Origin of the sequence: Streptomyces sp. CBMA291, assembly GCF_014596525.1 — a bacterium.
Lineage (GTDB): Bacteria > Actinomycetota > Actinomycetes > Streptomycetales > Streptomycetaceae > Streptomyces.
In genome coordinates this window covers 1-47,459 of the sequence record NZ_MSJP01000032.1, presented here as the reverse complement: position 1 = coordinate 47,459, position 47,459 = coordinate 1, and the positions used below count along the sequence as shown (strand labels likewise).

Annotated in this window: 43 protein-coding genes and 1 riboswitch; of the genes, 18 read left to right on the top strand and 25 right to left on the bottom strand. The window is 70.2% G+C overall.

Features of this window, described 5'->3' with window-relative positions:
* Positions 1-269 precede the first annotated feature (269 nt).
* The 4 genes from trxA to sigM form a co-directional block, all read right to left on the bottom strand.
* Positions 270-605, bottom strand: a complete 336-nt coding sequence (gene trxA / locus BU197_RS09200) for a thioredoxin (protein ID WP_188267747.1) — start codon at positions 603-605, stop codon at positions 270-272.
* 46 nt (positions 606-651) lie between these two features.
* Entirely contained in the window at positions 652-1,617 is a 966-nt protein-coding gene (trxB, locus tag BU197_RS09195) for a thioredoxin-disulfide reductase (RefSeq protein WP_188267746.1), read from the bottom strand.
* A gap of 138 nt (positions 1,618-1,755) precedes the next feature.
* Positions 1,756-2,835, bottom strand: a complete 1,080-nt coding sequence (locus BU197_RS09190; RefSeq protein ID WP_188267745.1) for a hypothetical protein — start codon at positions 2,833-2,835, stop codon at positions 1,756-1,758.
* Positions 2,832-3,533, bottom strand: coding sequence for an RNA polymerase sigma factor SigM (gene sigM / locus BU197_RS09185; protein ID WP_188267744.1), 702 nt, complete (start codon positions 3,531-3,533; stop codon positions 2,832-2,834). Before sigM ends, BU197_RS09190 begins: the two co-directional genes overlap by 4 nt.
* A gap of 343 nt (positions 3,534-3,876) precedes the next feature.
* Here sigM and BU197_RS09180 point away from each other — a divergent pair, with 343 nt between their 5' ends.
* Complete coding sequence (locus BU197_RS09180; RefSeq protein ID WP_188267743.1) at positions 3,877-4,212, top strand: hypothetical protein; 336 nt, start codon at positions 3,877-3,879, stop codon at positions 4,210-4,212.
* A gap of 141 nt (positions 4,213-4,353) precedes the next feature.
* On the opposite strand, the gene BU197_RS09175 is transcribed toward BU197_RS09180, so the two are convergent.
* From BU197_RS09175 to BU197_RS09165, 3 genes are all read right to left on the bottom strand, one after another.
* Positions 4,354-6,051 (bottom strand): serine/threonine protein kinase, encoded by a 1,698-nt coding sequence (locus BU197_RS09175; protein ID WP_188267742.1) that lies wholly within the window; start codon positions 6,049-6,051, stop codon positions 4,354-4,356.
* A 117-nt stretch (positions 6,052-6,168) separates the two neighbouring features.
* Positions 6,169-8,664 (bottom strand): murein biosynthesis integral membrane protein MurJ, encoded by a 2,496-nt coding sequence (gene murJ / locus BU197_RS09170; RefSeq protein WP_188267741.1) that lies wholly within the window; start codon positions 8,662-8,664, stop codon positions 6,169-6,171.
* Positions 8,665-8,709: 45 nt separating this feature from the next.
* The gene (locus tag BU197_RS09165; RefSeq protein WP_188267740.1) at positions 8,710-11,157 is read right to left on the bottom strand and encodes a DUF6049 family protein; all 2,448 of its coding nucleotides are present in this window, start codon (positions 11,155-11,157) and stop codon (positions 8,710-8,712) included.
* Positions 11,158-11,413: 256 nt separating this feature from the next.
* Between BU197_RS09165 and BU197_RS09160 the strand changes: the two genes are divergently transcribed.
* The gene (locus BU197_RS09160; RefSeq protein ID WP_188267739.1) at positions 11,414-12,880 is read left to right on the top strand and encodes a CCA tRNA nucleotidyltransferase; all 1,467 of its coding nucleotides are present in this window, start codon (positions 11,414-11,416) and stop codon (positions 12,878-12,880) included.
* A 166-nt stretch (positions 12,881-13,046) separates the two neighbouring features.
* Here BU197_RS09160 and BU197_RS09155 read toward each other — a convergent pair whose 3' ends face one another.
* The 3 genes from BU197_RS09155 to BU197_RS09145 form a co-directional block, all read right to left on the bottom strand.
* Entirely contained in the window at positions 13,047-14,321 is a 1,275-nt protein-coding gene (locus BU197_RS09155) for an MFS transporter (RefSeq protein WP_188267738.1), read from the bottom strand.
* Between the two features lie 72 nt (positions 14,322-14,393).
* Positions 14,394-15,476 carry an inositol-3-phosphate synthase gene (locus BU197_RS09150; RefSeq protein ID WP_188267737.1) on the bottom strand — a complete coding sequence of 361 codons (1,083 nt, stop codon included), beginning with the start codon at positions 15,474-15,476 and terminating at the stop codon, positions 14,394-14,396.
* 49 nt (positions 15,477-15,525) lie between these two features.
* Positions 15,526-16,206: a PadR family transcriptional regulator gene (locus BU197_RS09145; RefSeq protein WP_188267736.1), complete on the bottom strand. Its 681-nt coding sequence runs from the start codon at positions 16,204-16,206 to the stop codon at positions 15,526-15,528.
* Positions 16,207-16,577: 371 nt separating this feature from the next.
* Here BU197_RS09145 and BU197_RS09140 point away from each other — a divergent pair, with 371 nt between their 5' ends.
* Both BU197_RS09140 and BU197_RS09135 read left to right on the top strand, forming a co-directional pair.
* Positions 16,578-19,379, top strand: coding sequence for a transglycosylase domain-containing protein (locus BU197_RS09140; RefSeq protein WP_223182535.1), 2,802 nt, complete (start codon positions 16,578-16,580; stop codon positions 19,377-19,379).
* A 117-nt stretch (positions 19,380-19,496) separates the two neighbouring features.
* Positions 19,497-20,999, top strand: a complete 1,503-nt coding sequence (locus tag BU197_RS09135) for a glycosyltransferase family 87 protein (RefSeq protein ID WP_188267735.1) — start codon at positions 19,497-19,499, stop codon at positions 20,997-20,999.
* A 15-nt stretch (positions 21,000-21,014) separates the two neighbouring features.
* On the opposite strand, the gene BU197_RS09130 is transcribed toward BU197_RS09135, so the two are convergent.
* The 3 genes from BU197_RS09130 to BU197_RS09120 form a co-directional block, all read right to left on the bottom strand.
* Entirely contained in the window at positions 21,015-22,046 is a 1,032-nt protein-coding gene (locus BU197_RS09130) for an alanine racemase (RefSeq protein ID WP_188267734.1), read from the bottom strand.
* Between the two features lie 102 nt (positions 22,047-22,148).
* Positions 22,149-23,267, bottom strand: coding sequence for a lipid II:glycine glycyltransferase FemX (locus BU197_RS09125; RefSeq protein WP_188267733.1), 1,119 nt, complete (start codon positions 23,265-23,267; stop codon positions 22,149-22,151).
* A gap of 119 nt (positions 23,268-23,386) precedes the next feature.
* Positions 23,387-23,701 carry a hypothetical protein gene (locus BU197_RS09120; RefSeq protein ID WP_188267732.1) on the bottom strand — a complete coding sequence of 105 codons (315 nt, stop codon included), beginning with the start codon at positions 23,699-23,701 and terminating at the stop codon, positions 23,387-23,389.
* Between the two features lie 280 nt (positions 23,702-23,981).
* Here BU197_RS09120 and rpsF point away from each other — a divergent pair, with 280 nt between their 5' ends.
* The 4 genes from rpsF (at position 23,982) to rplI (ending at position 25,699) form a co-directional block, all read left to right on the top strand.
* The gene (rpsF, locus tag BU197_RS09115) at positions 23,982-24,272 is read left to right on the top strand and encodes a 30S ribosomal protein S6 (RefSeq protein ID WP_015034882.1); all 291 of its coding nucleotides are present in this window, start codon (positions 23,982-23,984) and stop codon (positions 24,270-24,272) included.
* A 72-nt stretch (positions 24,273-24,344) separates the two neighbouring features.
* Positions 24,345-24,941 carry a single-stranded DNA-binding protein gene (locus BU197_RS09110; protein ID WP_188267731.1) on the top strand — a complete coding sequence of 199 codons (597 nt, stop codon included), beginning with the start codon at positions 24,345-24,347 and terminating at the stop codon, positions 24,939-24,941.
* Between the two features lie 56 nt (positions 24,942-24,997).
* Positions 24,998-25,234: a 30S ribosomal protein S18 gene (rpsR, locus tag BU197_RS09105; protein WP_003956534.1), complete on the top strand. Its 237-nt coding sequence runs from the start codon at positions 24,998-25,000 to the stop codon at positions 25,232-25,234.
* Between the two features lie 18 nt (positions 25,235-25,252).
* Positions 25,253-25,699: a 50S ribosomal protein L9 gene (gene rplI / locus BU197_RS09100; RefSeq protein ID WP_188267730.1), complete on the top strand. Its 447-nt coding sequence runs from the start codon at positions 25,253-25,255 to the stop codon at positions 25,697-25,699.
* A gap of 203 nt (positions 25,700-25,902) precedes the next feature.
* Here the strand turns inward: rplI and BU197_RS09095 are convergent, their stop codons facing one another.
* Positions 25,903-27,240 carry an MATE family efflux transporter gene (locus tag BU197_RS09095; protein ID WP_188267729.1) on the bottom strand — a complete coding sequence of 446 codons (1,338 nt, stop codon included), beginning with the start codon at positions 27,238-27,240 and terminating at the stop codon, positions 25,903-25,905.
* Positions 27,241-27,663: 423 nt separating this feature from the next.
* Between BU197_RS09095 and dnaB the strand changes: the two genes are divergently transcribed.
* The 3 genes from dnaB (at position 27,664) to BU197_RS09080 (ending at position 31,491) form a co-directional block, all read left to right on the top strand.
* A complete protein-coding gene (dnaB, locus tag BU197_RS09090) occupies positions 27,664-29,145 on the top strand; it encodes a replicative DNA helicase (RefSeq protein WP_188267728.1) in 1,482 nt (493 codons plus the stop codon).
* Positions 29,146-29,236: 91 nt separating this feature from the next.
* Positions 29,237-29,983, top strand: coding sequence for a phosphotransferase family protein (locus BU197_RS09085; RefSeq protein WP_188267727.1), 747 nt, complete (start codon positions 29,237-29,239; stop codon positions 29,981-29,983).
* 122 nt (positions 29,984-30,105) lie between these two features.
* Entirely contained in the window at positions 30,106-31,491 is a 1,386-nt protein-coding gene (locus BU197_RS09080) for a serine hydrolase domain-containing protein (RefSeq protein ID WP_188267726.1), read from the top strand.
* A gap of 111 nt (positions 31,492-31,602) precedes the next feature.
* Here BU197_RS09080 and BU197_RS09075 read toward each other — a convergent pair whose 3' ends face one another.
* The 3 genes from BU197_RS09075 to BU197_RS09065 form a co-directional block, all read right to left on the bottom strand.
* On the bottom strand, positions 31,603-32,055 hold the full coding sequence (locus BU197_RS09075; protein ID WP_188267725.1) for a GNAT family N-acetyltransferase: 453 nt from the start codon (positions 32,053-32,055) through the stop codon (positions 31,603-31,605).
* Between the two features lie 131 nt (positions 32,056-32,186).
* A complete protein-coding gene (locus BU197_RS09070) occupies positions 32,187-32,645 on the bottom strand; it encodes a MarR family winged helix-turn-helix transcriptional regulator (protein WP_188267724.1) in 459 nt (152 codons plus the stop codon).
* A 218-nt stretch (positions 32,646-32,863) separates the two neighbouring features.
* A complete protein-coding gene (locus BU197_RS09065) occupies positions 32,864-33,727 on the bottom strand; it encodes a GNAT family N-acetyltransferase (protein WP_188267723.1) in 864 nt (287 codons plus the stop codon).
* Positions 33,728-33,827: 100 nt separating this feature from the next.
* Here BU197_RS09065 and BU197_RS09060 point away from each other — a divergent pair, with 100 nt between their 5' ends.
* Both BU197_RS09060 and BU197_RS09055 read left to right on the top strand, forming a co-directional pair.
* On the top strand, positions 33,828-34,484 hold the full coding sequence (locus BU197_RS09060; RefSeq protein WP_188267751.1) for an HAD family hydrolase: 657 nt from the start codon (positions 33,828-33,830) through the stop codon (positions 34,482-34,484).
* Positions 34,485-34,592: 108 nt separating this feature from the next.
* Positions 34,593-36,005 (top strand): globin domain-containing protein, encoded by a 1,413-nt coding sequence (locus BU197_RS09055; protein ID WP_223182536.1) that lies wholly within the window; start codon positions 34,593-34,595, stop codon positions 36,003-36,005.
* On the opposite strand, the gene BU197_RS09050 is transcribed toward BU197_RS09055, so the two are convergent.
* The 5 genes from BU197_RS09050 to BU197_RS09030 form a co-directional block, all read right to left on the bottom strand.
* Positions 35,948-36,427 carry an NUDIX domain-containing protein gene (locus BU197_RS09050; RefSeq protein ID WP_188267722.1) on the bottom strand — a complete coding sequence of 160 codons (480 nt, stop codon included), beginning with the start codon at positions 36,425-36,427 and terminating at the stop codon, positions 35,948-35,950. The genes BU197_RS09055 and BU197_RS09050 overlap by 58 nt on opposite strands.
* Positions 36,428-36,462: 35 nt before the next feature.
* Positions 36,463-37,359, bottom strand: a complete 897-nt coding sequence (locus tag BU197_RS09045; protein ID WP_188267721.1) for a LysR family transcriptional regulator — start codon at positions 37,357-37,359, stop codon at positions 36,463-36,465.
* Between the two features lie 241 nt (positions 37,360-37,600).
* Positions 37,601-38,749 carry a cystathionine gamma-lyase gene (locus BU197_RS09040; protein WP_188267720.1) on the bottom strand — a complete coding sequence of 383 codons (1,149 nt, stop codon included), beginning with the start codon at positions 38,747-38,749 and terminating at the stop codon, positions 37,601-37,603.
* Positions 38,746-39,234, bottom strand: a complete 489-nt coding sequence (locus BU197_RS09035) for a low molecular weight protein-tyrosine-phosphatase (protein ID WP_188267719.1) — start codon at positions 39,232-39,234, stop codon at positions 38,746-38,748. The genes BU197_RS09040 and BU197_RS09035 overlap by 4 nt, the downstream gene beginning before the upstream one ends.
* A gap of 9 nt (positions 39,235-39,243) precedes the next feature.
* A complete protein-coding gene (locus BU197_RS09030; RefSeq protein WP_188267718.1) occupies positions 39,244-39,633 on the bottom strand; it encodes a phage holin family protein in 390 nt (129 codons plus the stop codon).
* A 51-nt stretch (positions 39,634-39,684) separates the two neighbouring features.
* Here BU197_RS09030 and BU197_RS09025 point away from each other — a divergent pair, with 51 nt between their 5' ends.
* The 4 genes from BU197_RS09025 to BU197_RS09010 all read left to right on the top strand — a co-directional run bounded on the left by BU197_RS09025 (position 39,685) and on the right by BU197_RS09010 (position 41,992).
* On the top strand, positions 39,685-40,002 hold the full coding sequence (locus BU197_RS09025; RefSeq protein WP_188267717.1) for a cupin domain-containing protein: 318 nt from the start codon (positions 39,685-39,687) through the stop codon (positions 40,000-40,002).
* 164 nt (positions 40,003-40,166) lie between these two features.
* Positions 40,167-40,382 (top strand): DUF5326 family protein, encoded by a 216-nt coding sequence (locus BU197_RS09020; protein WP_188267716.1) that lies wholly within the window; start codon positions 40,167-40,169, stop codon positions 40,380-40,382.
* A gap of 292 nt (positions 40,383-40,674) precedes the next feature.
* A complete protein-coding gene (locus BU197_RS09015) occupies positions 40,675-41,412 on the top strand; it encodes an IclR family transcriptional regulator (RefSeq protein WP_411158466.1) in 738 nt (245 codons plus the stop codon).
* A gap of 136 nt (positions 41,413-41,548) precedes the next feature.
* Entirely contained in the window at positions 41,549-41,992 is a 444-nt protein-coding gene (locus tag BU197_RS09010) for an SsgA family sporulation/cell division regulator (protein ID WP_188267749.1), read from the top strand.
* A gap of 43 nt (positions 41,993-42,035) precedes the next feature.
* Here the strand turns inward: BU197_RS09010 and BU197_RS09005 are convergent, their stop codons facing one another.
* A complete protein-coding gene (locus tag BU197_RS09005) occupies positions 42,036-43,481 on the bottom strand; it encodes a YibE/F family protein (protein ID WP_188267714.1) in 1,446 nt (481 codons plus the stop codon).
* Positions 43,482-43,552: 71 nt separating this feature from the next.
* Positions 43,553-43,700: riboswitch (TPP riboswitch) on the top strand.
* Here BU197_RS09005 and thiC point away from each other — a divergent pair.
* A complete protein-coding gene (thiC, locus tag BU197_RS09000; protein ID WP_188267713.1) occupies positions 43,694-45,478 on the top strand; it encodes a phosphomethylpyrimidine synthase ThiC in 1,785 nt (594 codons plus the stop codon). (Overlaps the previous riboswitch by 7 nt.)
* An 80-nt stretch (positions 45,479-45,558) precedes the next feature.
* On the opposite strand, the gene BU197_RS08995 is transcribed toward thiC, so the two are convergent.
* Entirely contained in the window at positions 45,559-46,191 is a 633-nt protein-coding gene (locus tag BU197_RS08995; RefSeq protein ID WP_188267712.1) for a hypothetical protein, read from the bottom strand.
* A gap of 167 nt (positions 46,192-46,358) precedes the next feature.
* A partial coding sequence (locus BU197_RS08990; RefSeq protein WP_411158465.1) for a metallophosphoesterase occupies positions 46,359-47,459 on the bottom strand: 1,101 nt, incomplete at its 5' end.

The window sequence follows — 47,459 nt, the reverse complement described above, 5'->3', positions numbered from 1 at the left end:
GCGCTGCCTGACCGGCAGCAACGGCTCGATCCGCCCCCACAGATCATCCGACACCACCCACGGAGGCCCCTTCCCCTTCCCCATAACCCGCTCAACGAGCAACCGAGGAAGGAGACATGGGTTCAACAAAGCTTTCTGTTAGCTCCTCTAAGCCCTGCTTTCCGCAGCCTGGTGCCTGGAGCACGCGAACGGCCCGCCCCCGAGTGGGGACGGGCCGTTTCTGTTTCACGTGGAACGCGCACGCCGTTTCACGTGAAACGCGAGGAGCTTCAGGCCTTGGTCGGCTCGATGAAGGCGTCCAGGTCGCGCAGGATGGCGGTCTTCGGCTTGGCGCCGACGATCGTCTTCACGACCTCGCCGTTCTGGTACACGTTCAGCGTCGGGATCGACATGACGCCGTACTTGGCGGCGGTGCCCGGGTTCTCGTCGATGTTGAGCTTCACGATCTCGATCGAGTCGCCGTGCTCGGCGGCGATGGCCTCAAGGGACGGGGCGATCTGACGGCACGGGCCGCACCAGGCAGCCCAGAAGTCCACCAGGACGGGCTTGTCGCTCTTGAGGACGTCCTCGTCGAAGGAAGCGTCGGTCACAGACTTGAGGGCCACAGCGGCCTCCTTGAATTCGTGGGGTGTAGGGGTGGGGTGAGTCGGGTCAGACTGCGGGGGTCGCGGCCAGCTTCTCGCTGTCGGCGAGGGCGGCCAGGAAGCGCTCGGCGTCCAGGGCGGCGGAGCAGCCGGTACCGGCGGCCGTGATGGCCTGACGGTAGGTGTGGTCGACCACGTCACCGGCACCGAAGACACCCGAGAGGTTCGTCCGGGTCGAGGGGGCGGCGACCTTGAGGTAGCCCTCGTCGTCCAGGTCCAGCTGGCCCTTGAACAGCTCGGTCCGCGGGTCGTGGCCGACGGCGATGAAGAGGCCGGTGACGGGCAGCGCGCGGGTCTCGCCGGTCTTCGTGTCGCGCAGGGTCACACCGGTGAGCTTCGGGTCGCCGTGGATCTCGGTGACCTCGCTGTCCCAGGCGAAGGAGATCTTCGGGTCGGCGAAGGCACGCTCCTGCATCGCCTTCGAGGCGCGCAGGGTGTCACGGCGGTGGACGATCGTGACGGTCTTGGCGAAGCGCGAGAGGAAGGTGGCCTCCTCGATCGCGGTGTCGCCACCGCCGACGACGGCGATGTCCTGGTCCTTGAAGAAGAAGCCGTCGCAGGTGGCGCACCAGGAGACACCGCGACCGGAGAGAGTGTCCTCGTTGGGAAGACCGAGCTTGCGGTGCTGAGAGCCGGTGGTGACGATGACGGCCTTGGCGCGGTGCACGGTGCCGGAGGTGTCGGTGACGGTCTTGATGTCACCGGTCAGGTCCACGGCGACGATGTCGTCGGGGACCAGCTCGGCGCCGAAGCGCTCGGCCTGGGCCCGCATGTTGTCCATGAGGTCGGGGCCCATGATGCCGTCGCGGAAGCCGGGGAAGTTCTCGACCTCGGTCGTGTTCATCAGGGCGCCACCGGCGGTGACGGCACCTTCGAAGACCAGGGGGTTCAGCGACGCTCGGGCGGTGTAGAGCGCTGCGGTGTATCCCGCGGGCCCCGAGCCGATAATGATCACGTTACGGACGTCGCTCACGGGTTTCTTCCTCGTCTCTGCAGACTGCCACTGCCTAAGGGGCGGTTCTCTCGGTCACTCTCACCCCACCCAACGGATACTAAGGGGCATGCATTCCCGGGACCGCCGCACGGCTCTGGGGGAGGCGGGAAGCGCAGGTCAGGAGCGAGGGTACGTTTCGCTGAACAGCACCGGGGCGGCCGGACTTCCGGCCCCGCCGCCGGGGCCGTCGGTACACGAGGCGTCGAGTACATAGGCCTGGACCCGGTCGCCGTCCGTGGGATCGCTCAGGACGAGCAGATAGGCGGGCGTTCCCCGGTACTCGCCGCGCTCTCGGCCCAGGACCGGGTCGGTCCGGCCGGTGCCCGCCAGGACGCAGCCGGGGACGGCCCCTTTCTCATTTTGGGGCGCGGCGCCCGAGGTGTCGCCGGACATCGACTCGGGGCCGACGACCCGGGGCGCGGCGCGGGTGTCGTCCTGGTGGAGAAGGGCGCGTACCCGGTCTTCGACCGGTGCCCCGGAGAACCGGCTCAGGACCGCTCCGGCGGCCGTCTGGGACGCCATGGTGTCCGCCGCCGTGGCATCGCCGTCCGTGGGGCCGCTGATGTACAGGCTCGTGCCGATGACGAGGGCACCGAAGGCGGTGCCGAGGGCGGAGAGCAGGGCGACACGGCGGCGTCGGGACCGCCTGCCGCGACCGGGCCCGGTGGCTCCGCCGGAACGGCCTGCGGGCCGTCCGGCGCTGGGGGACGAGGGGGCGGAGGGGGAGGTCTTCGCCGGGGTGGGCGCTGTTTCACGTGAAACAGCGTCGTCGTTCCCCGGAGGGTTCTCGCTCTCCCGGGCGTCGTCGTCCCCCGAGAGGGCTTCTGCTGGGGTGCTGGTGCTGGTGCTGGTGCTGGTGCTGGTGCCGGTGCTCGGGGAGGGGGTGGCGTCCCCGGGAGCGGCCTCGCCCGGAGCGGCGTCCCCGGGAGTGGTGGCGCTGAGGAGGGCTTCGGCGGCGAGGGCGGCGTCGATCCGGCCGGCGATCTCGGCGGGCATGCGCGGTGGGCCGGGCAGGGTGCCGAGCAGCCCCCGGATCTCCTCCAGGGAGGACCGCACGTCGGCACAGAGGGCACAGCCGTCCAGATGCCGACGGACGACGGAGGAGCGGCTCGGCGGAAGGAGCCCCTCGGTCAGGTCGGAGATCTCCGAGACGTCCGGGTGCTGTGTGGTGTCGGCCCTGCCGGCCGTGGGAGTCACGCGCGCCCACCTCCGCCCTTCACGGCAGCTGGATCAGTCGGTCCGGCATCCATCGGTCCCGGCGCCGGTGGGACGGATGTCCCCGGCGTCCGGTTCCTTCCCCCTTCAGGGGGCTCGTTACCCACCGTGCCGGTGCGCAGATGAGTGACCATCGGCAGCAGACGCGCCCGCCCGCGTGCGCAACGGCTCTTCACGGTGCCGGTGGGGACGCCGAGGATACGGGCCGCCTCCGCCACGGGGTATCCCTGCATGTCGACCAGGATGAGAGCGGCGCGCTGGTCGGGGGCGAGGGTCGCGAGGGCGGCGAGGATCTCCCGGTGCAGATCCTGGCGTACGGCCGGAGCCTCGGCGGACTCGTGGGGTTCGAGGAGCTGCTCGAACCGGGCGTCGTCGTCGACGGGCGAGGTCCTGCGGGAGGCGGTCCTGCGGAGCCGGTCGAGGCAGGCGTTCACGGTGATGCGGTGCAGCCAGGTGGTGACGGCGGAGTGCCCGCGGAAGGTGTGAGCGGACCGGAAGGCGGAGACCAGAGCGTCCTGGACGGCATCGGCGGCCTCCTCGCGGTCCCCCAGGGTGCGCAGGGCCACCGCCCACAGCCGGTCACGATGCCGCCGCACCAGCTCACCGAAGGCGTCGGGGTCTCCTGAGACGTGCAACGTCAGAAGAGTGTGGTCAGGGATCTCATGGTGCTCACCTGGCATACGGTTCCACCCCCGAACTCTCAGCTCATGGACCCTATAGGGGTTTTGAGGACATGTACATACGCAGGCGCGAATCATGCCCTCTTGTCTGGTAATGAGTTACATGCTGTGCGGCGATATTGGGAAATCTTGCCGGAGGTCCGGGCGGCACATCTGCATATAGGGAGGGGGGATCTTCGAGATGGTGGGCAGAGTGAGGGTGAAAAGAAACCCCAAGGCTTTGGTTCTGGCGTCGATTGCTTGCGCTGTCCTGGCCGCATGTTCTTCGCCGGGTGGCTCTGGTCGGGCTGCGGAGCGGATCAAGCCAGGCGGTGCTCCGGCAGAAGTGGTTGAAATTCCCGAGATGAAGTCTGTGGTAGGTCTGGGGCGCGAATGGGCATACCGCGAGAGCCGGATAGATGATTCCCGCCCGGTGAACGGGGGGGGGATATGCGGCGTCATCGAAGCGGCCACTGCGCGGAAGTGGGGCTATCACTCTCCGTTCGAGCCTGAGTCCGATGATGAGAAGGGCGGTGACCCGCCCTGTTCGCCCCGTGAGATGGAGGATTACACGGGAAGGTCGGCGAAAACGGGAAAGCCGATCGAAGGACGGAAGGGCGGATGCGTGGGTGTGGCTCAGGCCGAAATCTTTGGTGAAGAGGGGTTGAAGCTCTCGCTCCAGTACCTTGAGGACCAGTGAGCCCCTGCCTCTGGGGAAACGCACGGCTGAGGAAGACGTGATCTGTAAACAGCGAAGCAGGGCCGTGGCTGAACCGAACCCGATCACCGTGCGGAAGGGATACGCCCCCGGTCTCCTCGGTATCCCTTCCGCAGTTCCTGGCTAGCTGGTCACCTTGATGTCCACGACCCGGCCGCGGAATCGGCCGTCGTCCGACTGCGGCAGGTCGGTCAGCCAGACGAGGAGGTATCGCGACTTGAGGGGTTGGCCGGGCTTGAGCGTGACCGTCGTCCCGGTCCCCTCCGCGACCTTGCTGTAGGCGTCGAAAGATATGGGCCTTGAGGTTTCGTCGGCAGTGGTGCGAAGCTCGACTGACGTATCTCCTATGAAGGAAACGGTCACCTTTCCGACCTGCTGGACTTTGCCGAGATCGACGACGACGCCCACGCCCGACTTCAGCCGGCCGAAGTCCGACGTCGCGTACCAGTCGCTCTGCCAGAAGGTGTCAGGGTTGTCGTCGTAGGTGTTCTTTATCTGATCAGGCTTCTCCGAGCCGTCACCGAGCGGGTCGAAGTCCTGTGCGTCGACGATGGGGATGTGCTCGCCCGTCCGGGGCTTCTTCTCGTCGTCGTCGACAGGCGGCTGACTCGGCTGAGGGGATTCGACGGTGTCCGTCTGGTGGAGCAGCCGGTCGGCGATCTGCCAGCTGCCGAGGCCGAGAGCGGCGATGAGGAGGGCGGAGACGGCCCACTTCAGCGCCCGGCCCGTGCGGCTGTGCAACGGGGGCGGCGGGACGACCACGGGCTGGGTGGCCGCGGGGTGCGGCTGGGGGCGGCCGTAGGTGCCCTGCTGGTAGGTGGTCCGCTGGTACTCGGGCGGCGCGGTGAATTCCGGCTCCGGCGGCTTCACCCGGGGCATCGCCGCCACGGCCTTGGCCAGCTCGTCCGGGGTGGTGCAGGGCGGTTCCTGGCGCGAGGCGGTGGCCCCGTCGTTGGCCAGGGCGCGCATGGCGATCTCGGAGAGACCCCGGTGGACCCCCGCCCGGACCTGGTCGGGCGGGAGCAGCCCGATGCCCTTGGGGAGTCCGGAGAGGCCGTAGGCGTCGCTGTCGTACGGCCAGCGCTGGGTGAGCGCGGCGTACAGGAGGGCGCCGATGGCCTCGGTGTCGCTGCGCTGGGGGCGCTCGGCGGTGATGCCGCGCAGGGCGGCGTTCACGGCCAGGCCCCGGATGCGGTACTGGCCGGTGGAGCTGCGCAGGACGGCGCTCGGGGTGAGCCGGAGGTGGGCGAGGCCTTCGCGGTGGGCGGCGGCCATGGCCTGGGAGACCTGGCTGACGAGCTGGTAGGCGTCGTGGGGCTCCAGCGGGCCGGTCGCGAGGAGTGCGGTCAGCTCCGTGGAGTCGGGCAGCCACTCGTGCACGACGTAGACGAGGTCGTTCTCCTCCACGGCGTCGAGGACCTGGACGAACCGGGGGTCGCCGAGCAGGGCCGAGGAGCGGGCCGCCGCCAGGACCGAGCGGGCCCGGGGGTGGTCGGCGGGCAGCAGATGGACTCCGACCGCGCGACGTAGCTTCTCGTCGACGGCACGCCAGCTGCTGAAGCCGTCCAGTCGGGTGACGCACTCCTCAAGTCGGTAGCGTCTGGCCAGCTTGTGGCCGCTGTGCAGTTCGGGAGCCGTGAGGGAGGGCTTTTCGCCGCTCTGTCGTTCGACCGCCTTCTTCTCCGTGGCCTCGGCGATGGTGTCCGCCGTCTTCTGCTTGTCCGCCACCCCGTCGGTCGCGGCCGTGTCCGCCTTGGCGGTCAGCGGGTCGTCACCGCTGTTGTCGGCCACGTCGACGGCAGCCGTGCTACGTTCCGCCACCGTCGTTCCTGCCTCCCCATCCGTTGCGCCAGATCCAACAGCCAAGCCAATTGTGCCCACAGTCGGACTCTATGCACGACACGCGGCTCCCCCCGAAGGTTGTGCGGCACCGTCCGATCAGCGTCCGAGGCGTCCTCGCACCATGCCGACCAGGGTGTTCAGCTCCGCGATCCGCATGCGCTTGGCGGCGAGGAAGAAGACGCCGAGGAGGGTCGCCCCACCGACGATCAGGGCGACGAGCGAGCCGAGCGCGCCCTCGCCGAGGACCTTCAGCAGACCGAAGCCGAGGGCGCCGGAGACGATCGCGGCGGGCACGGAGGCCATGCAGAGGCGGGCGTAGGTCCGCAGCACATGGGTGCCGTCGAGGTCGCCGCCCAGCCGCTTGCGGAGGCGGCGCCAGGCGATGCCGACGCCGACGGCGTAGGCGAGACCGTACGAGGCGGCCATGCCGACGACGGCCCAGCGGGCGGGCAGCACGACGTAGCAGAGGGCCGAGGCGGCCGCGTTGACGGCGGCGACGATGACCGTGTTGTAGAAGGGCGTCCGGGTGTCCTCGTACGCGTAGAAGCCGCGGAGCACGACGTACTGCACGGAGTAGGGGATCAGGCCGAGGCCGAAGGCCATCAGGATGAAGCCCATGCCCTGGGCGGCCTCGACGCCGCTGGAGGCGTAGAGCAGGGTGCACATCGGGACACCGAGCGCGAGGAACGCGAAGGAGACCGGGACGATCGCGACGGCGGAGTTCCGCAGGCCCTGCGAGATGTCGTCGCGTACGGCGCCGGGGTCGTCGTCGTGGGCGGCGCGGGAGATCCGGGGCAGCAGCGCGGCCATGACGGAGACCGTGATGATGGCCTGCGGCATGCCCCAGATCAGCTGGGCGTTCGAGTACGCGAGGAAACCGGCGCCGTTCACCCCGGACTCCTCACCGGCCGCCGTGGCGAGCTGGGTGACGACGAGGACACCGGCCTGGTTGGCGAGGACGAAGAGCACGGTCCACTTGGCGAGCTTGACCGTCTTGCCGAGCCCGTGGCCCTTCCAGTCGAAGCGGGGCCGGAAGCGGAAGCCCGTCTCGCGCAGGTACGGGATCATCGCGAGCGCCTGGACGACGAGTCCGAGCAGGGTGCCGATGCCAAGGAGCCGGATGCCCTCGTCCGGGATGGTCTGCACGCCCATGTGGGACTCGGCGGAGGTGCCGTAGACCCAGATGAACAGGCCGAAGGTGACGATCATGACGATGTTGTTGAGGACCGGGGTCCACATCATCGCGCCGAACTTGCCGCGGGCGTTGAGGATCTGCCCCATCACCACGTGCACGCCCATGAAGAAGATCGTGGGCAGGCAGTAGCGGGCGAAGGTCACGGCCACGCTGTTGGCGGCGGCGTCGTCGGCGATGGTGTTCGACATCAGCCGGACGAGCAGCGGCGCCGCGAAGACGGCCAGGGCGACGATCAGGCCGAGCGCCACCATGACGAGGGTGAGCAGCCGGTTGGCGTAGGCCTCGCCGCCGTCCTCGTCGTTCTTCATCGAGCGGACGAGCTGCGGGACGAAGACCGAGTTGAGGCCGCCGCCGACGGTGAGGATGTAGATCATCGTCGGGAGCGTGTAGGCGATGGTGAAGGTGTCGCCGAGCAGGGCGGCGCCGAGCGCGCCGGTGATGACCAGGCTGCGGACGAAGCCGGTGAGCCGGGAGACGAGGGTGCCCGCCGCCATCACCGCGCTCGACTTCAGCACCCCGGAGGCACGGCCGGACTTCTTGGCCGGGGGTGCGGGCAGCGGGTCCGGCTCCGGGGCGGGCGGCGGCACCTGGCCGGGGGTCTGCTGGTCGCGGTAGAGGTGCGCGAAGGCGTCCGGTTCGGGAGTCTCCTCGCCGGCCCGGGTCACCAGGTCGTCGACGCCGGTGAACTGGACCGTGCGGGCGTCGTCGCCGTACGGGAGGTGCCGGGAGGTGCCGTCGGGCTCCGGTGCCGGGGTCTGCGCCCAGACCCGGGGGTCGGGCGCGTGCTGGGGCGTGGCCGGCTGGGCGTAGAGCGGCTGGGGTTCCTGGTAGGTGCCGGGCGGAGGCGGCGGGTGCGCGGCGCGGTCGTAGAGCGCCTCGGTCACCGGGTCCTGCGCGGAGAGGTCCCGGGCCCGGTACGGGTCGTGGGTGAGGGCGTCCTGGACGTAGGGGTCCTGCCCGTACTGGTTCTGCCCGTACTGGTTCTGCCCGTACGGGTTCGGGGCGTACTGGCCCTGCCCCTGGCCGTACGGACTCTGGCCGCCCTGGCCGTACGCGCTCTGGCCCTGGGCGCCTTGTCCCTGCGGGTAGCCCTGGGGGGCCTGGCCTCGCGGGTACGGGCCCTGGCCGCTGCCGCCCTGCGGGTACGGGTTCCGGCCGCCCTGGTCCTGGGGGTACCGGCCCTGCGCGCTCCGGCCCTGGGGGTACGCGTTCGGGTCGTACGGGCCCTGGGGCCGGGCGTGGGGGTCCTGCGGGTGGGCGCCCTGCGCGTAGGGGTTCTGCTCCTGCGGCGGTGGGGCCTGCGCGTGGCCGGGGTCCGAGGGTGTCGCGGGCGTCCCACCGGACGGCGCGGCGCCATCAGCGCCCTGGCCGCGGTCACCGTCGTACGGCGCGTTCATGGTTACCCCACCTCATCGTCCCCGGCCGACCGGCCACGACATAGCTCAACGGTCCACTTTCTCACCCGGGCCCGACGGGTCGCCGCTTTCGGACCCGGTGTCCGGTCCCGGGTCACTCGGCTGCTCGGGTTCGTCCCCGGCCGCCTGCTCCGGCACCGTCTCGGCGGGCGTGCCCGGAACGGGGTCCGCGCCCTCGTCCGGGACAGGGCTTCCCGCGTCCGCCCCGGGCTCCGTGCTCCCGGCCTCGGGCTCCGCCGCCCCGGCGTCGGCCGCCCCCGCGCCGGACTCCGGCCCGTCCGTCCCGGCCTCGGCCTTGCGGGCGGCCACCCGCTTGCGCTGGGTGTACATCCGTACGCCGGCCAGCACGAGGAGCAGGACGCCGCCGGCGATCACGAGCATCACCGTGGCGGTGATCTCGGAGACCTTCACGATGAACGTCATCGGCTGCCCGTACGGCGTGCCGTCCTCGGTGTAGAGCTGGGCGGTCATCGGCACCTGGCCGTTGACGCTGGCGGTCGCGGTGAACTTCACGGACTGGCTGTGCCCGCCGTTGACCTTCACCGGGAGTTCGGCGACGCCCTCGTCGCCGTTGAGCTTGATCCGGCTCTTGTTGCTCGACGTGAGGCGCAGGACCAGGCCGTCCACGCCTTGCAGCAGCTTGTTCTGGACGGTCACCGGGATCGTGGCGCTGCGGCCCGAGAGGGTGAGGTCCGACTTGTCGACGAGCTCCACCCCTTCGGTGAGGGTCTGTAGATACTCCAGGACGTTGATCCGGTAGAGCGCGGCGGCCCTCGCCTGGCCCCGCCACGAGGTCGACATCTCGCGGTTGATCGCGTTGCTGAAGGGGGTCACGACGCGGTCCGGCTGGGTCAGGACGACCTTGAAGTCGTCCAGCTCGTCGCGGGTGGTCTTCATGTCGCGGAAGGCCTGGACGGGCAGCTCCCGGTCGCGCAGCTTCTTCGGGTAGCGGGAGCCGCCGGGCACCTTGGTCGAGGCGTCCGGGTCGGGCTTGGCGGCGGCGGCGGCGAGGAGGTCGCTCGGCTGGATCCAGCGGCGGGCGGAGAGCCCCTTCAAGGCGGTCGCCATGGTCCGGGCCTGCGAGACGCTCGGCACCCGCTGCGGGGCGACCACGATGCTGCGCTGGTCCTCCGGCTGCTCCAGGGTGATCGCGAGGGACTGGGCCAGGAACTCCTGGACCGCGAGCGTGGAGTTCTCCGCGCGGAGCATGTCGCCTTCGAAGGCGGTCGAGAGAAGCGCGTCGCTCACCACGGCGGTGGTGCTGCCGTCGCCGAAGGGCCGGGCGGCCGTCGGCGTGTAGGAGAGGTCGTCGCGGACGCTGTCGCTGCGGGCGATCACCTTGTCGGCGCCCGCGGAGGTCGCGACGGACAGGATGGAGGGGTCGACGGCCCCGTCGGCGGGCCAGGCGAAGTCGGCGGACGCCTGGGTGTGCAGCACGGTCTCGACCGTCATCTCGGCGAGCGCGGTCGCCGACTGGAGGTGTTCGAGCGAGCCGGGCACGTCCTTGCCCCGGTGGGCCAGGGAGGCGAGGTCCGGGTCCGCGAAGGGGAGCGCGACGACCTTGTGCCCCTGGACCGCCTTCTCCAGGGCGTCCAGCCAGCGCTCGGCGAGGGCCTGGTTCTTGCCGGGAACGTGCAGGGAGCCTTCCTTGACGCGGTAGCCGTTGGCCATGGCGTCGACGGAGGCCAGCAGGTCCGGGTCGATCACCCAGGTGACCGGGAGGTCCTTGCCGAGCGTGACGAGCTCGTCGAGGCGCCCGCCCGGCTTCAGCTCGGCGGCCAGGGCGTCGTCCTCGAAGACGGGGGTCTGCTGGTCGTCCGTGGCGGTCTCCGCGGAGACATGGGCGGAGGAGATCAGCGGCCACAGGTAGGTGAGCTGCGTCTTCTTCTCGGTGGGGTCGGGCTGGTAGGGCAGGAAGGTCCGCTCGATGCCGAGGACCCGGTCGTAGCGCCGGTCCGGGGTCCGACCGGTGAGGGAGACGCCCAGCTGGTACACGCCCGGGTCGTCGAGCCCCAGCTCGGAGACGGGGACGGAGAGCGAGAAGTCCGTGCTCAGACCGGCGCCCAGCCGGGGGATCTTCAGGGTCGGTCCGTCTTCGAGCGGGGCGGGGTCGCTGTCGTCCCGGTAGCCGGTGCGCTGTGCCACCTGGTCGATCTCGCTGCGGCTCGTCATCCGGGGCCCGACCCGCAGATCCACGGTCGCGTCGGTGACGGGCTGCTTGCTCCGGTTGGTGACCGTCCCGGTGACCGTGACCGTGTCCCCGTCGACGGGCGCGGTCGGGCTGAGCGTGGCGAGGGACACATCGACGGTCTTGGAGCCGCTCGCGTTCTCGGCGGCGGACGCCGTGGTGGTGAGCGTCGGCATCTGGAGCAGTCCGGCGAGGAGCGGCGCGCCGACGGCGACGGTGAGGGTGCGCCGCAGCCATCGGCGGGCAGGTGAGGGACCGGTTCCCTGGATGTCTGCCGCCTCGGCCACGCGTTCGCCCGTCCTCGTCGTTGTCCGTGATGTCAGTGGGGGTGGGTGCTTCCCGGTTGCTGTGTCCAGGCATGGTAACGAGGCACGCTGGGGGCAAGTGCCGGGGAGTGCTCCGGACGATCTTCGTTCGGGTCCGGCCGGTCCGGTCCGGACGCGGCGGGCGATCTTCGATCCTCCCCCGGCGGGCCGCTCCGGGCGCCGCGCCCGGGGAAAACGGGGACACCGCCGCGAGCCGGGGCACGTACCCTTTTCTGTTGTGCCGAACGCCAACGAAGACACCCCGACTGCACTGAGCCAGGTGCAGCACCGCGCGGTCAGCGAGCTGCTGCGCGTGTCCCCCGTCGCCGACGACCTCGCCCGCCGTTTCCAGGAGGCGGGGTTCAGCCTCGCGCTGGTCGGCGGCTCGGTCCGCGACGCGCTGCTCGGCCGGCTCGGCAACGACCTGGACTTCACCACCGACGCCCGCCCCGAGGACGTACTGAAGATCGTCCGTCCGTGGGCCGACGCCGTATGGGAGGTCGGCATTGCCTTCGGGACCGTCGGCTGCCAGAAGGAAGCCCGGGTCGGGGACGTGGTGCAGCGCTTCGAGGTCGAGGTCACCACCTACCGCTCGGAGGCGTACGACCGGACCTCGCGCAAGCCCGAGGTCTCCTACGGCGACTCCATCGACGAGGACCTCGTCCGCCGTGACTTCACGGTCAACGCGATGGCGGTGGCCCTTCCGGAGAAGCGCTTCATCGACCCGTACGGCGGTCTTGAGGACCTCGCGGCGCGGGTGCTGCGGACGCCGGGCACGCCCGAGGAGTCCTTCTCCGACGACCCGCTGCGGATGATGCGGGCCGCGCGGTTCGCCGCCCAGCTGGACTTCGAGGTCGCTCCCGAGGTCGTCGCGGCGATGACGGAGATGGCCGGCCGGATCGAGATCGTCTCCGCCGAGCGCATCCGCGAGGAGTTCAACAAGCTGCTGCTCTCCGCCCACCCCCGCAAGGGTCTCGGGCTCCTCGTGGAGACCGGTCTCGCCGACCACGTCCTCCCCGAGCTTCCGGCGCTGCGGCTGGAGAGCGACGAGCACCACCGGCACAAGGACGTCTACGAGCACTCGCTGACCGTTCTCGACCAGGCGATCGACCTGGAGGAGGACGGGCCCGACCTGGTACTGCGGATCGCGGCCCTGCTCCACGACATCGGCAAGCCCCGGACCAGGCGCTTCGAGAAGGACGGCCGGGTCTCCTTCCACCACCACGAGGTGGTGGGCGCCAAGATGGTCAAGAAGCGCATGACCGCCCTCAAGTACTCCAACGAGATGATCAAGGACGTCTCCCGGCTCGTGGAGCTGCATCTGCGCTTCCACGGCTACGGGACCGGCGAGTGGACCGACTCGGCCGTGCGCCGTTACGTCCGTGACGGCGGACCGCTGCTCTCGCGGCTGCACAAGCTGACCCGCTCCGACTGCACCACCCGGAACAAGCGCAAGGCGACCGCTCTCTCCCGCGCCTACGACGGGCTGGAGGAGCGCATCGCGCAGCTCCAGGAGCAGGAGGAGCTTGACTCGATCCGTCCCGACCTCGACGGCAACGAGATCCAGGAGATCCTGGGCATCGGCCCCGGACCAGCCATCGGCCAGGCGTACAAGTTCCTGCTGGAGCTTCGTCTGGAGAACGGCCCGATGGAGCACGCGCAGGCCGTCGCCGCGCTCAAGGAGTGGTGGGCCGCTCAGAGCTGAGCCCCCACCCGGTCCCTCCGGTGCTCTGTTTCACGTGAAACAGAGCACCGGAGGGGCTGAGGAGCCGAAGACCCGAGGGGCGTTTCACGTGAAACACCCTTCGGGTTTCACGTGAAACGTCATCCCTTGGCACGCTCGCCGCGCAGAGCCCAGGTGATCGCCGTGCTCACGACCCGGAGCCCGCGTGAGCACCGCGCTCGCCACGCAGGGCCAGCGCGATCGCCGCGTAGACGGCGGCCACCAGCACGATCAGCAGGGTGGACCGGCCGTCGGGCGGCAGCATCAGGGCGGCGACGCCCGCCGCGCCCACGAAGGCGACGTTGAACAGCACGTCGTACAGCGAGAAGACCCGGCCCCGGTAGGCGTCGTCCACGGATGTCTGGACCACCGTGTCCGTGGCGATCTTGCTCCCCTGGGTGACGAGCCCGAGGACGAAGGCGGCGATCAGGAACGGCGTGGGGGCGAAGGTCAGGCCCAGCACCGGCGTCAGCACGGCGGCCGTGCCGGCGCAGAGGGTCATCCAGCCGAAGGGGCCGAGCCGCCCCACCGCCCAGGGGGAGAGGAGGGCGGCGGCGAAGAAACCGGCGCCGGAGGTGGCGACGGCAAGGCCGAGCAGCGCGAGCCCGTCGGATTCCGTGGTGCTCCAGGCGTGGCGGCAGAGCATGAGCACGGTGACGAACAGGGCTCCGTAGCAGAAGCGCATGAAGGTCACCGCGACGAGGGCGCGGGCGGCGGGCCGCCGCTCGGAGAGGTGCCGGACTCCGGCGGCGAGGCCCCGGGCGGTGGACAGCAGGGCCGAGCCGAGGGACGGGGAGACGGCGCCCGGGTCGGGACCGAGGAGCTGTCGGGGCATGCGGAGCGAGGCGAGGGCGCCGCAGAGGTAGAGAACGGCTCCGAAGCCCACCACGGCCGCGTCGGACTGTCCGGCGAGCAGCTGGACTCCGAAGGCGAGGCCGCCGCCCAGGGTCGCGGCGAGGGTGCCCGCGGTGGGGGAGAGCGAGTTCGCGAGGACGAGCCGTTCCTCGTCGACGACACGGGGGAGCGCGGCGGAGAGCCCCGCGAGGACGAAGCGGTTGACCGCGGTGACGGAGAGCGCGGAGGCGTAGAACAGCCAGTCGGGGACGGAGGCGAGGATGAGCAGGGCGGTCCCGCAGGCGAGCAGGGCACGCAGAAGGTTGCCGAAGAGGAAGACCTGGCGGCGCTGCCAGCGGTCGAGCAGGACTCCGGCGAAGGGCCCGACGAGCGAGTACGGGAGCAGCAGGACCGCCATGGCGGAGGCGATCGCGGCGGCGGAGGCCTGTTTCTCGGGGGAGAAGACGACGTACGTGGCCAGGGCCACCTGGTAGACGCCGTCGGCGCACTGGGAGAGCAGCCGGACGGCGAGCAGGCGGCGGAAGTCGGTCAGGCGCAGGAGTACGCGCAGATCACGTACGACGGACATGGCAGCAAGACTCACATACGGAGAAGGTCCCCGGGGCGGTGCCCCGGGGACCTTCGACGCGAGCGCGGAACCTCAGCGCTCGACCTCGCCCTTGATGAACTTCTCGACGTTGGCCAGGGCCTCGTCGTCGAAGTACTGGACCGGCGGGCTCTTCATGAAGTAGCTCGACGCGGAGAGGATCGGGCCGCCGATGCCGCGGTCCTTGGCGATCTTCGCGGCGCGCAGGGCGTCGATGATGACACCGGCCGAGTTCGGGGAGTCCCACACCTCAAGCTTGTATTCGAGGTTCAGCGGGACGTCGCCGAAGGCACGGCCTTCGAGGCGGACGTACGCCCACTTGCGGTCGTCCAGCCAGGCCACGTAGTCCGACGGGCCGATGTGGACGTTCTTCTCGCCCAGCTCGCGGTCGGGGATCTGCGAGGTGACGGCCTGGGTCTTGGAGATCTTCTTGGACTCCAGGCGGTCGCGCTCCAGCATGTTCTTGAAGTCCATGTTGCCGCCGACGTTGAGCTGCATCGTGCGCTCAAGGCGGACACCGCGGTCCTCGAACAGCTTGGCCATCACACGGTGCGTGATGGTCGCGCCGACCTGCGACTTGATGTCGTCGCCGACGATCGGGACGCCCGCCTCGGTGAACTTGTCGGCCCACTCCTTGGTGCCGGCGATGAAGACCGGGAGGGCGTTGACGAAGGCGACCTTGGCGTCGATGGCGCACTGGGCGTAGAACTTCGCCGCGGCCTCGGAGCCCACGGGCAGGTAGCAGACGAGGACGTCGACCTGGCGGTCCTTGAGGATCTGGACGACGTCGACCGGCTCCGCGGCGGACTCCTCGATGGTCTGGCGGTAGTACTTGCCGAGACCGTCGAGCGTGTGACCGCGCTGGACCGTGACGCCCTTGTTCGGGACGTCGCAGATCTTGATCGTGTTGTTCTCGCTGGCACCGATGGCGTCGGAGAGGTCGAGGCCGACCTTCTTCGCGTCGACATCGAAGGCGGCGACGAACTCGACGTCACCGACGTGGTATTCGCCGAACTGCACGTGCATCAGGCCGGGGACCTTGGCCGCCGGGTCGGCGTCCTTGTAGTACTCGACGCCCTGCACCAGTGAGGCGGCGCAGTTGCCCACGCCGACGATGGCTACGCGAACCGAACCCATTCCGGTTGCTCCCTGTGTGATCGTGGAAGCCCTGCCTGTGCGCAGGGTTTCACTTGGTGGTGTCGTCGGACGGATCCGGCCGGGTACTGCCCCCGGGCCGGGGCAGGCCGCCCGTCTCTCCAGAATCGTTGTCGTGCAGAGCGGTGGTGCCGGGGCCGGATCGCTGATCCCGTCCCGCCCTCTCGCTCTCGATGAGCTCGTTCAGCCAGCGCACTTCGCGCTCCACGGACTCCATGCCGTGGCGCTGTAGCTCAAGCGTGTAGTCGTCGAGACGCTCGCGGGTCCGGGCCAGCGAGGCGCGCATCTTCTCCAGGCGCTCCTCAAGCCGGCTGCGGCGGCCTTCCAGGACGCGCATCCGCACTTCGCGCTCGGTCTGACCGAAGAAGGCGAAGCGTGCGGCGAAGTGCTCGTCCTCCCAGGCGTCCGGGCCGGTGTGGGAGAGAAGCTCCTCGAAGTGGTCCTTGCCCGCCGGTGTCAGCCGGTAGACGATCTTGGCCCGGCGTCCGGCGAGCGAGGCGGCGAGGGCGTCCTCGGGGGCGCTGCCCGGTTCCTCGATCAACCAGCCGTTGGCGACCAGCGTCTTGAGGCAGGGATAGAGCGTCCCGTAGCTGAACGCCCGGAAGACGCCCAACGAGGTGTTGAGGCGTTTCCGCAGCTCGTACCCGTGCATCGGGGCCTCGCGCAGCAGGCCGAGGACGGCGAATTCGAGGATGCCGGAGCGTCTGCTCATTCGTCGTCTCCTCTCCGCCTTCGGGGCCCTTATGCCGTGCTGATGTATCGACTCGATACATCAGCACGATAGAACGGGCTCAAGATCCCGACAAGTGGGCTCGCCGTGACCGGCGTCACATCATCAATTCATGGCGATCGACTTGCCTGATTTGGGGTGAAGTCCGGTCCTAGGCAGGTTTTGGCCGTGCGTAGTCTGTGCGGCATGCAGAGCACCGGGAACCGAGAGATGCCGTGGGGCGTCAGTGCTCCGGATGACCGGCTGCGATACGGAAGGGCCTCCGATGGGGCTCCGGCCGTGCGTATTTCGGGGGGACCGGAACTCACCTGCCGCTTCCAGGCGTACGCGCCTGCCCGAGGAGTAGTCGTTCGATGAGCGAGCATCGTCGCAAAATGCCGCCGCAGCAGCCGCCCACGGGCGGTCGCGCGGCGGCACGGCGCGCTGCCCAGCAGCCGGGCCACAGGTCGGCCCCGGCCCATGACGTCGGTATGGAGGCCCCGTCGGCCTCGTACGGACCTCCGCCTCCCGCCGGAGAGGAGCCGCGTCCCTACGGGGGCCGCGCGGAGGCCCGCCGGGCCGCCCAGCGTGGCGGACGTCGGCGGGGAGCCGACGCGGGTCCCGGTGGTGGACGCGGTGGCTCCGGCGGCGGTGGCCGCCGAGGTGGCGGAGGCGGCAGCGGTCCGGGGCGGGGCTCCGGCGGGGGGCGCCCGCCGGGCAGGAAGCGGCTGATCGACTACCCCCGCTACGGCAAGCGCGGCTGGCGCCGCTGGATGCCGTCGTGGAAGCTCGTGACGGGCACGTTCATGCTCTTCGTCGGTGTCCTGATGGGCGGCGCGTTCTTCGCGTACTCCGCCGTGGAGATCCCGAAGGAAGACGCGACCGCGACCTCGCAGAACAACATCTACTACTGGGCCGACGGCTCGCGCATGATCGCGACCGGCAGCGGTGCCAACCGGCAGATCGTCGGCATCGAGCAGATCCCGAGGGTCATGCAGGAGGCCGTGGTCTCGGCCGAGAACAAGACGTTCTGGGACGACTCGGGTATCGACCCGATGGGCATCGGCCGCGCCGTGTGGAACATGGCCAAGGGCGGCGAGACCCAGGGCGGTTCGACCATCACCCAGCAGTACGTGAAGAACAACCGGCTCAACGACCAGTCGCAGACCGTCAGCCGGAAGGTGAAGGAACTCTTCATCTCCATGAAGGTCGGCAACAAGCTGGAGAAGCGCGACATCATGGCCGGGTACCTCAACACCGCGTACTACGGTCGCGGTGCCTACGGTATCCAGGCGGCCGCCCGCGCGTACTTCGACAAGGACGCGAAGGACCTCAACGCGAGCGAGGCGGCGCTGCTCGCCTCCGTGCTGAAGGGCGCGACGTACTACGACCCGGGCGGCTACCCGGAGATCGACCCCGAGGCCACCCCGGAGAAGAACCTCGTACGCGCCACCAAGCGGTGGAAGTGGATCCTCAACGAGATGGTCAAGGACCAGAAGATCTCCGCCGAGGAGCGCGCCAAGTACACGACCTTCCCCAAGGTCAAGCAGCGCAAGCAGGACGCCCAGCTGACCGGCCAGATCGGCTACCTCGTCAGCACGGCCAAGGGCAACTTCATCAGCAACAACACCGAGGGCATCGGCGCCAAGGAGCTGGAGCGCGGCGGCTACGAGATCTACACCACCTTCCAGAAGCCGAAGGTGCAGGCCCTGGAGAAGTCCGTCACCAAGATCCTCGACGAGCACATCGACCCCGAGAAGCGCCCGAAGACCGACACCGACGTGCAGTTCGGCGGGGCCACGGTGGACACGGCGACCGGTGCCATCGTCGCCCTCTACGGCGGCGTCGACGCCACCAAGCACTTCACCAACAACGCCGACCCGACCGGCGCCCAGGTCGGCTCGACCTTCAAGCCCTTCGTCCTGGCCGCCGCGATGAAGTACGGCGTGCGGGACAAGGAGCTGGGTCCGGCCCAGGACGAGTCCACGCGCACCATCGTCGACCCGGACAAGAGCCTCTACTCCGGCCAGGACAAGCTGCGGGTCCACCGCTACAACGGCGACGTCTGGCACGACGAGAAGGGCAAGGAGTGGCTCCAGACCAATGACGACGGCGCGAGCTACGGGAACATCACCCTCCGCGAGGCCATGATCCACTCGGCGAACTCGCCGTACGTGCAGCTCGGCATGGACGTCGGCATCGACAAGGTCCGCGAGAGCGCCGTCGCGGCCGGTCTGCGCCAGGAGTCGCTGGTCAAGGGCGAGTCGCCCTCGTTCTCGCTCGGCACCTCCAGCCCCAGCGCCATCCGGATGGCGGGCGCCTACGCGACCTTCGCCAACAAGGGCCAGCAGAACGAGCCCTTCTCGGTGACGAAGGTCGTCCAGGGCGGCAAGACCATCTACGAGCACAAGGCCCAGCCCAAGAGCGCCTTCTCGCCGGCCATCGCCAGCAACGTCACCGACGTCCTCCGCGACGTCGTGGAGGACCCGCAGGGCACCGGCCGCAAGGCCGCGATCCCGGGGCGCGCCGTGGCCGGCAAGACCGGTACGACCGACGGCAACAAGTCCGCCTGGTTCGTGGGCTACACCGCGCAGCTGTCGACCGCGATCGACATGTACCGCTTCTCCGACGACGACACGAAGACCGACCGCGTGTTCGAGGAGATGTACGGCACGGGCGATCAGCCGAAGATCCACGGTTCGTCGTTCCCCTCGCGGATCTGGAAGGACTACATGACCACGGCGGTCGAGGGCATGCCGCTGGTCAAGTTCCCCGAGCCGATGGACCTGGAGAACGCCGAGCCCGTCTTCGGCGGCGGCGCCACCAGCCCGACCCCGTCGCCGACGCCGACGCCCACGCCGACTCCCACCGAGTCCGCGATGCCGACGACGACTCCCCCGGCCACGCCGACGACGACCCCCCCGGTGACCAAGACGCCGAAGCCGGGCAAGACGACGTGCGACATCTGGGACTGGGAGTGCAACCATCCGGGTGATCCGGGCGGCGACACCGGTGGCCCGCCCACCACGGCGCCCGAGACGGAGTCGCCCCAGCCGACCGATACGCCGACGGACGACACCGAGACCGGGCCCGGCCCCGGCAACGGGAACGGCAACGGCAGCGGGAGCGGCGGACCCGGGAAGCCCGGTGGCAACGACGGGTCCTGGGTCCCCTGACCGGGTCCCCGCAGGACGCTTCACCAAGGGCCGTCGCGGTCGCTCCGTACCTCGTGTACGGGGCCGGTCGCGGCGGCCCTCGCCGTTTTCCCCGGCACGTACGGCAGGATGTCCCCCATGCCGAGCCTCCAGAAGACGAGCGCGCCGCAGGACCGGCCGCAGGGCCGCTCGCGGACGGTCAACCCCACCCACCGGGACGAAGTGGCCGCCGCGGGCAGTGAACTGATCGGCGGCCCCTACGGGCGCCGGGCCGCGCCCGGCACCGGACCGCTGACGCCGGTCCGGGTGATCGTCCTCGTGGCCCTCGGCATGTTCGCCCTCGGCATGGTGCAGAAACTGCCCTGCTACAACTGGGCCTGGTTCCGGGGCACGACCTCCCAGTACACCCACGCCTGCTACTCCGACATCCCGCACCTCTTCACCGGACGGGGCTTCGCGGACGGCCTGGTGCCCTACTTCGACCGGCTGGGCGGCGACATACCGTTCCTGGAGTACCCCGTCCTCACGGGTCTCTTCATGGAGGTCGCGGCCTGGCTGACGCCGGGCGGCGGCGAGACGATGCAGCGCGAACAGGGGTACTGGCTCGTCAACGCCGGGCTCCTGATGATCTGCGCGGCCGTCCTCGCGGTCTGTGTGGCCCGTACGCACCGGCTGCGCCCCTGGGACGGTCTGCTCGTCGCCCTCGCGCCCTCCATCGCGCTCACCGCCACGATCAACTGGGACCTGCTGGCCGTCGCGCTGACGGCCGCCGCCCTCATGATGTGGTCGCGGGAACGGCCGCTCGCCTTCGGCGTCCTGCTCGGTCTGGCGACCGCCGCCAAGCTCTATCCCGTCCTGCTGCTCTGCCCGCTGCTCCTGCTCTGCTGGCGGGCCGGGAAGTGGCGCGAGTTCACCACCGCCGCGCTGGCCGCCGCCGGGGCGTGGCTCGCGGTCAACCTGCCCGTGATGGTGATGGCCCCCGAGGGCTGGAAGCAGTTCTATCTGTTCAGCGTGGACCGGAACGTCGACTTCGGTTCGGTCTGGCTGCTGATCAGCCAGCGCACGGGCAGCGCGATCCCGCCGGACCGGGCCAACCTGTACGCGCTGACGCTCATGCTGATGGCGGTCGCCGGACTCGTCTACCTGGCGTTCACGGCGCCCCGCAGGCCCCGTCTCGCCCAGCTGGCGTTCCTGATCGTCGCCGCGTTCGTCCTGACCAACAAGGTCTACTCGCCGCAGTACGTGCTGTGGCTGGTGCCGCTCGCGGTCCTCGCCCGGCCGCGCTGGCGGGACTTCCTGATCTGGCAGGCGTGCGAGGTCGCGTACTTCCTCGGCGTCTGGATGTACCTGGCGTTCACGACCAGCGGCGGCAAGCAGGGCCTGCCGGCGGACGGCTACCAGTTCGCGATCGTCCTGCACCTGCTCGGCACGCTGTACCTGTGCGTGCTGGTCGTACGCGACATCCTCAGGCCCGAGAAGGACCCCGTCCGGCAGGACGGCGCGGACGACCCCTCGGGAGGCGTCCTGGACGGTGCCGAGGACGTCGTCGCCGCGGGCAGGGCCGTACCCCTGGCCCCCGCCGGGGACGGCATGTCCCGAGTGGCCTGGGGCACCCCCGGGGAGCAGGGCTCCCGGGGGTGAGCGGATCCGGCCGGCTCAGCGCTCCACGAGCCGGTCGAACTGCGTCGTCGTGTGGCGCAGATGGGCCACCAGCTCGTCGCCGACCCGGGGCTCCCGCGCGTCCGCCGGCACGAACAGGATCGACACCTGCATGTGCGGCGGCTCGGCGAACCAGCGCTGCTTCCCGTCCCAGACGAACGGCGACAGGTTGCGGTTCACGGTGGCCAGGCCCGCCCGTGCGACGCCCTTGGCGCGCGGCATGACGCCGTGCATCGCCTTGGGCGCCTCCAGGCCCACGCCGTGCGAGGTGCCGCCGGCGACGACGACCAGCCAGCCGTCCGAGGCGGCCTTCTGCTGGCGGTAGCCGAACCGGTCGCCCTTGGCCACCCGGGTCACGTCGAGGACCGAGCCCCGGTACTCCGTGGCCTCGTGGTCGCCCAGCCAGAGCCGGGTGCCGATCCGGGCCCGGAAGCGGGTCTGCGGGAACTGCTGCTGGAGCCGTGCCTGCTCCTCGGCCCGCAGATGGCTGACGAACATGGTGTGCAGCGGCAGCCGGGCGGCCCGCAGCCGGTCCATCCAGCCGATGACCTCCTCGACGGCGTCGGTGCCGTCGGGGCGGTCCAGCGGGAGGTGCAGCGCGAAGCCCTCAAGGCGTACGTCCTCGATGGCCGTGTGGAGCTGCTGGAGCTCCTCCTCGCGGACGCCGTGCCGCTTCATCGAACTCATGCACTCGATGACGACCCGGGCGCCCACGAGGGCGTGCACGCCGTCGACGGACGACACGGAACGGACGACCCGGTCGGGCAGCGGAACCGGCTCCTCGCCCCGCCGGAACGGGGTGAGGACCAGCAGATCGCCGCTGAACCAGTCCTTGATGCGCGCGGCCTCGTACGTGGTGCCCACGGCGAGCATGTCGGCACCGAACCGGGCCGCCTCGTCCGCGAGGCGCTCATGGCCGAAGCCATAGCCGTTGCCCTTGCAGACCGGGATCACCCCGGGGAACTGGTCGATGACGTTCTTCTGGTGCGCGCGCCAGCGAGCGGTGTCGACGTAGAGGGAGAGCGCCATGGCCGGCCCGGAACCTTTCTGATGGCAGCGGTGACTCAGCGAGGAGAACGTTGAGCCCGAGATATGTACGAGACTACGGAAACGTCGGCGGCACGACAGGGGTCAGCGACGGGACATGTAGATGTCGAGCGCCTTGTGCAGCAGCTTGTTCAGCGGGAAGTCCCACTCGCCGACGTACTCGACGGCCTCGCCGCCGGTGCCCACCTTGAACTGGATGAGTCCGAAGAGGTGGTCGTTCTCGTCGAGCGAGTCGGAGATGCCGCGCAGGTCGTAGACGGTCGCGCCCATCGCGTAGGCGTCGCGGAGCATCCGCCACTGCATCGCGTTGGAGGGGCGGACCTCACGGCCGATGTTGTCGGAGGCGCCGTAGGAGTACCAGACGTGCCCGCCCACGACGAGCATCGTGGCCGCCGAGAGGTTCACGCCGTCGTGGCGGGCGAAGTACAGCCGCATGCGGTTGGGGTCCTCGTTGTTGAGGACGGTCCACATGCGCTGGAAGTACGAGAGCGGGCGCGGCCGGAAGTGGTCGCGGACGGCCGTGATCTCGTAGAGGCGCTGCCACTCGGCCAGGTCCTCGTAGCCGCCCTGGACGACCTCGACACCGGCCTTCTCGGCCTTCTTGATGTTGCGGCGCCACAGCTGGTTGAAGCCCTTGAGGACATCGTCGAGCGAGCGGTTCGCCAGCGGCACCTGGAAGACGTAGCGGGGCTGCACGTCGCCGAAGCCGGCGCCGCCGTCCTCGCTCTGCTGCCAGCCCATCTTCCGCAGCCGGTCCGCGACCTCGAAGGCGCGCGGCTCGATGTGGGAGGCCTCGACGTCCTTGAGGCGCTTGACGTCCGGGTCCTGGATGCCGGACTTGATGGCGGCCGAGTTCCAGCGCCGGATGACGACGGGCGGGCCCATCTTCACGGAGAAGGCGCCCTGCTGCTTGAGGTGCGCCAGCATCGGCTGGAGCCAGTCGTCGAGGTTCGGCGCGTACCAGTTGATGACCGGGCCCTCGGGCAGATAGGCGAGGTAGCGCTTGATCTTGGGGAGCTGGCGGTAGAGCACGAGGCCCGCGCCGACCAGCTCGCCCGTCTTGTCGAACCAGCCGAGGTTCTCCGAGCGCCACTCGGTCTTCACATCAGCCCACGCCGGGACCTGGCAGTGGCTCGCCGAGGGCTGGCTCTGGATGAATGCCAGATGCTGCTCACGGCTGATGGTCCTCAGGGTCAGGCTCATGCGGGGCGCTCCTCGGCAGGTGTGTCCCCATCGGTCAGGGGCTCCGGCTCTCGCGCCGAAGCCTACTGTGACCGGGGAGCGCCCCGAATGGGCACGTGCGCCCTGACGTGCCGTTCGGCTCAGCTGATGACGCCGCCGAAGAGTCCGCCGTGGGCCATTCCGAGGAAGAAGCCCACCGCCGAGGCGCCGAGTCCGAGGACCAGCAGGAAGCGCTCGCGGGTCGTCACGGAGATGTAGTGCCCGTAGCCGCCGGTCAGGATGCCGATCAGTCCTGACCAGGAACTCAGCAGGTGCAGATGGTGGAACTGCGCGGTGACGAAGGCGAGGACGCCCAGCACCAGTGTCACGCCGACCAGGGTGTCCTGGAGCGGGTGGGGCTTGCCGTCGGTCGAGAGGAGGGAGTGGCCGGGGTTGGGTCGCATTGCCTGTGCCATGGGGCACCTCCTGGCGTGGCTGCCGGAGGGCGGCGCATCCTGGCGCCGCCCATGTCCGTTGTGTACAGATTGCGTCCTCCCACCGGCGAATTTCAACCGGAGGCCGATGTGCGGGTACTCTGTACGGTCTGCACCGGTGTCTGCCCTGGTCCATCCTGGATCCGGCGGTATCCCCGTTCCCGGGGAGCCCGCCAATGGCGGTGGATACCGTTGCTACGCATCACGACCCTCCTGCCACGGAACGACCGTGGCCGCTGAGTCCAAAGGAGGTGGGTTCCACATGCGTCACTACGAGGTGATGGTCATCCTCGACCCCGATCTCGAGGAGCGCGCTGTCTCCCCGCTGATCGAGAACTTCCTCTCCGTCGTCCGTGAGGGCAACGGAAAGGTCGAGAAGGTCGACACCTGGGGCCGTCGTCGTCTCGCCTACGAGATCAAGAAGAAGCCCGAGGGCATCTACTCGGTCATCGACCTGCAGGCCGAGCCTGCGGTCGTCAAGGAGCTCGACCGCCAGCTCAACCTGAACGAGTCGGTCCTCCGGACCAAGGTCCTCCGCCCCGAGACCCACTGAGCTTCCCGCTCAGAGGTCATCGGGTTCGAGTAGCAAAAAGCAGCCAGAAGCAATCCCGCCGAGAGGTACCCCATGGCAGGCGAGACCGTCATCACGGTCGTCGGCAATCTTGTCGACGACCCCGAGCTGCGCTTCACCCCGTCCGGTGCGGCGGTCGCGAAGTTCCGTATCGCGTCCACTCCCCGCACCTTCGACCGTCAGACCAATGAGTGGAAGGACGGCGAAAGCCTCTTCCTGACCTGCTCGGTCTGGCGTCAGGCGGCGGAGAACGTCGCCGAATCGCTCCAGCGAGGCATGCGCGTCGTCGTGCAGGGCCGACTGAAGCAGCGGTCCTACGAGGACCGTGAGGGCGTCAAGCGCACGGTCTACGAGCTGGACGTCGAGGAAGTCGGCCCCAGCCTCAAGAACGCCACGGCCAAGGTCACCAAGACCACCGGTCGAGGCGGCCAGGGTGGCTACGGCGGTGGCCAGCAGCAGGGCGGCGGAGGCGGCAGCTGGGGTGGAAACTCCGGCGGCGGCGGCGGTGGCCAGCAGGGCGGCGGCGGTACTCCCGCCGACGACCCGTGGGCGACCGGCGGTCCCTCCTCCGGCGGCCAGCAGCAGGGCGGCGGAGGCGGCGGCTGGGGTGGAAACTCCGGCGGCGGCTACTCGGACGAGCCCCCCTTCTAGGGCACGCCCTGGAAGCAGCTCGTACCCCCACTTCTTGATCACACAGGAGAAACACCATGGCGAAGCCGCCTGTGCGCAAGCCTAAGAAGAAGGTCTGCGCGTTCTGCAAGGACAAGACCGTGTACGTGGACTACAAGGACACGAACATGCTGCGGAAGTTCATTTCCGACCGCGGCAAGATCCGTGCCCGCCGCGTGACCGGCAACTGCACGCAGCACCAGCGTGACGTCGCCACGGCCGTGAAGAACAGCCGTGAGATGGCGCTGCTGCCCTACACGTCCACCGCGCGATAAGGAAAGGGTGACCGACTAATGAAGATCATCCTGACCCACGAGGTCTCTGGCCTCGGTGCCGCTGGCGACGTCGTCGACGTCAAGGACGGCTACGCTCGCAACTACCTGGTCCCGCGTGGTTTCGCGATCCGCTGGACCAAGGGTGGCGAGAAGGATGTGGCGCAGATCCGCCGCGCCCGCAAGATCCACGAGATCGCGACCATCGAGCAGGCCAACGAGATCAAGGCCCAGCTCGAAGGCACGAAGGTGCGTCTGGCCGTTCGCTCCGGCGACGCCGGCCGTCTCTTCGGCTCCGTGACCCCGGGCGACATCGCCACGGCGATCAAGACCGCGGGTGGCCCCGAGGTCGACAAGCGTCGTGTCGAGCTCGGTTCGCCGATCAAGACCCTGGGCTCGCACCAGGTGTCCGTGCGTCTGCACCCCGAGGTTGCCGCGAAGCTCGGCGTCGAGGTCGTCGCCGCGTAACGCTGCCCTTGGCAGTCTGCGCTCAGCAGTGAGGAAGGGCCGCACCCCTCGGGGTGCGGCCCTTCCGCTGTGTCGGCTGGCCGCGTTTCACGTGAAACGCGGCTTCTTCGAGGTCCGGACGATGCCCTGCGGTGGGCCGTTTCACGTGAAACGCGGTGGGCCGTTTCACGTGAAACACCCCACCCCCGTTTCACGTGAAACGGTCAGCGGCTGGCGCCCGTGACGATCCAGCGGCCGGAGCGGGCACGTCCCCAGAGCGTCGCCATGCGGACCGTCATCATCAGGGTCATCGCCCACCAGAGCGCGGTCAGTCCGCCGCCGAGCACGGGGACCAGCAGGGCGACCGGGGCGAAGACGGCCAGGGTCAGCAGCATGGCCCAGGCCAGATAAGGACCGTCGCCCGCGCCCATCAGCACGCCGTCGAGGACGAAGACCACGCCGGAGACCGGCTGCGAGACCGCGACCACGAGCAGAGCCGGGAGCAGGGTGTCCTGGACGGTGGTGTCTCCGGTGAAGAGCGGTACGAACAGGGGACGCGTCAGGATGAGCAGTGCGCCGAGGACTACACCGGAGACGACGCCCCACTGGACCATGCGGCGGCAGACCTGACGGGCGCCGTCGCCGTCGTCCGCGCCGAGGTACCGCCCGATGATGGCCTGGCCCGCGATGGCGATCGCGTCGAGCGCGAAGGCCATCAGGCTCCACAGGGACAGGATGATCTGGTGCGCGGCGACCTCGACGTCCCCCATGCGTGCGGCGACCGCCGTGGCGATCATCAGGACCGCGCGGAGCGAGAGCGTACGGACCAGCAGGGGGACACCCGCCTGCGCGGAGGCGCGAATGCCTGCCGCGTCGGGACGGAGGGAGGCGCCATGACGCCGGGCGCCCCGGACGACCACGGTGAGGTAGACGACGGCCATGCCGTACTGGGCGATGACGGTGCCCCAGGCGGAGCCCGCGATGCCGAGACCCGCCCCGTAGACCAGGCCGATGTTGAGAGCGCCGTTGGCCGCGAAGCCGCCGATGGCCACGTAGAGCGGGGTACGGGTGTTCTGGAGGCCACGCAGGACGCCGGTGGCGGCCAGGACGACCAGCATCGCCGGGATGCCGAGGCTGGAGATCCTGAGGTAGGTGGCCGCGTAGGGGGCGGCGGTGTCGGAGGCTCCGAAGAGATCGACGAGCCAGGGGGTCGTGGGGAGGGTCAGCGCCACGACGGCGGCACCGAGGATCAGGGCGAGCCAGATGCCGTCCATGCCCTGTCGGATGGCCGCCGGGAGATCGCCCGCGCCGACGCGTCGGGAGACGGCCGCGGTGGTGGCGTAGGCGAGGAAGACGAAGACGCTGACGGCGGTGGAGAGCAGGGCGGCGGCGATGGCGAGACCCGCGAGCTGCGGCGTGCCGAGGTGTCCGACGATGGCGCTGTCGGCCATGAGGAAGAGGGGCTCGGCGACGAGGGCGCCGAACGCGGGCAGGGCGAGAGAGACGATCTCGCGGTCATGCTGCCGACGGACGGCTCGGGAGGTCGCGGGGGCCTGGGTCATGGGCTCAATCTAATCTTCCACAGGTAAGAGCTGCAATGCTTCTTTGCCTCTTACTTGTGGAGGGCGAGGGGCTTCAGGTGTGGGCCGTTTGTTCTGATCTTGAGCCAGCTGGGAAAGTTTTTCTCCCCCACAGCCGGTGGATGGAAAACTTGCAGGTCAGCGTGGTGGAGGCGACGATCCTATGAGTTTGTCCACATGGCTGTCCCCCGCTCCGTGCACAGGATCCGGGGAGTTCTCCACAGCATTGGGGCCTTCGCCCACAGGGCCTGTGGATAACCAGATTGGCTGAACCCTCTCGCGGGCCTACCGTGGTCCGGCGCCCGACGCGCCAGAAGCGGTCGCGAAGCCACTCGTTGATCAAGGCGTGGCGTTAGGAAAGAGTGGCATGGCGAGGTCCGCGGAGCGGACGGGAAGAGGTGCTTGGTGAGCGTTCCCGAGCCGATGGACGACCCCTGGGCCGACAGCGGACCGAGCGACCGGCTGCCCACCCGTACCCGAGGCGAGGGACGGGGGCGTGGCCGTGGACGGGACGACCAGCACGAGCGCGGCGGAGACGGTCCCTGGGACGGCGGGCTCTCCGGTTTCGAGCGCGTGCCCCCGCAGGACCTGGACGCCGAGCAGTCCGTCCTCGGCGGCATGCTGCTCTCCAAGGACGCCATCGCGGACGTCGTGGAGATCATCAAGGGCCACGACTTCTACAAGCCCGCGCACGAGACCGTCTACGCGGCGATCCTCGACCTCTACGCGAAGGGTGAGCCGGCCGACCCGATCACGGTCGGCGCCGAGCTGACCAAACGCGGGGAGATCACCCGGGTCGGCGGAGCCTCGTATCTGCACACCCTGGTCCAGTCGGTGCCGACGGCGGCGAACGCCTCGTACTACGCGGAGATCGTCCACGAGCGGGCGGTGCTGCGCCGCCTGGTGGAGGCCGGTACCAAGATCACGCAGATGGGATACGCGGCCGACGGAGACGTCGACGAGATCGTGAACTCGGCCCAGGCCGAGATCTACGCGGTGACCGAGCAGCGCACCACAGAGGACTACCTGCCGCTCGGCGACATCATGGAGGGGGCGCTCGACGAGATCGAGGCGATCGGCTCCCGCAGCGGCGAGATGACGGGCGTGCCGACCGGCTTCACCGATCTCGACTCGCTCACCAACGGTCTCCACCCCGGCCAGATGATCATCATCGCGGCCCGTCCCGCCATGGGTAAGTCGACGCTCGCCCTGGACTTCGCGCGGGCGGCTTCGATCAAGCACAACCTGCCCAGCGTCATCTTCTCCCTCGAAATGGGCCGCAACGAGATCGCGATGCGTCTGCTCTCGGCCGAGGCGCGGGTGGCGCTGCACCACATGCGCTCCGGCACGATGACCGACGAGGACTGGACGCGGCTCGCCCGCCGGATGCCGGACGTCTCGCAGGCGCCGCTCTACATCGACGACTCCCCGAACCTGTCGATGATGGAGATCCGCGCGAAGTGCCGCCGGCTCAAGCAGCGCAACGGGCTCAAGCTGGTCATCATCGACTACCTCCAGCTGATGCAGTCGGGTGGCTCGAAGCGGCAGGAGAGCCGTCAGCAGGAGGTCTCCGACATGTCGCGAAACCTGAAGCTGCTGGCCAAGGAGCTGGAGCTGCCGGTGATCGCGCTCTCCCAGCTGAACCGTGGCCCCGAACAGCGCACCGACAAGAAGCCGATGGTCTCCGACCTGCGTGAATCCGGATCGATCGAGCAGGACGCCGACATGGTGATCCTGCTCCACCGCGAGGACGCGTACGAGAAGGAGTCCCCGCGCGCGGGCGAGGCCGACATCATCGTGGGCAAGCACCGAAACGGCCCGACGGCCACGATCACGGTCGCCTTCCAGGGCCACTACTCCCGCTTCGTGGACATGGCGCAGACGTGACGGGCTGACCTGCGGGGTCTCCCGTCCCGTGTCGTCCGCGCAGCCGAAAACCCGGCGACATCGGTGGTCGTCCCCGGGATAGTGGGCGCCCATGGATGAGGTCGAAGTCGTCGTCGCCCATTCCGAGCGTGCGACTCTGCGCGTCGGCGACGTGTTCCTGAAGGTCGACGCCGATCAGGCGCGCGTGGACATCGAGGTCGAGGCGATGTCCCTGGCGCCGGTCCCGACGCCGGAGATCCTGTGGCGTGAGCCGCCCGTGCTCGCGATCGCCGCCCTCCCGGGGACGCCGCTCGGGCGTCTCGGCGGGCCGTCGACCGGGTCGCCGGAGGCGTGGGCGGCTGCGGGCGCCGCCATCCGGAGGCTGCACGACGCGCCGCCGCCGTCCCGGCCGGGGCGGGCCGGGCGGAGCGTCGCCGCGCTGGCGGCGGAACTCGACGAGGAGTGCGCGTCGCTCGTGACGGACGGCGTCCTGCCCGCCGACCTGGTCACCCGCAACCGCCGGGTCGCCGAGGCGGCGCTCCGGCCATGGGCTCCGGCGTTCACCCACGGCGACTTGCAGATCGCACACGTCTTCGTCGAAGGCGACGAGGTCACGGGAATCATCGACTGGTCAGAGGCGGGCCGGGGCGACGCCCTGTACGACCTCGCCACCTTCACGCTCGGACACGAGGAGCACCTCGACGACGTCATCGCGGGCTACGGCACCGACACCGACCTCGACGTGATCCACGCGTGGTGGTCGCTGCGCTGCCTGCTGGCGGTCCGCTGGCTGGTCGAGCACGGCTTCGACCCCTTCGCACCGGGCTGTGAGGTCGACGTACTGAGATCCCGGATGTGAGCCGCGCAGGCCCGACCGCCCCCATGGTGCTCCGTGACCAGGCCGGATCCGTGCCGGGCGAGGCGCGGGGACTTTTCGCCCCGGACCGGGTCATTGGACGGGGTATGGAGTTGGATGGGGTGATGACGACTTCTTTTGACGGACTGTTGGCAGGGACCGAGCGGGCCTTGGCCCATCGGGTCGCCGTCGCGCAGGCGGAGGGGCGGGCGCCCTCCTTCGTGGGGGCCCTGGTGCGGGACGGAGCGCTGGTGTGGAGCGGGTCCCGGAGCTGTGTGGACGGGCACGCGCCGGACGCGGACACTCAGTTCAGGATCGGGTCCATCACCAAGGTGTTCACCGCCGTTCTGGTGATGCGGCTGCGTGACGAGGGGCTCCTTGGTCTCGACGATCCGCTGGAGCGGCACCTCCCGGGGACGGGCGTCGGCGAGGTGACGATCGCTCAGCTGCTCGGCCACAGCGGCGGGCTCGGCGCCGAGACGCCCGGTGCCTGGTGGGAGCGGTCCTCGGCCGAGCTGCGGCCCGCACTCGCCGACGTCCTGGGAGAGGAGCCCTTCCTGAGGACGCCGGGACGGCGCCACCACTACTCCAACCCGGGCTACACCCTGCTCGGTTCGCTGATCGAGGCCGTACGCGGAGCGGCCTGGGCCCAGGTGCTGCGCAGCGAGATCCTGGAGCCGCTGGGGATGGACCGGACGACTCCGGAGCCGGTCGCCCCGCACGCGGGCGGCTGGGCCGTGCACCCCTGGGCCGATGTGATGCTCCCCGAGCCGTCCCAGGATCTGGGGCTCATGGCACCGGCCGGACAGCTCTGGTCGACGGCGGCGGACCTGGCCCGGTTCGCCGGGTTCCTCGCCGCCGGTGACGAGCGGGTCCTGGCGCTCTCCTCCCTCCAGGAGATGAGGGCTCCGGCCGCTCCCGCAGGCGAGGGCGAGTGGGAAGGCGGCTACGGGCTCGGCCTTCAGCTGCTGCGCAGGGACGGCCGGAACTTCATCGGTCACAGCGGTTCGCTGCCCGGCTTCGTCGCCGCCCTGTGGGTGAGTGTGGAGGACGGTCTCGCGGGGGTCGCCCTCGCCAATGCCACATCGGGGCCTCTGACGGGGGCCGTGGCCACCGATCTCGTCCGGATCGTGGCGGAGGCCGAGCCGCGCTTCCCCGAGCCCTGGCGCCCGCTTCCCGAGGGTGCGGTCGACGAGGAACTGCTCGCTCTGACCGGGCCCTGGTACTGGGGCACTTACGCCTATGGCCTCAGGGTCGGACCCGGCCGGAGCGTGGTGCTCGAACCGCTGAAGGGCGCCGGGCGCCGGGCTGCCTTCCGGGCACTGCCCGACGGCACCGGCTGGGTCGGGCTCAACGGCTACTACGAGGGGGAGACCCTGCGGGCCGTACGGCGTCCCGACGGCAGCGTGAGCCATCTCGACCTGGCGTCGTTCGTCTTCACCCGGGAGCCGTACGCACCGGCGGACGTGGTGCCGGGCGGAGTGGACGAGGCGGGCTGGCGCGGTCTGTGAGGTGGTGGGGTGGTCCGTTTCACGTGAAACGGACCACCCCACCCATGCCGGAGGACCGAGGGGCTCGCCTTCTCCGGCCCCTCTGAGCGGGCCCGGCCCCGTCGGGCCCGCTCAGAGACTCTTCTTGAAGCCCACGTGGGAGGCCACGAAGCCGAGCCGCTCGTAGAAACGGTGGGCGTCCGCGCGCTTGACGTCCGAGGTCAGCTGGACGAGTCGGCAGCCCCGGCGTTCGGACTCCTCGACGGCCCACTCGATGAGCCGGGTCCCGAGGCCGTTGCCACGCTCCTCGGCGTGGACGCGGACGGCTTCGATGACGGAGCGGACGGTGCCCCGGCGGGAGAGCCCGGGGATCACGGTCAGCTGGAGGGTCCCGACGACCTTGCCCTCGCGGACGGCCACGACGAGGTTCTGGTGGGGATCGCTCGCGAGGACGTCGAAGGCGGCCAGGTACGGGCTGAGATCGTCAGGGGACTCGCGCTGGTTGCCCAGCGCGTCGTCGGCGAGCATCGCGACAATGGCGGGGACGTCGTTCTTGGCGGCGGGCCTTATCTCGAAATCGCTCATGCCCGGCAGCGTATGCCGGAGGCCCCGTCGTGGTCCGCCTTACGCGGGAGCCGCCTGTGCCCGGCCGTCCCGGGAAGGCCGCGAGGCGGTCGCGGGGCGCGTGGGCCGGTCGGGCCGGGTGCCGTCTTCCGTCACGCGGTGACGGTCTGGCCTTCCACGACCTGGACCAGCGGGGCCAGCTCCGGGTTCTTCGATGCCTCGTCGAGGGCTTCGCGGAGCGCGCGGTCGTTGGTGGGACGGGCCTCGTCCAGAAGTTTCTGACCGGCCTCGGTGACGTCCGTGTAGATGCCGCGCCGGTCGGTGGTGCAGAGGTACCGGGTGAGCAGTCCCCGGTCTTCGAGCCGGGTGACGAGCCGCGTGGTGGCGCTCTGGCTGAGGACGACCGCGTCGGCGACCTGCTTCATCTGGAGGTGCCCGCCGGGGCCGTTGTGCTGGCGGCTGAGGACGGAGAGAAGCGAGTACTCCCGCACGCTCAGACCGTGGCGGCTCTCCAGGGCGCGCTCCAGGTGCGACTCGATCCTGCCGTGCAGCAGGGTCAGGGCGCACCATCGCTGGGACAGCGCGGTGAGGGCGGGGTCCGTCGGGGTCATGGCCTCTCCTCGGTCTCCTCGGCGCCGGTACGGCCTTCTGGCCAAGGGTAGACGATGAAGCGCAATAGTGGGCGTGTGCAAGTAATCTGCGGGTCCGAGTCGGCCCGGACCGACTCGGACCGGCCCGGACCGGACCGGGTGGGGCCAGGCCGGACCGGGTGGGGCCAGGCCCAGGAGGGCCGGGCCCGGCCGTGACCGTCGGTGGTGCGAACCCGGGACTACCCGGCGGCGACCGTCAGCGGTGCGAAGCGGCGGAGGAGGTCGCCGGGAAGGTCGGGGAGACCGCGGACCATCACCGAGGTGGTGAAGATCGAGCTGACGCCGTTCCCCTTCAGCCACTCAAGGAGCGAGGTGTGGCGCACGTCGACGTCCGTGCGGAGCGGCCGGTCGGTCGCGGTCGCGAGCGAGGCGATCAGCGCCTTGGCGGTGTCCGGGTCCTGGGCGATCAGCGGCCCGACGACATGGGTGTCCATGTTCGGCCAGATCGCGGCGAAGCCGGTGATCCGGCCGTTCTCCTCCGCGACCCGGAGGTGGTCCGCGAACGCGGGAAGCCGGGTGATGATGTGCGTCCGGTCGATGCCGAAGACCTCGTGGTCGAGACGGAGGATCGCGGGGAGGTCGTCCGCCGTCGCCGCGCGGACCGCGACGGCGGGAGCGGGCTCGCTGAAGGTGAACTGGCCGAGGACCATCTCCGCCCGGCCGATCTCGTTGAAGTCGAACTGCTCGTAGAGGGGCTGCCCGTTCGGCGTCGCGTACAGGGTGACCGGGGTGTCCCCGGTCTCCTCCAGAACGTGCTGAACGAGTCGGCGTCCCACCCCTTGGCGTGCGTACCGCTCCGCGACCAGCATCATGCCGAGTGCCGACAGCTCGGGGCCGTACGGGGTGATGACGCAGCAGGCGGCCAGACCGGAGCCGTCGGGGGCGTCGATGCCGTACCCGGTGCCCGCGGTGAGGAGCAGTCCCCACTTGTGCTCCTCGCGTAGCCAGCCGCGGTCCTCCGAGAGGTCGGCGCAGACGAGGAGGTCGTTCGGGGTGAGGTGCCGGACGGGGAGCTGCGCGAGGGCGGAGGGGGAGATCGGCATACCCTCCAGGCTCTCCGACGAAGTGATCTTTCGTCCACCGCTTTAGCGGAACCGGCCGGTATCCGAGGAGGCGTTGCTTCCATCCCATGGCGTGAGGAACATGTTTCACGTGAAACCGCGAAAGCCTCGCCTCCATCTCTTCGACCTCGACGGCACCCTGATCCGGGGCTCGGCCGCCGCCGTGGAGATCTCCCGGCAGCTCGGTCTCGTCAAGGAGATCGCCGCGCTGGAGGAGGGCTTCCTCCAGCGCGGGCTCACTTCGGACGAGTTCGCCGTCCAGGCGCGTAATCTCTGGGCCGATCTCACCGTGGACCACGTCGCCGCCGCCTTCGAGGGGGCGCCCTGGCTCGGCGGTATCCGTGAGGTCTGGGCGGATATCCGAGAGCGAGGCGACCACTGTGCGGTGATCACCCTCTCGCCCGACTTCTTCGTCGAGCGGCTGCTCGACTGGGGAGTCGACACGGCGCATGGTTCACGCTGGCCCGTCCTGCCCTTCACGGAGCAGATCCACCGTCCGCACATCCTCGACGCACGGGCGAAGGTACGGATCGCCCGGGGTCTCTGCGCGCGGTACGGCGTGGCCGCGGCCGACTGCGTCGCCTACGGGGACTCGATGTCCGACGCGGAACTCTTCGCGACCGTCCCGGAGACCGTGGCGGTGAACGCGGACCACCATCTTGCGGGGCTCGCCCGCCACAGCTATACGGGCGGGGATCTGCGCGAGGCCTATGCCCTGGTCCAAATCCGCGCAGCTTAACCAGAATCCCCGCCCTCTGGCCCGGGAACGCCGCTTTCCGTCCGGGGCGGCCCCCGCAGGCCCATGCTTCGAGCACGGAAGCCGGCCAGCGCGAGGGCGAGGCAGAAGATGGACGCTCCGACCACCACCAGGGCAGCGGAGGCCGCGGACGGCCTCGGGGCGACGGACACCCGCCGGAGACAGGCACAGGACACGCCGGACACCGCCCCGACGGGCGAGAGCGGTACTCCGGCGGGCGGAAGCGGGGCTCTGGCGGGCGGGAGCGGGACCCCGACGGGCGGCAGTGGCACCCTGGCGGGCGCGAGCGGGACTCCGGCGGACGGAAGCGGTACCCCGGAGGAAGGCTGCGGCTTCCCCGGGGCGTCCGTCGACACGCTCCTCGTCCGCCGCTCCCTGGCCGAGATCGCCCCGGTCGCCGACGCGATGACCTCGTACTTCTACGCCCTGCTCTTCATCCGGCACCCCGGGCTCCGCGAGTTGTTCCCGGCGGCCATGGACGCCCAGCGGGACCGGTTCCTCCAGGCCCTCCTCGCGATGGCGGAGCGGCTGGACGACACCCCGGCGCTCACCGCGTACCTGGGGAACCTCGGCCGGAGACACCGTGCGTACGGGGCCCACGCCACGTACTACCCGGCCTTCGGGGAGGCGCTCATCGGGGCGCTCGCCCGGTACGCGACGGAGAGCTGGGGCAGGGAGACCGAGGCGGCCTGGGTCCGTACGTACACACGGATCTCGCAGATCATGATCGACGCGGCGGCGGAGGACGAGCGGCGAGGGCCCGCCTGGTGGCAGGGTGAGGTCGTCTCGCACGAGCTGCGCACCCCGGACGTCGCCGTCGTCACGCTCCGGCCCGATCAGCCGTATCCCTTCCTGGCGGGGCAGTACACGACGGTGGAGACCCCTTGGTGGCCGCGGATCAGGCGGCCCTACTCCTTCGCGGCCGCCCCCCGGCCGGACGGGCTGATCTCACTGCACGTCAAGGCGGTGCCGGCCGGTTGGGTGTCCCACGCCCTCGTCCACCGGGCCCGCCCTGGGGACGTCCTGCGTCTGGGCCCGCCGGCCGGTTCCATGACGGTCGAACACGGCACGGACACGGGTCTGCTCTGTCTGGGCGGCGGCACCGGGATCGCACCGATCAAGGCCCTGGTCGAGGATGTCGCCGAGCACGGGGACCGGCGTCCGGTCGACGTCTTCTACGGGGCGCGCAGCGGCCACGATCTCTACGCGATGGAGACGTTGCTGCGGCTCCAGAGGACCTTCCCCTGGCTCTCGGTCCATCCGGTCACCGAGGAGCAGGGGCGGCTTCCGGAGGCGATCGGACGCTTCGGCTCCTGGGCGGAGCGGGACGCCTATCTGGCGGGTCCGCTCGGCATGGTCCGGCGGGGCGTGGACGTGCTGCGGGGCGCGGGCGTCCCCGTCGAGCGCATCCGGCACGACTTCCCCGCCGAGCTGGACCCGGTGGATCAGCCCAGGTCGGGGGCGTGCATGGCGCGGACGCCCTCGATGTTGCCGTCGAGGTAGTGGCGCAGCGAGAGGGGGACGAGATGGACGGCGGCGATGCCGACCCGGCTGAAGGGGACCCGGACGATCTCGTACTCGCCGACGGGCTCCTCGATCTCGGGTCCGTGCCGCAGCGAGGGGTCCATGGAGTCGAGCCGGCACACGAAGAAGTGCTGGACCTTCACGCCCGAGACGCCGTTGTCGACGATGTGCTCGACGGTGTCGACGAAACAGGGCACCACATCGGTGATCTTGGCGCCGAGTTCCTCGTGGACCTCCCGGTGCAGGGCTCCGACGACGGTGGCGTCGGTGGGTTCCACTCCGCCGCCGGGGGTGAGCCAGTAGGGATCCATCCCCGGCTTGGTGCGCTTGATGAGGACGAGGTCGTCCCCGTCGAGGAGGATGGCGCGTGCGGTGCGCTTGATCACGGGCCGTTCGTTCATGGGAAGAAAATGGCCCGTACGGGCTGTCCTGAAACTCACCACCCGGTGGCGGCGCGCAGCAGGTGCTCATGGGCGCGGGCGAGGGGCGCGAGGGCGAGCGTGCCCGTGCGCACCACGAGGAAGTAGGTCCGCAGCGGAGGGACCGGGGGGTCGAGGAGCGCGACGAGCCGCCCCCGCGCCAGGGCGTCCTCGCAGAGGTAGCGGGGCAGGACGGCGAGACCCGCGCCGGAGGCGGCGGAGTCGCGTACGGCGCGCAGGTCGGGGGCGATGACGGTGGCGGCGACCGCCGGCTTGGTCTCGAAGACGGTCGCCCAGTAGCGGGCGAGGAACGGCAGCGACTCGTGTACTTCGACCACCGGCAGCTGTTCCAGGGCGGTCGCGCCCCTGGCGAGGAGGAGATCGGGGGTGAGCCGGGCGGCCCAGCGGGGAGCGGCGACCAGGACGTATTCCTCGTCGCAGAGCGGGGTGGCGACGAGCAGCCCGCCCCGGGGCCGGGCGGTGGCGACGGCGAGGTCGTGGTGTCCGGCGGCGAGCCCGTCGAGGACCTCCTCCGTGTTGCCGGGGAAGGACGCCCGCAAGGCGAGCCCCTGGCCGATCAGCGGGGTGAGGGCGGGCAGGACGCGGAGCGAGGTGAACTCGGGAGGGCCCGCGAGGTGGAGGGTGCGGACGCCGCCGTCCCGGTCGAGACCGGTGTCGGCGATCTCGGCCAGGGCGTCGAGATGGGGGGCGGCCCGGTGGGCGAGTTCGTCGCCGACGGTGGTGGGGGTGACGCCGCGGGCCTGCCGGAGGAAGAGCGGCCGGCCGAGCTGCCGTTCCAGGGTCCGGATCTGGCTGGTGACGGCCGGCTGGGAGAGTCCGAGGAGCGCGGCGGCGCGGGTGAAGGAACCGGCCCGGTGCACCGTGACGAATGTGCGCAGCAGGGCCAGATCCATGTCCGTCCCCTCCCGGCCGTGGGCCGTTCGACTCAGGCGGTCGGCTGACGGCGCCTCAGGACCGTCCAACTATAAATAAGTCGATAGCTCTCTGTCGCTACCGTGATTGGACACTGACGAACAGTCAATTAGCCTTGTTCCAGCGGTTTCCGCGCCGGAACCGGGGCGTTCCGAGCCACGAGGGGGGAGGCTCGGAGCGCCCCGTTCCCCGCGCCCGGCCGAGTCGGGCGCGGGCCGAGGCTCAGAGGGTCTTCGTACCGCCCCTGGTCTCGTCGAGGGCCCGCAGCACGTCGGCGATCAGGTCCTCCGGGTCCTCGGCGCCGACGGAGAAGCGGATGAAGCCCTCCGCGACGGCGTCCCCGCCCCAGCGCCCGCGCCGCTCCGCCGTGGAACGCACTCCGCCGAAGCTGGTGGCGTCCTCCACGAGCCGCAGCGCTTCGAGGAACGCCTCGGCCCGCTCCCGGTCCGCCAGCTCGAAGGAGACGACGGAGCCGAAGCGGCGCATCTGCCGGGCGGCGATCGCGTGGGAGGGGTCGTCGGGCAGTCCGGGGTAGCGCAGCCCGCTGACGTCGTCGCGCTCGGCGAGCGCCCGCGCGAGCGTGAGCGCCGTGCCGCACTGGCGGTCGATCCGCAGCTGGAGCGTGGCGAGCGAGCGGTGGGCGATCCAGGCCTCCATGGGGCCGGGGATGGCGCCGACGACCTTGCGCCAGCGGCGCACCTCCGCCGCGCGCTCGGGGTCGCGGCAGCTGACGTGGCCGAGCAGGACGTCACCGTGGCCGGTCATGCCCTTGGTGTCGCTGGCGACGGAGAAGTCCGCGCCCAGGTCGAGCGGGCGCTGGCCGAGCGGGGTGGCGAGGGTGTTGTCGACGGCGACGAGCGCGCCCGCGGCGTGCGCCTCGCGCACCAGACGGCGGATGTCGCAGACGTCGAGCCCGGGGTTGGAGGGGGTCTCCAGCCAGAGCAGCCTGGCGCCTTCGAGTACGTCGAGCTGGGCGTCGCCGCCGGTCGGCGCGGTGCGGACCTCGACGCCGAAGGCCCTCAGCTGCTCGTGGAGGAGCGGCAGGGCCTGGTAGCCGTCGCTCGGCATCACGACCGTGTCGCCCGCCTTCAGCTGGGAGAAGAGGACGGCGGAGATCGCGGCCATGCCGGAGGCGAAGACCAGCGTCTCGACGTCCGGTTCCCCCGGCGCCTCAAGCTCGCCGATCGCCTGCTCCAGATGGGTCCAGGTGGGGTTGGAGTCGCGGCCGTAGGTGTACGGCCCGGTCGCCTCGCCCGGCAGGTGGAAGTGCGCGGCGAAGACCGGGCCCGGCAGGGTGGGCTCGTACTTCACGGGCTCGGGAAGACCGGCGCGCACGGCGCGGGTGCCGTCGCCCAGGGGGTGGTGGTTCACGGTGTCCGGTTCTCCAGTTCTCGGCGGATGGCGGTGAGCAGGCCGTCGCTCGCGGCCTCCACCATCTCAAGGCACTGCTCGAAGTCCTGGCGGCCGCCGTAGTAGGGGTCGGGGACGTCGAGGTCCCCGGCGGCCGGGTCGTAGGAGCGCAGCAGGTGTGTCCGGGCGGCCTCCGCCGGGGTGCGGGCGAGCGCGCGCAGCTCCCCGAGGTGTCCTTCGTCGAGCGCGACCACCAGGTCGAGGGCGGGGAACCAGGAGGCCCGGAAGCGCCGTGCGGTGTGCGCGGAGGTGTATCCGTGCGCGTCCAGGACGGAGACGGTACGGGGATCGGCGGGTTCGCCCTCGTGCCAGCCGCCGGTTCCGGCGCTGTCGATCTCGACCGCGTCGCCGAGACCGGCGTCCTCCACGTACCGGCGGAAGACGTGCTCGGCCATCGGCGAGCGGCAGATGTTGCCCGTGCAGACGAAGCAGACGCGGTAGGTCACGGGCGGCGCTCAGTCGGCGTCGGGGAGGGCGACGTTCAGCGCCCAGGACACGACGGAGATGATCAGGCCGCCGAGGACGGCGGTCCAGAAGCCCTCCACGTGGAAGCTGAGGCCGAACACATCGGCCAGCCACGAGGTGAGGAGCAGCATCAGGGCGTTGACCACGAGGGTGATCAGGCCCAGGGTCAGGATGAAGAGCGGAAACGTCAGAAGCTGGACGACCGGCTTGACCAGGGAGTTCACCAGGCCGAAGAGCACCGCGACGAGGATGAGGGCCAGGGCCTTGTCGCCGGTGCTCGCATGGGGATCGTCACCTGTCAGAGTGATGCCCTGGAGCAGCCAGATGGCGACTCCCAGGGCGCCCGCGTTGGCGAGCGTCTTGACTACGAAATTCATCATGTGTCTGATCGTGGCAGACAGGATCGGGCCGAGGGCAGGGGCTGACAGGCGATGAAGGCATTCCGACTGGATGAACTGGAAGCGGAACGCGCCGCGAACCAGGGCGCCTATCTCCAGTTCCTCCGGGAGCGGAACATGTCGGTGGGCCTGTACGCGCTCGACGCCGGGGAGCTGGATCCGCAGCAGCCGCACCGGCAGGACGAGGTGTACTTCGTCGTCAGCGGCCGGGCGTCGATCACCGTGGGGACGGAGACGACCCAGGTGGCACGGGGCAGTGTGGTCTATGTGCCGGCCGGGGTGGAGCACAAGTTCCACCACGTCAGCGAGGATCTGCGGGTCCTCGTGGTCTTCTCGCCGCCGGAGGGCTGAGCGTCGGGACCCTGAGACGTACGGCCTTCCGAGGGGTCCGGCCCCTAGGGGTCGGATCAGGGGAGAGCGGGGGCTGCGGCGTCCCCACGGGTCGCTTCCGGCCCCTAGCCTGGAGAGTGTTCGGCGCGGAGTGCGCGGAACGACTTCGAGAGCGAGGTAGGACGATGGCCGTGCAGCAGATTCTCGCGGGGATGCCCTGGTGGGTGAAGTGGGTCGCCATACCGGCCCTCGTCCTGCTCGTCTTCGGTGGACTGATCACCAGCGTCCTCACTTTCGTGATCAGTCTGGTCTTCAAGGTGCTGCTCTTCGTGGCCCTCGTCGCCGGGCTGATCTACGTCGTGCGCAGGTTCAGTTCCGGCCGTTCGCGTGAGGACTGGTAGATCCGGCGCCCGGTGACGGGCCCCAGAGCCGCCGAGGAGGGTGAGGCTGATGGGGCGCATTAGCCCGGCTGAGGGAACGCGCCGGTCGAATCAGGACACGCGCCCCCGCGCTGCCACTAGAGTGGAATCTCTCCGCCGCGTTGGTGACTACAGGCGTAAACCTCGGTTCTGACCGGCGGTTTCCCAGGCCCGGCGGGCGCGCGGGGGCGGCCCCTGCGGGCGGGTGCAGTGCATCCGTTGTCACGCCTGGGGGTGACCTTTGGCCACGGATACGCAGTCGGCTGCGCCTACCCTGATCGGCTCGGTGCAGCGAGCGCTGAGGCTTCTGGAGGCTGTCGCCTCCCATGCGGACGGCGCCCCGGCCAAGCAGCTCGCCCGGGAGACGGGGCTTCCGCTGCCCACCACGTACCACCTGCTGCGCACCCTGACGCACGAGGGCTATCTGCGTCGGGAAAAGGGTGTGTTCGTCCTCGGGGGCGCCGCCGTGCGGCTGGCCGGTGGCGAAGCCGTGCAGAATCGTCGCATCAAGATCGAAGACTCCCTCGCCCGCTGGCGGGACGAGATCGGGGTGCCGGTCTACTTCGCGGTCTACGCCGAGGGCGAGATCGAAGTCGTCGCCGTCGCGGACGCTCCCTCCTCCCCCGCAGTGGAGGAGTGGGCCGACTTCCGCGAGACGGCGCACGCCCACGCGATCGGTCAGTGCCTGCTGAGCCAACTCGATCCGAAATCTCGTCAAGACCACCTCGACCGCCATCCGGTGGAAGCCCTCACTCCGTACACGGTGCGTAATCAGCGCCTGCTTTTGGAGCGTTTGGGTGGTTTGGAGCGAATGGAGCCCCTGGTGGAGCGGCAGGAATATGCGCTCGGCACGGTCTGCGGCGCGATCCCTGTGACCGTAGGTTCCACTGCGGCCGCTGTGGCGATTTCACTCCCGTTTCACCAGCAAGAACGGTTGCTCCCAGCAGTCGAACAGCTACGTACGGAGATGGGAAAGCTCTTCAACTCGCTCGCGTTCTCTATCAGTATCTGAAAAATCACTCCTTGTGATCTGGTATCGCGTACAGCACGATTGCGTCAAGAGGGCTACGGGGGATCATTCCTGGCCGTTTCGGTCACAGCTTTCAGCAGCTGTTTACGCAACTGCTTCATCTACTGCGGGGTACATGATGCGAGAGTCGGTTCAGGCCGAGGTCCTGATGAGCTTCCTCGTCTCCGAGGAGCTCTCGTTCAGAATCCCGGTGGAACTGCGGTACGAGACCTCTGATCCCTACGCGGTGCGGATGACCTTCCACCTCCCCGGGGACGCCCCGGTGACCTGGGCATTCGGCCGGGAGCTGCTGCTCGACGGGATCAACAGGCCGAGCGGGGACGGCGATGTGCACATCGCCCCGACGGAGCCCGAGGGCCTCTCGGACGTCTCCATCCGGCTCCAGGTCGGGGCCGACCGCGCACTGTTCCGCGCCAGCACACCGCCTCTGGTCGCCTTCCTCGACCGCACGGACAAGTTGGTCCCACTCGGTCAGGAACGGAGCCTGGGCGACTTCGAGGACAACCTGGAAGCCGCACTCGGTCGCATCCTGGCGGAAGAGAGCGCGGGTCCGGCCGCCTGACCCACCCCCGCCCGACGGGCCGGTTCCCGCCGCCCCGCGCCTCTCATCCGGCGCGGCGGTGGCCGCCCCGCGTGCCGGTCGCCGATCGCGTACCGCCGGCCGACCGGGCGCCCGCTCCCCGACGACCCCGGCCCGCCCCCGGGCCCCCGGACGGTCCCCGGCCCCGGCCCCGGCCCCGAGCCGTGCCCCCGCCGTCCGGTTCTCCGCCGTTCGTGCCTCCGGCGTCCGCGCGGTCGGCCGAGACCACCAGTGCCGCGAGCGCCGTGGTCAGCGGTACGGAGGCGACCAGACCGATCGACCCGACGAGCGTCCGGACGATCTCCTCGGCGACCAGCTCGCTGTTGGCCACCGTGCCCATGCTGCTCTGCGCGATGGAGAAGAGCAGCAGCAGCGGGAGTGCGGCGCCCGCGTACGCCAGCACGAGCGTGTTCACGACCGAGGCGATGTGGTCCCGGCCGATCCGGATGCCCGCCCGGTAGAGCGCGCGCGGCCCCATCCCCGGATCGGCCTGGTGCAGCTCCCACACGGCGGAGGTCTGGGTGACCGTCACATCGTCGAGCACACCGAGCGATCCGATGATGATCCCGGCCAGCAGCAGACCGGACATGTCGATGTTCGGATAGAGACCGTGGATCAGACCGGTGTTGTCGTCGGTGTTCCCGGTGAGCGAAGCCCAGCCGATGAAGAGCGACCCGAGCAGCCCGATGAGCAGCAGCGAGATCAGCGTCCCCAGCACCGCGACCGAGGTGCGGGCCGAGAGCCCATGGCACAGATAGAGCGCGGCCAGCATGATCGCGCTCGACCCGACCACCGCCACGACCAGCGGATTCGATCCCTGGAGGATCGCCGGAAGGATGAAGAAGGTCAGCACGAGGAAGCTGATGACAAGTGCGACGAGCGCCATCAGGCCCCGCAGCCGGCCGACCAGCACGACCGCGACCGCAAAGATTCCGGCCAGCAGCGCGATCGGAAGCTTTCGGTTCACGTCCGTAACCGAGTACTGAAGGTCATGAGGGGCCTCGGGAGCGTACGCCACCACCACGCCCTGGCCCTCGCGCAGTTGACGCGGTGCGTCCGGCTGCACGATCTCGGTGAACCTCCGCCCCTTCTGCGGACCGCTGGTGACCTCGACCGTCGCCTTCGCGCACTCCCGCTGCCCGGACCCGACCGCCTCGCGCCCCCCGGCGGAGGCGTCCCCGGGCGGCGCCTGCGCGGCGTTCACGGACGCACAGTCCACCCGCAGGACGGAGACCACCTTGCCCTGCTCCGTCTGCCGGTCGAAACCGACCCCCGTGCGCTCGTGCGCCGGGGTGCCGCCCGGCCACAGGACCGCCAGACCGACCACGACGGCGGTGGCGAAGGGGATCAGGACGGCGGCGATGACCTTGCGCAGATGACGGGAGACCGGGATGGCGGGGCCATGGCTGTGGCTGTGCCCGTGGCCGTGCCCAGGGCCGTGCGGTTCGGGGGTCTGGTGGGGGGAAGTCACCGGCCGATCATCGCAAGAACGGCGGGGGCCCACTGTTCAGCACGCCCGGGATGGCGCTAGCGTGGTGACACCTTTGCACACGCGGGAGCTCGGAGCACCGGGCTGAGAGGGCGCTGATCACCGTACGCGCGTACTGATGTACGTACGGGACAAGGCTGCGCCGACCGCCGAACCTGTTACCGGGTAATGCCGGCGTAGGGAGATCAGGTCTCATGACCCTTCAGGATGCACGCACGCCTGCCTCCGACCAGAACCAGAGCGACGGGCCGGAGCGCACGCCCGGCTGGCACAAGGGGTACGTCCAGGGCTCGCGCCCCGACCTCCGGGTGCCGGTCCGTCAGGTGCACCTCACCAACGGCAAGGACGTCACGCTCTACGACACGTCCGGCCCGTACACCGACCCGACCGTCGACACCGACGTACGCCGGGGCCTGCCGCCGCTGCGCGAGAACTGGATCGTCGGGCGCGGCGACACCGAGGAGTACGCGGGCCGCCCGGTCCGCCCCGAGGACGACGGCATCAAGCACACCTCACCGCGCGGCGGCGGACTCAAGAACCTCGACGCCGTCTTCCCCGGCCGCCCCCGGCTGCCCCGCCGGGGCCGCGAGGGCCGGGCCGTGACCCAGCTCGCGTACGCCCGCCGGGGCGAGATCACCCCGGAGATGGAGTACGTCGCGATCCGGGAGAACGTCTCCCCCGAGGTCGTACGGGAGGAGATCGCGGCGGGCCGCGCGGTGCTCCCGGCGAACGTCAACCACCCGGAGATCGAGCCGATGATCATCGGCAAGCGGTTCCTGGTGAAGGTCAACGCCAACATCGGCAACTCCGCCGTCACCTCCTCGATCGAGGAGGAGGTGGAGAAGATGACCTGGGCGACCAAGTGGGGCGCCGACACGGTCATGGACCTGTCCACCGGCCGCAATATCCACACCACCCGCGAGTGGGTCCTGCGCAACTCCCCCGTGCCCATCGGCACCGTGCCGCTCTACCAGGCCCTGGAGAAGGTCGACGGCAGGGCCGAGGAGCTGAGCTGGGAGATCTACAAGGACACGGTCGTCGAACAGGCCGAGCAGGGCGTGGACTACATGACCGTGCACGCGGGCGTCCTCCTGCCGTACGTGCCGCTCACCGCCCGCCGCAAGACCGGCATCGTCTCGCGGGGCGGCTCGATCATGGCCGCCTGGTGCCTCGCCCACCACCGGGAGAACTTCCTCTACACGCACTTCGAGGAGTTGTGCGAGATCCTCGCGGCCTACGACGTCACGTACTCGCTCGGCGACGGACTGCGCCCCGGCTCGATCGCGGACGCCAACGACGAGGCGCAGTTCGCCGAGCTGCGCACGCTCGGCGAGCTGAACACGATCGCCAAGCGGCACCACGTGCAGACGATGATCGAGGGCCCCGGGCACGTCCCGATGCACAAGATCAAGGAGAACATCGACCTCCAGCAGGAGATCTGCGAGGAGGCGCCGTTCTACACGCTCGGCCCGCTGACGACGGACGTGGCGCCCGCCTACGACCACATCACCTCCGGCATCGGCGCGGCGATGATCGCCTGGTGGGGCACGGCGATGCTCTGCTACGTCACACCCAAGGAACACCTGGGCCTGCCGAACCGGGACGACGTGAAGACCGGCGTCATCACCTACAAGATCGCGGCGCACGCGGCGGACCTCGCCAAGGGGCACCCGGGCGCGCAGGAGTGGGACGACGCGCTCTCGGACGCGCGGTTCGAGTTCCGCTGGGAGGACCAGTTCAACCTGGCGCTCGACCCGGACACCGCCCGTGAGTTCCACGACGAGACGCTTCCGGCGGAGCCCGCGAAGACCGCCCACTTCTGTTCCATGTGCGGTCCGAAGTTCTGCTCGATGAAGATCTCGCAGGACATCCGGCGGGAGCACGGCGGCACGCGCCAGGAGATCGAGGACGGGATGGCCGCGAAGTCCAAGGAGTTCGCGGCGAGCGGCAACCGGGTGTATCTGCCGCTGGCGGACTGAGCCCTCGCGCGCGGTGCCGGTACCGGTGTTCCGCACCGGTACCGGCACCGTCGGAGGTCCCGCCCCGGCGCCGGGCGGTCTCAGGCGTCCGGCGTGTCGGACGCGGCGGTGGCCGCCAGCAGCTCGTGCAGGAAGGGCTGGATACCGCGCTCCAGAAGGGCCAGACGCCAGGCTTCCCGGGCGCGGGACAGCTCGTCGTCCGGCGTCCCGCCCGGCTCGACCGGCCGGTTCCGCAGCGCCGTCACCAGGAGTCCGGTGGCGGCGCAGAGCAGCCCGGCGGCGGCCACGATCCCGAAGACCAGCCCTGCGGTGAGGAGCGTCGAGCCGAACACCACGGCCGGGGCCAGGGCGTGCAGGATCGATCCTGCGAGGAGGAAGACGACGGCCGCCGTGCCCGCGAGGATCGGCACCAGGACGCCGAGGACGGCGAGGACGCCCGCACCGCGCTCCGACCGGTCGGCGGGGACCGAGGGACGGCTGCCGAGGACCGCGCGGTGCTCGGCGCGGAGTCGTACGAAATGCTCGTACTCGTTCGCGGCCGCGCTGGTGACCAGGGCGGTCGCGTTCAGCGTGAGGGCGCGGAGCTGGACGCGGGTCAGCCGGGGTCCGGCACCGTCGATTTCCGGACGGGCGCGGGCCGTGTCAAGGGCGCCGTCGAGGAGCCGCATGTACTCGGCGCGGTCCTCGGTCAGCAGGTGCGGAGCCACGTTCATGTGCGTCCCCCGATGCTCCGTCGGGTGCGGCTCCGGCCATGACGAAACAGCTGGTCGGACGCAGACGGAGGAGAGCCTGCCAAGGATGGACCGATGGTAGGGCCGGGATGCCGGAAGCGGACAGGGTCTTCCCGGAAATCGCTGTGCCCGGCTGCGGGGGGTGACGCTCAGTCGTCCAGGGGGAGGGAGACGACCAGCAGCTTTCCGGCCATGGTCACTCCGCCGTCCATCGCGATGGCGAGCCCGTCGGCGTAGACGTGCGGTCCGTCGACGACGGGCACGCTGTCCTCGCCGTCCTCCGTGCCGACCTGGCCGAGGAGGTACGGGATGGGGCTGTGGCCGTGCACGATCCGGTGCCCGCCGTAGGTGGAGAGCAGCTCCCGTACGGCCAGCGGACCGGCCTCGTCGCGGAAGGCGAAGCGCTTGGTGAACTTCCTGAAGAGGTCCCAGACCTCGTCGGCGTCGTTCCTGGTGAGGATCTCGTGGACCGTGTCGTTGACGTCCTCGATGGTCTCGCCGTATTCGAGGTACGCGGTGGTGTCGGAGTGCAGCAGGAGGTGGTCGTCCTCCTGGACCACGGCGTCGAGCCGGGACATCCACTGGAGGTGCACGTCCTGGAGGCGGTCCATGTCGTTCTTCTGGCCGCCGTTGAGCAGCCACGCGGCCTGGAAGGTGGCGGTGCCCGCGCCGGAGTTCACCGGCGTGTCGGCGAAGCGCTTGGCGCCGATGAGCAGCAGCTCGTGGTTGCCCATGAGGGCCTTGCAGTAGCCGCCGGCGGCGGCCGCCTCGGCGGAGAGGCGCATGACGAGGTCGATGACGCCGATGCCGTCGGGACCCCGGTCGGTGAAGTCGCCGAGGAACCACAGACGCGCGTTCCCCGCGGACCAGCCGCCGTTCTCGTCGATGAGGCCCTGCGCGCGCAGGGCGCCGACCAGCTCGTCGAGGTAGCCGTGGACGTCGCCGACGACATAGAGCGGGCCGGGCCCCTCGGTGCTCGCGGGGGAGGGCGCGGCGGCGGAGGGCTCGGGGGCGACGGGGACCTGGACGGTGTCGCCCCGGTTGATGACCGGCAGATCGCGCTCGGTCGGCGTGTATCCCTCGGGGAACTCGCCCTCGGGGAAGGCCCCGGGGTGCCCGGCGGCGACGGGGGCGGGGGCGAAGGCCGGGGCGGCTGGGGCGGCCGGGGCGGAAGCCGCCGGGGCGGGGTCCGTCGGCGGGGTCCGCAGGCCGAGGAGGAGGGTCGGCGCGGTCGGCTGAGGGGCGGGCGG

What these genes read in the sequence shown, in the direction of transcription:
- BU197_RS09095 (WP_188267729.1), bottom strand. Translation starts at nt 27,240, where the DNA reads ATGACCCAGGCCCCCGCGACCTCCCGAGCCGTCCGTCGGCAGCATGAC.
- BU197_RS09010 (WP_188267749.1), top strand. Translation starts at nt 41,549, where the DNA reads ATGCGAGAGTCGGTTCAGGCCGAGGTCCTGATGAGCTTCCTCGTCTCC.
- BU197_RS09065 (WP_188267723.1), bottom strand. Translation starts at nt 33,727, where the DNA reads ATGCCGATCTCCCCCTCCGCCCTCGCGCAGCTCCCCGTCCGGCACCTC.
- BU197_RS09055 (WP_223182536.1), top strand. Translation starts at nt 34,593, where the DNA reads ATGGACGCTCCGACCACCACCAGGGCAGCGGAGGCCGCGGACGGCCTC.
- BU197_RS09150 (WP_188267737.1), bottom strand. Translation starts at nt 15,476, where the DNA reads ATGGGTTCGGTTCGCGTAGCCATCGTCGGCGTGGGCAACTGCGCCGCC.
- BU197_RS09135 (WP_188267735.1), top strand. Translation starts at nt 19,497, where the DNA reads ATGCCGAGCCTCCAGAAGACGAGCGCGCCGCAGGACCGGCCGCAGGGC.
- rpsR (WP_003956534.1), top strand. Translation starts at nt 24,998, where the DNA reads ATGGCGAAGCCGCCTGTGCGCAAGCCTAAGAAGAAGGTCTGCGCGTTC.
- BU197_RS09140 (WP_223182535.1), top strand. Translation starts at nt 16,578, where the DNA reads ATGAGCGAGCATCGTCGCAAAATGCCGCCGCAGCAGCCGCCCACGGGC.
- BU197_RS09155 (WP_188267738.1), bottom strand. Translation starts at nt 14,321, where the DNA reads ATGTCCGTCGTACGTGATCTGCGCGTACTCCTGCGCCTGACCGACTTC.
- BU197_RS09050 (WP_188267722.1), bottom strand. Translation starts at nt 36,427, where the DNA reads ATGAACGAACGGCCCGTGATCAAGCGCACCGCACGCGCCATCCTCCTC.
- BU197_RS09120 (WP_188267732.1), bottom strand. Translation starts at nt 23,701, where the DNA reads ATGGCACAGGCAATGCGACCCAACCCCGGCCACTCCCTCCTCTCGACC.
- BU197_RS09075 (WP_188267725.1), bottom strand. Translation starts at nt 32,055, where the DNA reads ATGAGCGATTTCGAGATAAGGCCCGCCGCCAAGAACGACGTCCCCGCC.
- rpsF (WP_015034882.1), top strand. Translation starts at nt 23,982, where the DNA reads ATGCGTCACTACGAGGTGATGGTCATCCTCGACCCCGATCTCGAGGAG.
- BU197_RS09085 (WP_188267727.1), top strand. Translation starts at nt 29,237, where the DNA reads ATGGATGAGGTCGAAGTCGTCGTCGCCCATTCCGAGCGTGCGACTCTG.
- BU197_RS09145 (WP_188267736.1), bottom strand. Translation starts at nt 16,206, where the DNA reads ATGAGCAGACGCTCCGGCATCCTCGAATTCGCCGTCCTCGGCCTGCTG.
- BU197_RS08995 (WP_188267712.1), bottom strand. Translation starts at nt 46,191, where the DNA reads ATGAACGTGGCTCCGCACCTGCTGACCGAGGACCGCGCCGAGTACATG.
- BU197_RS09045 (WP_188267721.1), bottom strand. Translation starts at nt 37,359, where the DNA reads ATGGATCTGGCCCTGCTGCGCACATTCGTCACGGTGCACCGGGCCGGT.
- rplI (WP_188267730.1), top strand. Translation starts at nt 25,253, where the DNA reads ATGAAGATCATCCTGACCCACGAGGTCTCTGGCCTCGGTGCCGCTGGC.
- BU197_RS09030 (WP_188267718.1), bottom strand. Translation starts at nt 39,633, where the DNA reads ATGATGAATTTCGTAGTCAAGACGCTCGCCAACGCGGGCGCCCTGGGA.
- BU197_RS09060 (WP_188267751.1), top strand. Translation starts at nt 33,828, where the DNA reads ATGTTTCACGTGAAACCGCGAAAGCCTCGCCTCCATCTCTTCGACCTC.
- BU197_RS09025 (WP_188267717.1), top strand. Translation starts at nt 39,685, where the DNA reads ATGAAGGCATTCCGACTGGATGAACTGGAAGCGGAACGCGCCGCGAAC.
- BU197_RS09110 (WP_188267731.1), top strand. Translation starts at nt 24,345, where the DNA reads ATGGCAGGCGAGACCGTCATCACGGTCGTCGGCAATCTTGTCGACGAC.
- BU197_RS09130 (WP_188267734.1), bottom strand. Translation starts at nt 22,046, where the DNA reads ATGGCGCTCTCCCTCTACGTCGACACCGCTCGCTGGCGCGCGCACCAG.
- BU197_RS09125 (WP_188267733.1), bottom strand. Translation starts at nt 23,267, where the DNA reads ATGAGCCTGACCCTGAGGACCATCAGCCGTGAGCAGCATCTGGCATTC.
- BU197_RS09180 (WP_188267743.1), top strand. Translation starts at nt 3,877, where the DNA reads ATGAAGTCTGTGGTAGGTCTGGGGCGCGAATGGGCATACCGCGAGAGC.
- BU197_RS09020 (WP_188267716.1), top strand. Translation starts at nt 40,167, where the DNA reads ATGGCCGTGCAGCAGATTCTCGCGGGGATGCCCTGGTGGGTGAAGTGG.
- sigM (WP_188267744.1), bottom strand. Translation starts at nt 3,533, where the DNA reads ATGCCAGGTGAGCACCATGAGATCCCTGACCACACTCTTCTGACGTTG.
- murJ (WP_188267741.1), bottom strand. Translation starts at nt 8,664, where the DNA reads ATGAACGCGCCGTACGACGGTGACCGCGGCCAGGGCGCTGATGGCGCC.
- BU197_RS09070 (WP_188267724.1), bottom strand. Translation starts at nt 32,645, where the DNA reads ATGACCCCGACGGACCCCGCCCTCACCGCGCTGTCCCAGCGATGGTGC.
- BU197_RS09080 (WP_188267726.1), top strand. Translation starts at nt 30,106, where the DNA reads ATGACGACTTCTTTTGACGGACTGTTGGCAGGGACCGAGCGGGCCTTG.
- thiC (WP_188267713.1), top strand. Translation starts at nt 43,694, where the DNA reads ATGACCCTTCAGGATGCACGCACGCCTGCCTCCGACCAGAACCAGAGC.